Raw genomic sequence first — 41,886 nt, 5'->3', positions numbered from 1 at the left:
TTTTGCAAAAGTTTTGGGATTTTTTATATACAAATTTGCTCAAGCGAGCTTGGCAAATTTGTATATAAAAAATCCCTTGAGCAAAGCTCAAAGGATTTGTCTTGTCGGGATGACTGGATTCGAACCAGCGACCCCTAGCACCCCATGCTAGTAAGCTACCAGGCTGCTCTACATCCCGAAAAGTGTTGGCAAAAGTAAGTGTTTGAATAGTATATACCAAAAAATAATCAAAAAGAATTGTAAACTTTTTTACGGTATATTTACCCTAAAAAAATATTGTATGCGATTACTGTATCTTTCCATTTGCTTACTACTTTCTTCGGGAATTTGGTCACAATCAGATTCTATAACTACCATATATCTGATCAGACACTGCGAAAAAGAAACTTCATCTCAAGACCCTGAGCTATCAGAAAAGGGCATCGCCAGAACTCAAAAATGGGCTGATTTTTTTGAAGACCTTCCCATTGATCTTTTTTATTCAACAAATACAAAAAGAACGGCCACTACCTGTTCGATGATTGCAGATTCGCAGAAAAAAGGAATTCACTATTATAATCACAACGACTTTGCATTAAATGAACTAGTGGCATTAAATAAGGGAAAAACCATTTTGATCGTTGGACACAGTAATACTATTCCTGCACTAATCAATAGTTATTTAGGAAAAGAAATGTACCAAATGATTCCAGAAAATGAATTTGGAAGTCTATATACACTTACTGTTGCAGATGATGTGATCACTCATGATTTAAAGTTCATCAACGATTAACTTAAGATGCACGTACTACCGATCAACTTTGAAAATAGTTAGTATATTTGCCTTCCTATGCTAAAAACAATCAACATACTCAATAAAAGAGCTCGTTTTGATTATGAAATCATCGAAAAATTTGATGCAGGAATTGTATTAACAGGTACAGAAATAAAATCTATTAGATTAGGCAAAGCGTCCATTGCTGAAAGCTTTTGCGAATTTCATAACAGCGAACTTTTTGTCATCAATTCTACCATTGAAGAATATTTGTATGGCAATCACTACAACCACAAAGCTAAAAGCGAACGCAAACTTCTATTAAACAAAAAAGAACTGAAAAGTCTAGAAAAAAGTGTCCAAAACAAAGGATTGACGATTGTTCCGCTTCGATTATATACCAACGAAAAAGGACTGGCTAAACTTGAAATCGCCTTATGTAAAGGAAAGAAAAATTACGATAAACGCGAATCCATCAAGGAAAGAGATACCAAAAGGGACATCGATCGTGTTAAAAAATCATTCTGATTTTAACATTTATTTTTATAATAATAATATATTTACAACCTATTAAAATCTAAAAATATTTTTTAAGTCAACTTTATCCTCTATGAAAAAAATTATTGGAATCATAGCTTTTGCATTCTTATTAAGTTGTAGCAGCAGTAATACAACCATTGTTCAAAGCTGGAGAGATCCCGAAACTACAGTCGCAAACGAACAATTTAAAAAAGTTTTAGTTGTTGCTATTCTAAAAAATGATGTTACACGCAGAATAGTTGAAACTAAATTTCATGAATTTAATCCCGGATTCAAAACTTCCTATAATTTTTTACACCAAGGAAATAAAGATATGACTCCGGAAATGATTGGAAAGCTTTTACAACTTGAAAATTTTGAAGGAGTAGTTACGCTTCGTTTAGTTGACACCAAAACAGAGACTGATTATGTGCCGGGAATGAATACATCCTTATATTATGGAGCTTACGGATATAACAACTATTATGGTGGAATGTTTGGCGGTTGGTATGGCAATTATTCTCCCTATTTTTATGACCCTGGATACTATGTTCAAAACACCTATTATTTCATTGAAACAAATGTATTTTCATTGAAAGAAAATAAGTTAATTTGGTCAGGCACAACAAAATCATCCAATGTGGAAGGACATATCAATGAAACCGCCGGTTTTATTATTGAAGAGATTGCTGAACAAATGAGAAAAGACGGCTCTTTGCCTTCGAAACCTAAAAAATAGCAAACGCATTAAACAGTAGTAACAGTCAACAGATTAACGGTAATAATCTGTTGACTTTTTTTTTGACAGAAGTGTAATAATTCAAAAATTATGACTAAATTTGTCATGACAATTCAAAGCGATGAAAGATTTATTAAAAACTGCAAGAGAGACTAAGAATTTAAAAACTCGTGAAGTGGCTCAACTTCTTGGGATCGATCAGGCTTTGATTAGTAAATTTGAAAGTGGAACCAGAAAACCAACCAAAGAACAAATTTCTAAATTGGCAACGTTGTTAGAAATCGATTATGAAACATTGCTGATTGCTTGGCTTAAAGAGAAAATTCTCTACGAGATTGGAACGGATGAATACGCTTTAAAGGCGTTACAAGTAGCAGAAGAACAAATTAAATACACTGTCAATTTCAAACGAAGTGAACTGTCAACTTCACTGAAAACTATTTTGAACGAGATTGACGTTTTGAAGAAAATTCTCGACCAAAAAAGAGCAAATGACAGTTTTAGAATAGCACAAGCTCTTGAGTTAGAATACACTTTTGAAAGCAATCGGATTGAAGGAAACACCTTGACTTTACGAGAAACAGATTTAGTAATTAATGAGGGATTAACCGTTTCTGGCAAAAGTATGCGGGAACATTTAGAGGCAATCAATCACCAAGAAGCAATTGGTTACATCAAGCAATTGATGGAAAGAGGTTTTTCGTTTAATGAGCGAGAATTATTATCCATTCATAATTTAATTCTTCGCGGGATCATTCCGGAAGACGCCGGAAGATATCGCAGAGTGCAAGTAATGATTAAAGGAAGTAGTCACATGCCTCCACAACCCTATTTAGTCCCTAAAGAAATGGAAGACTATTTTATGTGGTATGAAAGTCAAAAAAGCAAGTTGCATCCGGTGATTTTAGCGGCAGAAATGCATGAAAGATTAGTGACCATTCATCCATTTATTGATGGTAATGGTAGAACTTCTCGCTTGGTAATGAATTTAATTTTATTACAGCATGGTTTTGTAATTGCCAATATCAAAGGTGATTATGACAATAGAATGAGCTATTATCAAGCTTTAGAAACCGCTCAAACTAAGAGTAATAAAGAAGATTTTTTACTCTTCATTGCTCAAAATGAAAAAGAAAGTTTAGAGCGTTATATTTCAATAATTGGACAATAAAAACCTGCTGCAAGGCAGGTTTTCTATTAATTTTTCAGAATCTTTTTAAATACTACTCTATCATCCACTTCAATTTTAGCGGCATACATTCCTGCCGGTAAATTTGACGTATTAATTATTTCATTTGGTCCAACTTTTTGTTTCAAAACTTGTCTGCCTTGAAAATCGAAAAGTGTTACCAAGGAATTTTGAAGTCCTCGAATAATTAAAGAATCTTTAAAAGGAACAGGAGATATTTGAACATTTTCAATTGGTAAATCATCTAATGAAAGAATACAAGTATTTGGAGTTCCTGTAGCAAAATTTACTGTTCCATTCACAACTGACCAATTTTCCCAAGAACCACCCACGCCGGTTGTCCAATCTGATAAATCTAAAAAATTGGTACCTGTCATGGTACCGGGTACTTTATACACTTTAACTGCTTGTCCGTTGTTATTCCAAGTTAACGGACTTCCGGAAATACATGTTTCAGGAACAAAAGGAGTCGCACAATTGGCTTGTAAAAAATAAGCAAATTCCTGATATTGTGGAAATGCACCATACACATACGCTTTTCCATCAGCTGCTATACAAACGGACACATATTCATTGGAAGCAATTCCAAAGCTTCTGATGTTTTCATCTTTTGCTATTCGTGCCAAAAAAGCAGTATGGCGACCTCTTCTGTCCGGATTATCATAGTGCGTATCTGTAATAACATTTTGTAAAAAAGGAATATTTAAAAAATCATTACTTCCCAAGGTAACATTTGTATTGTACGGATTACTAAGTGCCTGACTTGAAGTTACCGAACTAAACATCGCACTGTAATAATGGGATCCTAAAATAGCCATGCCTGCACTCGTGCCTCCAATAGGAGCATTTTTCACATTGACATGATAATTGAGTGCATCTTCCAACGCGTTATTTTTAAAATAATTAACATAGTTGGATTGATCTCCACCTGCAAACCAAATCAATTCGGCATTGGCAACTTTATCCATAACATAAGGATGTGTAGCACCAGCAACTGAGGTAATTACTAATGTTTCTACTGAATTCACAGTAATCCCTAATTGTGAATAAAAATAATTGTTGTAGCCGTTTCCGCCAGTACTTCTAATTACTACCACATCACCCCCATTGGCTCTTTGCAACAACCATTTCATGGCTTCGTCATTTTCGGTTGCTCCTCCCATCAAACAAACGCCAAAAGTAGGTACAGTGTTAATATTTGCGGTATTACCGGTAAAAAAACTTGTATAACCTTGGGCTTGTGCAACCAGAGGTAATAATAAAAAAATTAATTTTCTTAGCATAGCTGATTAATTTAATTCAAAAATATAAAATATTGACTAATTTTTATCCTCTAAAAGTGGTACAAATCGAAACTCGCCGAATTCTTGTTTGACAAATTTTGTTTCAGATGCTCTTACCAACAAGGTCATTACTTGATTTTTATCTCCTAACGGAATAACTAGCCTTCCTCCTATTTTCAACTGTGCCATTAATGGATTGGGTATAAATGGAGCACCAGCTGTTACAATGATGCTATCAAAAGGTGCATCTTCCGGCAAGCCTTTGTAGCCATCTCCAAAAACAAATTTTTTCGGGTTTAAGCCCAAAGTGGGTAAAAAACGAGAAGTTTTTTTAAACAGCTCCAATTGTCTTTCTACCGAAAAAACTTTCGCTCCCATTCTACATAAAACTGCTGTTTGATAGCCTGAACCCGTGCCGATTTCAAGTATTTTGTGTTCCTTTTTTACCTCTAATAATTGTGATTGAAAAGCTACTGTATAAGGTTGAGAAATGGTTTGTCCGGCTCCAATCGGAAAAGCTTTATCTTGATAGGCGTATTGTTCAAAACCAGAATCTAAAAACATATGTCTTGGAATTTTATTGATTGCTTCCAACACATTTTTATCAGTTATGCCTTTTTCTTCCAAAAGTTTGACTAACTGATTTCGGAGTCCTTGATGTTTTGATGTATCTTTCAATTTGGGAGTACAGTTTGTTTGGGTAAAAATATACCTAAAAAGATCAAATTCCAAATTCTAAAATTCCAAATTCCAAAATTGATGCAGACGAGTAAACTGTTGGGAAATATATTGGATTTTGGAATTTTAAGGATTGTAATTTCTTTTAATATTACTATTTTTGATAAAATTTACTTTTATGCTAAAAATTGGCGTTTTAGGTGCCGGACACCTTGGAAAAATACACTTACGATTATTAAATCAATCTGAAAAATATGAATTAGTTGGCTTTTATGATGAAAACGCAGAATATGCCGAAAAAATAGCCGCCGAGTTTGGTTATAAGCGTTTTGACACTATTGCCAAATTAATTCATGCTGTAGATGTCATTGACATTGTTACTCCTACCCTTTCCCATTACAAATGTGCTAAAGTATCCATCAAATCTGGCAAACATGTTTTTGTAGAAAAACCGATTGCCACAACTGTTGAGGAAGCTGAAGAAATCATTGCTTTAGCAAAAGAACATCATATTAAAGGTCAGGTAGGACATGTGGAACGATTCAATCCGGCATTTATAGCAGTGAAAAACCAAATTCACAATCCGATGTTTATAGAAACCCATCGTTTGGCGGAGTTTAATCCGAGAGGCACAGATGTTCCCGTGGTTTTAGATTTAATGATTCACGATATTGATGCTATTTTAAGTGTGGTGAAATCAAAAGTAAAGGCCGTTCACGCCAGTGGTGTTTCTGTTTTGAGTCAGTCGCCAGATATTGCCAATGCACGAATTGAATTTGAAAATGGCTGTGTTGCCAATATCACTTCGAGCCGAATTTCGATGAAAAATATGCGAAAATCTCGCTTCTTTCAAAAAGACGCTTACATCTCTGTCGATTATTTAGACAAAGTGTGTGAAGTGGTAAAAATGAAAGACGCACCGGAAGTCCCAGGTGATTTTGACATGATTTTACAAAATGCGGAAGGAATCAAAAAACAAATTTATTTTGATAATCCTGAAGTTTCTTTGAACAACGCTATTTTAGATGAATTGGAAACTTTTGCGAATGCGATTAACAATAACACAACTCCAGTTGTGACGTTGGAAGATGGAACAGAGGCGTTGCGAGTGGCATATATGATTATTGATTCTATGGGGAAATAATTTGTTTCAAGTTTCAGGTTTCAAGTTGTTGCGAAACCTGAAACTTGAAACTTGAAACAAAAACAAACTAAAAATACATAATGAAAACAATCGCAGTAATCGGAGCAGGAACCATGGGTAACGGAATTGCTCACACCTTTGCTCAAAGCGGATTTAAAGTAAAATTAATTGATAAATTTGAAAAATCGTTAGAAAAAGGTATCGCAACTATTGCTTCCAACTTGGATAGAATGGTAGCAAAAGGCACTATTTCTGAAGATGACAAACACCAAACCATTTCAAACATTATAACTTATACCGACATTAATGACGGAGTTGTAGGTTGTGATTTAGTTGTGGAAGCGGCCACTGAAAATGTAGGCTTAAAAATGACAATTTTTAAACAACTAAGTGATGTTTGTGATCACAATGTGATTTTGGCAACGAATACTTCATCCATATCCATCACACAAATTGCAGCTCAAGTGGTTCATCCGGAACGAGTAATTGGTATGCATTTTATGAACCCGGTGCCGATTATGAAATTGGTTGAAATTATTCGTGGGTATAATACTTCAGATGAAGTGACCAATATCATCATGGATTTATCAGTCAAATTAGGCAAAATACCTACAGAAGTAAACGACTATCCTGGTTTTGTGGCTAATCGAATTTTAATGCCGATGATTAATGAATCCATTGAAACATTGTATAACGGAGTTGCTGGAGTTCAAGAAATTGACACGGTGATGAAATTAGGAATGGCTCACCCAATGGGACCTTTGCAATTGGCTGATTTTATTGGCTTAGATGTTTGTCTTTCCATCTTGAATGTGATGTACGACGGTTTCAAAAATCCAAAATATGCCCCTTGTCCACTTTTAGTGAATATGGTAATGGCAGGAAAATTAGGGGTGAAATCCGGTGAAGGTTTTTACGATTATTCGGAAAGTAAAAAGTCGGAGAAAGTTTCAAAACAATTTTTAAAGTAAACATTCGCAGTTTTTAGTCGCAGATTGAAACTGCAACCTGAGACTGAGACTGCAAACTATATCATGAGCAAAATAATCCCCTTTAAAGCCGTTCGTCCCACACCGGACAAAGTCGCTTTGGTTACTTGTAGAAATTATGACGATTACAGTCAGACCGAACTGGCTTCGTGGCTGAATTTTAATCCATACTCATTTTTACATGTGATTCATCCGGCTTATGTGCATTCGCAAAAAATCACGTTGGATAAACGTTTTAAAGGTGTAGCTCATAAATACCAAGATTTTAAGGCTGACGGAATTTTTATAGAAGAAGATCAACCCGTTTTCTTTCTGTATGAAATTCAAACTAAAACCAATGTATTTACCGGAATTGTTGCGGGAACATCCATTGAAGATTACAAAAACAATGTGATTAAAAAACACGAAGATACCTTGCAATATCGGGTGGAATTATTCAAAGATTATTTGCATCAAACCGGTTTTAATACCGAACCTGTTTTGATTACCTATCCGGATAATCCATCGATTAATCAATGGATTGAAGAAAAGAAAAAAAGTCAGCCCATCTACAATTATTCCACAACCAATAAAGAAAAGCACCAGCTTTGGAAAATTGAAAGTGCCGAAGAAATTCAGTGGTTGCAAAAACAATTTGAATTGATTCCAGAATTATACATTGCCGACGGTCATCATCGTTCGGCTTCAGCTGAATTATTATATGACCAAGACAAGCATTTGGGCAACGAAAACTTGAACTATTTCATGAGTTTTTTAATTGCTGAAAGTAATGTCAAAATTTTCGAATTCAATCGAATTATTCGTGATTTAAACGGGTATGAAACAATTGATTTCTTATTGAAATTAGAAGAACATTTCATCATTAAAAACAAAGAACAAGAATTGTGGAAGCCACAAAGTAAGTTTGAATTTGGCATGTATTTAGATGGTAATTTTTACGCACTTTTTTACAAGCAAGAAACTAAAAATCCAACTATTTTAGAAAACTTAGATGCTCAAATTTTATACAACAAAGTTTTGCAACCGCTGCTTGGAATTGACGATTTGCGTAACGACGAACGTATTGAATACATTCCCGGAAAGCAATCGATTTTAACACTCAAGGAATTGATTGATGAAGGCGAATTTGAAGTCGGTTTTATGCTTTATCCTTCAGACATTTCTGAGATAAAGGCTTTGGCAGATAACAATTTGATTATGCCTCCGAAAAGTACCTATATTGAACCAAAGTTTAGAAGTGGTTTGATGGTGTATGAATTGTGAAAAGATGGAAGATGGAAGATGGAAGATGGAAGATGGAAGTTTAGAAGATAGAATTTAGAGAAAAAAAGCAAACGCATTCTTTGTCATTTCGACAAAGGAGAAATCACACAAATATTTAAAATGCCAGTAGATATCCCACCTGTGATTGATTTTATAAGTATAACTATATATGCAAATAAAAATCACAGTTTAAGTAAAGCATCATTTATATAAGTGCTTTTCTAATTTTTAAAATTTCTTAAATCTGTGTTCTAATAAAAGCAATAAAATGTCAATAGCAAATAATTTAGCAAAGATAAAATCCGCTCTTCCGCCACACGTAACTTTAGTAGCCGTTTCGAAAACCAAACCGGTTGCTGATTTGATGGAAGCCTACAACGCCGGTCAACGTATTTTTGGCGAAAACAAAATCCAAGAAATGACCGAAAAATGGCAACAAATGCCAAAAGATATTCAATGGCACATGATTGGTCATGTGCAATCGAATAAGGTGAAATATATGATTCCCTATGTGCATTTAATTCACGGTGTGGATAGTTTGAAACTGCTAGTAGAAATCAATCGATTGGCTGCAAAATGGCGTAAGAAAGTAGATTGTTTGTTGCAAATTCACATTGCCGAAGAAGAAACGAAATTTGGTTTGGATAAAAATGAATTAGAAGAGATGCTGAAACAAGTTCAGTGTGACAAAGACCAGTTTGCAAATATCAAAATTGTCGGTCTGATGGGAATGGCGACATTTACTGATGATCAAACACAAATAAAAAGAGAGTTTTTACATTTAAAAGCTATTTTTGATAAACACAGTCAAATGAAAACTGACAACTGCCATCTGACAACGTTATCCATGGGCATGAGTGGCGATTACCAACTCGCCATCGAATGTGGTAGTAACATGGTTCGGATTGGAAGTAGTATCTTTGGCAGCAGATAATTTCAATATCAAAAATCAAGTTCAATATCAAAAATCAATCAATAAATTTAAATGGAAGAAAACAATATTTTTACGGAGAAAATATTCAACTTTGAAGATCGATTTGTTCGTTTTGCTGGTGAATGTATTTTTTTACAAGAAATTTGAATAAATCATTTGAAAATGAATATTATAAAAATCAACTAATTAGATCTTCAGGAAGTTCTTCACTAAATTTTGGAGAAGCTCAGGGAACAATTAGTGATAAAGACTTCATTTTTAAGTTAACATTAGTAGTTAAAGAATTAAAAGAATCAAGAAACTCTTTAAAAATATTGAACTACATTAAAGAAGGCGATGAAATTACCCGAATTTTACTTTTAAAAGAAGTTGAAGAGTTAATTGCTATTTCATCAAAAATGATAATTAATAAAAAATAATTCAATAACAATTACAATGTCAATTTCAAAAATCAAACTCAATTGCAATTGCAATATTTATCATAAAATTCAATTTTAATTGACTTTTAATATTGTTATTGAATATAAATTTTGAAATTGATTTTTGATATTGCAATTGATTTTTGACATTGCCATTGAAAATGTACGCAATTTTAGACATAGAAACCACCGGAGGTCAATACAACGAAGAAGGAATAACCGAAATAGCCATTTATAAATTTGATGGTCATGAGGTGATTGATCAATTCATTAGTTTGGTGAATCCTGAAAAGCCCATTCAGCCTTTTGTGGTGAAATTAACGGGCATCAACAATGCCATGTTGCGGTCGGCACCTAAATTCTATGAAGTAGCTAAGCGTATTATTGAAATGACCGAAGGTTGTATTGTTGTAGCTCACAATGCTTCTTTTGATTATCGAATTTTGCAAACTGAATTTAGAAGATTGGGATTTCGATTTCATAAACAAACACTTTGCACAGTTGAATTATCAAAAAAATTATTACCCGGACATGAATCATATAGTTTAGGAAAATTGGTTCGTACACTGGGAATTCCGATGGCCGACCGACATCGAGCAAGTGGCGATGCGATGGCAACAGTGAAATTATTCAAAATGCTTTTGGCTCAAGATATTGAAAAAGAAATTGTCAAAAGCATGGTGAAAACCGAAATTAAATCGGGTATGTCACCGAAATTATTAGACATTGTTGAAAATTTGCCTTCCAAAACTGGGATTTATTACATTCATAATGAAAAAGGTAATTTAATTTACATCGGAAAAAGTAAAAACATTAAAAAGAGGGTCAATCAACATTTTACAGGTACTTCGCGTAAATGCAAAAAAATTCAATTAGAAGTTTTTGCGATAACATTTGAAGAAACCGGAAGTGAACTAATTGCTTTATTGAAAGAAAGTGAAGAAATTAAAATCAACAAACCCATTTACAATCGAGCTCAACGCAAAACCATTTTCCAGTGGGCCTTGTATGCACAAAAAGATGAAAACGGCTATTTGGCATTAAAACTTCAAAAAGCGGATGGTCGCAAAAAAGAAATTACCTCCTTTAGCTCCATTCAAGAAGGAAAAAATGCATTATTTAAGTTCACCGACCAGTTCAATCTTTGCCAAAAAATCAATGGTTTGTACGATACAAAAAATGCCTGTTTTAAATACAAAATAAAAGAATGTGACGGAGCTTGCGTAGGAGTAATTTCGCCGGAAGAATACAATGAACGAGTGCAGGAATTTATTGAAACTAACTTATTTGACAACGAAAATATGGTAATTATCGACCGCGGTAGAAGCCTCCAAGAACGTTCGGCGGTATTAATTGAAGGCGGTATTTACAAAGGTTACTGTTTTTACGATTTGAACTATCAAATTACCAATACAGATGTGCTCAACAACATTATCATTCACATGCAAAATAATCGGGATACCCGAAATATCATTCAAGCCTATTTAAGAAAACACAAAGTAATGAAAATTGTAAAATTTTAGTTTTATATTAGCACTAAAGTTGATCAAATACTCATGAATTCAGTAAAATCATCTTGGGAAATTTTCAGACAAAAAACTCATATCATCATATATGGGACAAATACTGTTGCCGGAAGATTATTCGACCTGATTTTATTGGGAATTATACTTTTGAGTGTTTTATTGGTAATGCTAGAAACCGTTGAAGGAATTGATGTGAAGTATCATGAGCAATTGGTTTTTTTGGAATGGGTCATTACTATATTTTTTACCATTGAATATATTTTAAGAATTATCACAATCAATAAACCGCTTAAATATATTTTAAGTTTTTACGGAATTATTGATTTGATTGCAACATTACCTATGTACCTTTCTTTTTTCTTTGCCGGTACAAGTATTTTTACAACAATAAGAGCTCTGCGATTACTCCGACTTTTCAAAATCCTCAATCACCCGCAATTTTCCGGACAATCGGTGCATTTAAGAGAATCGATTGTAGCCAGCAGAGGAAAAATACTTGTATTCATGTATTTCGTATTGATTAGTTGTATTGTTATTGGCTCTATTATGTATGTGGTAGAAGGCAAAGAAGCAGGATTTACTAGTATTCCCACCAGTATTTATTGGTGCATTGTTACTTTAACTACTGTGGGTTATGGTGATATTTCACCAATCACACCGCTGGGTCAATTCATTGCTTCACTAGTAATGATTATGGGTTATGGAATTATTGCAGTTCCTACAGGAATTGTAACTGCTGAATTAGCTAAAAACACAACTCCCAAAATGCCTCTGCCAAACAAATTACATTGTTTTGAATGTGGTTCGGAAACACACTTATCCGATGCAAAATATTGTCAGAACTGCGGACAGTCATTAGATGAAAACTAATTACCTGATTACAATTGTTGGTCCAACTGCCATAGGAAAAACGGCTTTGAGTATTACTTTGTCCAAACATTTTGGCTGCGACATTATTTCCTGCGACAGTAGGCAGTTTTTCAAAGAGATGAAAATTGGCACCGCTGTTCCTTCTGTGGAAGAATTGAAAGCTGCACCACATTATTTTATTCAAAACAAATCGGTTTTCGAAAACTATTCCGTAGGTGATTTTGAACGGGAAGCTCTTTTAAAATTGGACGAACTATTTCAGAAAAACAACATCCAAATCATGGTGGGCGGTTCGGGATTATATGTGGATGCCGTTTTGCGAGGTTTTGATGATTTCCCGGATATTGAACCTTCTGTCCGTTTGAAAATCAGAAACAATTATGACGAAGAAGGAATCATTTATCTGCAGAATAAACTACAAGAATTAGATCCCATTTATTACAATAAAATTAGTTCTGAGAATCCGCAGACATTACAAAATCCGCAACGTATGATGCGATTTGTAGAAGTTTGTATGGGAACCGGAAAACCCTATTCTTCTTTTTTAAATCAGAAGAAAAGTACACGAAATTTCACACCTATTATCATCGGATTGGAAGCCAATCGGGAAATAATGTACGAACGGATCAATCGAAGAGTCGACCTCATGATGCAGGACGGATTGTTGGAAGAAGTGAAAAATTTACATCCCAACAAAAATTTGAATGCCTTACAAACCGTTGGCTATCGAGAACTATTTGATTATTTGGATGGCAAAACAAACTTAGAGTTTGCCATTGAAGAAATCAAAAAAAATACACGTCGTTTTGCTAAACGGCAACTGACTTGGTTTAAGCGGACGGAATATGTGAAGTGGTTTGATTACGAATCGGATGTAGAAGAAATAATTGACTACACAATAAGGAATTTAAATAAATAAAGTTTAAGCCAATGCCAATTTCACCCCGTTTCACATCCATTTATTCCTCCAACTGGGAAATTAATTTCATTCAATGTTATCCAAACGGACAATTGAAACATACCGAATTGTGCAACATTTTGCAACTAACTGCCGGCTTTCATGCAGAAATGGGCGGTTTGAGCTTTACGGATATGCAAGTTCACAACCAAGCTTGGGTTTTGAGTAGAATGCGAGTGGAAGTAACTGAATTGCCCAAATGGCGAGACTGTGTCACAGTAAAAACTTGGATTGTGGATATGCAGGGTTCGCGTTCGGTGAGAGCTTTAGAATTGTATGTAGGAGATAAAAAAATGGTCAGCTCACTTACCTATTGGGTTGTTTTAAATACCGAATTGCGAAAACCGGAAACTTTGGCCTTGCCTTTTGAACACTTTGAAGTGTATCCTAAAAATGTCCCCACCGAAAAATCTTTTTCAAAAATCAACTTGCATGTAGCAACTACGTTTTTAAAAAACAAAGTGGTTCTATTGTCTGATTTAGACATTGTCAATCATGCCAATAATGTGAAATATTTAGAATGGTGTTTGGATTGCTTGCCACCGAAAACCATTTATAAAAATAGCATTAAAGCTTTTGACATGAACTTTTTAAAAGAGCTGCATTGGGGGGATGCTATTAAAATTCAAGCTACTTTTGAAGAAGATCCGAATCAACTTTTTGTGATTAAGAATGATGTAAAATGTTTTGCATTGGCCATCGAATATTCATAAAACAAAAAAAGTCTCATTTCTGAGACTTTTTAGTGCAGTTACGCTACTTTATTTTTGATAACCAAACGGAAACCTTCTCCGTGAATATTTAGTATTTCTACATCTTCATCCAATTTCAAATATTTACGCAATTTGGCAATATACACGTCCATACTTCTGGAAGTAAAATAATTATCGTCTCTCCAAATTTTTGTCAGAGCTAATTCACGTGGCATTAAATCATTTTCATGTAAAGCCAACATTTTCAATAATTCATTTTCTTTAGGTGATAATTTAATTGGTTCCAATTCGCCGAAAGTTAAGAATCGTAACTTCGAATTTAAATGAAATCTTCCGATTGTAAATTCAAATTTGGTGTTATCCGTTTTACTTTCAGACTGTTTGCGTTGCATGATTGCTTTGATTTTCATCAATAACACTTCCGAGTCAAAAGGTTTGTTCAAATAATCGTCGGCTCCCACTTTATAGCCTTTTAATACATCCTCCTTCATTGACTTCGCTGTTAAAAAAATCAAAGGAATCTCTTTATTTTTTTCTCTGATTTCCTTAGCAAGCGTATAACCATCTTTATAAGGCATCATGACATCTAAAATACACAAATCGAAATTGTCTTTTTTAAATTTTTCAAATCCTTCCATTCCATTTTTAGCTAATGTAACCTCAAAGTCATTTAGCATCAAGTAATCTTTTAATATTGCTCCGAAATTCGGATCATCTTCAACTAAAAGAATTTTTTTGTTTTCCATTTCCATAGGTAATTATTTTTTAGTGGTATCTATATTTATTAGTTGTAATTAATTTATAACAGGTATTTTAATAATGAAAGTGCTTCCTTTTCCTTTTTCACTTTCTACAAAAACCTGACCATTATGTTCTTCTACAATTCTTTTTACGTAGGCTAAACCTAGTCCGTGTCCTTTTACATTGTGAATATCTCCCGTGTGTTCGCGATAAAATTTTTCAAATATTCTCTTTTGAGCCACTTTACTCATTCCGGCTCCTTGATCTTTTATTTTTATAATTAATAAGTCCTTTACATTTTCAGTATACACATCGATGATCGGCTTGTTGGGTGAATACTTAATTGCATTGTCCAAAATGTTAACCAAAACATTGATAAAATGCACATCATTTACCAAAGCTGTCGTTCGAGCTGCATTGAAATGCGTGTTAATCTCCCCTTCTCTACTTTCAATAATTAGGCTTACATGCTCAATGGCATCGCCAATAATTTCATTAATATCAGCTGGTTCTTTATTAATTTCCAACTCTTTCTTTTCTAATTTGGAAATCCGCAGAACGTTTTCAACTTGGGCATGCATTCGTTTATTCTCATCGCGAATCATTTGCAAATATCGCTTGACCTTTTCAGGGTCGTCAATCACTTTCGGATTCTTAATGGCATCCAAGGCCAAATTAATGGTTGCAATGGGTGTTTTAAACTCATGCGTCATGTTATTAATGAAATCGGTTTTAATTTCAGAAATTTGACGTTGTCTAATTAATTGACCCAAAGCACTGGTATAAGCGATAATTATAATTAACGTAAAAACTAATGATAATAGTGTAATTCCTATTAAATTTGAAAATAAAAATTTCTTCTTCTCAGGAAAACTCAACATTAGCTGAAACTTGCTTGTACCTTCATTATCTGCAAAAACAGGAATACTGTAGGTGTTTTCTTTATCGAATTTGAAATGTTCTGATTTAACTTTTGTTGCTAAACCGTTGCTGTAAATTCCAAATTCAAAAGGTGTATTGACACCATATTCCGTTAATTCACGTTTCAATAACTCATTCAGCTTGGCATTCGAAATTCGATGTTCAATAGGATAGCGTTGTGCAATATCATTCACTGATATTTCATACTGCATTTTATTGAGAATTTCCATTCTGCCTGAATTTTCAATTTTTATATCAGGAACAGGTTTTCTCTGCAGACTTGCGTTATCAATTCCGTTATTATACACTTCCGTTTTTCTTTTGGAAGTAATTCCTTTTAACTTTAAACTATCTGTATTTCTATCAAAGAACGTTGAAAAATTAAAATCATCAAAAATGATATTGTTTGAATAAATAATTGTTTCGTTGGTTTGTGAATTTCTTTGAATGTAACCAAACTCCAAAAAATCAGTATCAAGTTTGTCGGAACCGGTACTGTCTTTGTATTGATTAATTCTGTCTACAAAAGTCATGATTTCTTGCTGCTTTAATTTATCTGCAACATTTCCAATGACTTGTTTCACATGAAACTTAAATTGTTCTTGATTGTTTTGAAACGAGGTATTAAACCAATATACTTGAACTAAAATAATCCCTATCAAAGAGATACTCATTAAAACAACCAATAATCTAAACAACAACTTATTCATCAATACAAATTTAACATTTTAACATTTGACATGTTGATACATTAACCAAACATTAACAAAAGGGTAATAATTTATTGAATTTTCAATAAATTAAGAATTTCGTCCACCTGTTTTTTAGCAACTTCAATTTCATCATTAACAATAACAAAATCGCTAGCTTTCATTCGCTGCTCATCACTCCATTGATTGTTCATTCGTTCCTTCACTTGCTCTTTTGTTAGGGAATCTCTTTTCACAACACGTTCAATTCTTTTCTCTACAGGAGCAACTACCGAAATTGTTTTGTAACAATCACTATTTCCGCCCGTTTCAAATAAAATAGCCGTTTCTTTCAACACATACGGACTTGCTTGATGAACGTTCAACCAATCTTTAAAATGCTCTTTTACTGCAGGATGAACAATACTATTAAGTACTGCTAATTTTTCAGGGTTATTAAAAACAATTTTAGAAAGTTTGGTTCGATTGACAGCATCATTCGACACAATATCTGTACCAAAGGCAGTTTGTAAAGCATTAAATATTTTTGGCTGTTCCATTACTTTCTTGGCTTCGATGTCTGCAATATATACGGGTATTCCCTTTGATTCGATGTAGCGAGCAATGGTTGTTTTCCCGCTACCTATTCCACCGGTTAAACCAATAATTTTAGTCATATATTACTTTTTAAAAAACAATTCAGGAAACACAACTGTTGGATCTTTTTTGAGTAACTGAATCAAAACGAACGATTTTAAGAAACCAATGCCATAGCCGTAAAACTGAATACACACAGCTACTATAGTAAGAGACGCAATTTTTAAGCTTTTGTTACTAAATAATGAAGTAAAAAATAGTACGATAAAATAGTCTAAATAGAATACGATTGGAAAATAAACGCCGAACAAAAGAGCAATAATCGCAACATCCACGCCTAAAATAAATAATGTTGGCAAAAAGAAAGTCAGCTTTGCATGTTCCGGATACCAGCTATTTAAAATCGGACGTGCTTTGCCAAATTTATTGACTTGTGTATAAAATTTTGTCCAATCGATTCTGCGTTTATGGTACACGTAAGCTTCAGGTATCAATTTTGTTTGGAAACCCAAGTTCCATAAGCGAATCGATAAGTCGGGATCTTCGCCCGGATGAATCGTTCCAAAACCATTGGATGCTTTAAACGCTTTTTTGGAAATTCCCATGTTGAAACTACGCGGTTGAAAACGGTTCAACTTTTCGGAGCCGCCTCTGATTCCTCCCGTAGTTAAAAAAGAAGTCATCGCAAAATTAATCGCTTTTTGAATGTCTGAAAAACTATCCAATGCTTGATCGGGGCCTCCAAAGCAATCAACAAACTCTTTTTCAAGTGCTTTTGAAACAGCTGTTAAATAGTTTTTTGGAATAATACAATCGGAATCAAAAATTAGAAAATAATCACCGTTGGCTTGTTTCATTCCGAAGTTACGAGAATCACCCGGACCTGAATTTGTTTTGAAAAAATAGGCAATAGTTAGTTTGTCTTTAAAAGTTTCCACTAGATGCTCACAACTTATTGTTGATCCGTCTTCCACAACAACCACTTCAAATGGCTGTCCGAAATCTTGAGCAGTCAAACTTTCCAACAATTCGTTTATTTCATCCGGACGGTTATAAACGGGAATAATCAATGAAAACAACATCGGTATCTATTTTTAACAAAGATACATTTTAAACTAAAAAAGCCACGCATTACACGTGGCTTAAAACTTAGGATTCGTTTTTGGAAATTATTGTTTATTTGTTTTTATTCTTTTCAATTGACTGTCTAACTTAATTTTAAGCAACTATTTTTCTTTTGAAACTAGACCCCTACTAGAGTTTAAATCCTATTGCGGTTTTCTTAAAAAACCAACTGCATTTATTATCTTTAGTAAATGGGTACTAAGCGAATGTCATTTGTTCGCCTCAAAACCTAAAGCATTCATTCAATCAAAGCCCTATTTACAATTCCACCTAAAGAAGCAGATTTATCTGTAAAGTGAGCCATTTAGCAAGAATAAAGATAATCTATTGTTTTTTCAATTTGACGTAGGAAAAATTTAAAGAAACTCTAAACATTTGAGATTCAACATCATTGCTACCACCAACAACTACTCCTCCATAATCACAATACAGGCCAATGAATGGCATTATTTGATAGCCAACTCCGGCTCCCATTATTATCATTTTTCTCACCGTCTGAAATCGTTTGTCCACCTTGTTTGTAGAGTGCATTTCCGAAAACCCAGAATTTTTTGGTAAAATTATGTGATAGATGTGATTCAACACTAAACAAAGCATTTTGCTCAATTTTGTCTGCATTTGTTCCAAGAGCAGGATCATTATTAGCACCAAACAATGATAATGAAGGATTAACCTCTAACCAAGTTTGCCTTTCTAAATTATCATTTAAAGGAATTGCCATAGGGAACCCAATTTGATATGTTAATCGGTTTGTTCCAAGATTGATAACCTTTTCTGGGTCATACGAGCCTGAATACCACAAACGCAAATCAGTAAATAAAGAGAATTTCATCGGTTTTTTTAAATATTCTTCAACACCAAGTGCGGGGGCACCAAATAGGCCTAGCTTAAAGCCAACAAAACCGTCTGAAAAACCGTCGGCTTTAATTCGGTTCATTGGAAGCGGAATAACCGGTGGAACATTTTTGGCAGAGCCACTAATTTCGCCGGGATTTGCCATAAATGATACTTGCGCAAATCTACCTTTTATAGAGAATGTGTGGAAAGCGGTAACTGGAAAAAGATCAATAGTAAACTTTGCTCCTGGTATCAGAATACTACCGGTACTGTTAACATTTTGCTCCAAACCCATCCATTTAACATTTAAAGAAGTAACGCCTTTAGGAATCAACAAATATGATCTTGGACCATCTGCTTGAGCCGAAGCGATATTGGTGACAGAAAAAATGGTTAGTAAAAAAATTAATTTAAAAAATTTTAGTTTCATTAGTTTCAGATTTAATTATTACTAGTTTTTACTTTTACTATTTTTTACCGCCGGTGGAGTCCAACTACCATTTAGCAATGGTTCTTTTGGCCAATAAGCTCGCATAAGCAAATTAAAATCTCCCGCAGGGGTGGGAAGCCAGTTGGATTCTTTGTCTTTACCCGGTGAATTTTTCTGAATGTAAATATCAATTGATCCATCAGCGTTTACTTTCAAATTATTTCGGTCTCCAATAGCATGTCTATTCAAAACGTTTTCTACAAAATACCCTTCATTGTTGTACATACTTAACGACCAAAATGCTTGCACCGGTGGTGTTTCATTTTTATTAAAATGCATGATATAGTTGTTTTCACCATTTAACGGATTTCCTTCACTATCTACAACACAACTGGGATATACAGCATCTTCAATCAAGTTTGCACCAAGACCTTGAAAGGCAACAATTGCTCTAAATAGATAATCTGTACCGTAATTACCCATTTTTGGATTTAAATTCATGTTCCACCCATTTATTAATTTTTTAGGTGAAAGATTCAATTGTTCCGACAATTGTTTGATTACTTCTGTAGGTATCGAACTAAGTGCCGCTTTTGTATTTTTATTATAATTATTCATATTAAAATCAGCTCCGGGACCAACACCTATCTTTACCATTTGCTTTATAAAAAGCGAATCTTGTTTTAAAGGAGGATTAGCAACCATTAACTTATTTACATAATTAAAATATTTCTCTAAATCCATTGCAGCAACAATCTCATTGGGAGAACGCTTATCAATAGACGTATCAATGATTCCTTTTGGAAGAGGATAAATGCTATAAAATTTACTTAAGGGAGTTAGTGTCACTTGTTTCTCAAGTTTCACCACTTCTTGAACATCAGAAGGACCATTTACTTGAATTCTACCTAATATCCATACTAGATTAGTGGGTGAAGGAATGTGTATCATTCCTTTAGGAACAACACCCTTCCAAAAGGGACCTGTAATAAGAAAGTCACCTTCGCTATTGCCGGTGGTTCGGCTTCCGGGTGCATTAAAAACATCTGACCACGCATTTAACATTGGCATGAGATAATAGCGTTTATTCGTTGCAGGCAAGTGTAATACCATAGGTTCGGCTGTCAATTCTAAAAAAGCAGTATTATAAAAAGTATCTGCATTAGGTCGAACAACATCTCTGAATTTTGCGTCCGGAAATTTAGTGGCTATTGTAAATTGGTTAAATGGTGCACCGTTACCCGACGCGTTGGACTCAACATTAGTTAATTTCTTTGATGTAATATCCATCAATGCTAATGGAAGTGAATAAATAAAAGCTTGCTTTGCTTGCTGTACTACTAAAGAATCAACTGATTCATTTTCTGTAGCTATTTGTGTCTTTTTTTGACAACCTATTGCTATAAACACCGTTAAAGCAAACATTATTCGTTTAACCATATTAAAATAATTAAATAACTGAAATTTTTTAACAAACAGCATAAATGTACAATATATTTTTAAATAATGACATTTATGTTATATTTAATCACTTTGCTTAGTGATGATTAGCACAAAATTTGAAATTGAATAATGGCAAAAATGTGATTCCCAATTAAGTTTTACTCTTTTCAAATGCAAGGCTGTTGCAAAAAACAAATAAATAGAATACTTCACCCGGTTTAGCCAAGAAACATCTGCTGCTATCAACTTACTTTTCGAGTTTGGAAATCTTCTAGGGTTAGAGGTGGAACCTTCGAAGGTTAATTTAACTCAATCTTTCAAATGCTTTTTTCAAAAGTAACGGCGTAGTCAACGTTGTTAAGACGCCCATAATGACTAAGATTGAAAAAACTTCGGTATTTATCAAACCATTTTTGTAGGCAATGTTGGCAATGACAAGTTCCATTATTCCTCTTGCGTTAAGTCCTACTCCAAGTGTCAAGGAAACATTTTTGGGAAGTCCGGCGAGTGTTCCACCGATAAAACCACCCGCAATTTTGGACAAATAAGAAACCGCAATTACTGCTAGTAATAAGGCTATATTGTCAATAGATAAAAAATTAAATTCTAAACCAATACCCGCAAAAAATACCGGTGCTAAAAAACCCATAGCCATATTATTGGTCGTTGTTTCTATCGCTTTTAAATTTTCCTTGCCAATTAAGGAATCACTTATAAGCATTGAAGCAAAAAATGCACCGACAATAAAATGAAGACCTAAACTTTCTGTGAACGTTGAAAACAACAAAACAAAAACAAAAAACAGAGCAAACAAGGGTTCTTTCCCTTTTAAAAAACCAACCAATTTGTCTAGCGACTGTTGAATATAATCGCCTTTTCGCAATACTTTTTTAATGAGCAAATATACAACACTTAAAAGTCCGATAAAAATGGCTAGCTTGATTAAAGAAATTGAACCTGCTTTTACCACAGAGGCTGCGGACATATCGGTATCTTTAATATTCAAGAGAACTCCCAAAATAGACAGTGCTAAAACATCATCAAAGATTGCAATGGAAATTATTTTTTGTCCAACTTCAGAATTTATTTTACCTAAATCCATCAAAATTCTGATACTTACAGGCAGTGCTGTAATTGCCACACACAAACCAATAAAAACGGTGGTCATGATGTCTTGTTCAAAAAAATAACCTACCGCAATACCACCAAATATAGGAATAAAAAAAGCCATGATTGAAATAATAATATTTCGCCCTTTTAAAGATTTGAGTATGTCGTCAATATTAATTTCAAGTCCTGCGATGATTACTAAAAGAAAAATTCCTAATTCTGAAATAACTTTTATGTCTTCTGTTCGATGAATAAGTCCCAGCAAGCTTGGTCCCAAAATAATTCCTGCAATGATTTCTCCAATCATTGACGGTTGTTTAAATCGTTCAAATACTTCGCCAAATATTTTTGCTGTTACCAATAAAATTAACAAATTGGTAAAAAATGGAAGTTCAAAATGAGGCTCTATCATCCGACTTTAAATTTTTGTTTTAGTTCTATCCATTCATTTAACGTACTGCAACTGTCGCTTATTCGCTTGCACAAATATATAGTTTTTAACACTATTAAAAAACAAATAAAGTTGCTCTATTTTTCAATAACCCTCGAATAATTTGGAACGCTTCGATGGTCAGAAGTAAAAAAAAACCGCCTGATTGCTCAAGCGGTTTCTAATTATTAAGAAGTATACAACTTAGTTTTTAACCACTTTAATAGTTTTAGATACTTCATCTGAAGTTACTTTCACCATATAAGTACCCGCGGTTAAACTTGACAAATCCACCTGCGTTTGTGTAGCATTTGGTTTAGAAGTTAACATTTGTTGACCTAATAGGTTGTAAACAACAACATCCGAAATTACATTGCTATAAGATACCGTTAAGACATCTGTTACCGGGTTAGGATAGTATTTGAAATTAGCGTTGTCAAAACCACCAACGCTCAAGGTAACATTTGCAGTTACAGCTAACGGCAAACTACAACAAATGCCTTCCGAACTTGCTGCATAATAAGTCGTTCCATCTGTAATCAATGTACCAGCAGGTAATTCATTAGCATTTGCTAAAGCATCTGCCTGAGTTGCAAACCATCTTAGAGCTGTTGCAGTAACTACTAAATCTTCAATTGTGGCTTCGGCAGCAGTAGCAGCGGTAACTGTTTGCACCGCATCACCTGTTGGAGGATCAAGAGGAACAAGGGTAACATCATAATCTTCCGTTTCACCCCAAATATAACTTGCACAGGGGTCAATTAAAGGTCCGTTTGTATTGTAAACCATACGAACACGCATTCTGTACTGTCCGGCTGGTGGATCACACATTAATGTAAATGTAAACGAGCCCGTTGTTCCGCTGATAACTGTTTCTGTTGTAGCAATTTTTTCTGAGGGTTCAAATGTTAAATCATTATCTAAATCAACCCAAACAGCGAAACCTTGATTTCCAAATCCTGTGGTTACTTGAAATGTATAGGTTGTTCCTTCCACAAACGTAGCGGTATAGTTGGGCTGACCTACAAATAATGTATAGGATGGAGCCGTAGTACTGGTTCCAGAATTATTTGACAATGTAGTTCCTGTAACCACCAAATTTGATAGGTAGTCACTTGACGAAACCCCACTTGTGTAAATAGGCGTACAAGCACAACCAGTAACTGCCGTACTAAATGATTGTTCAGCACAACCTGTTGCGTCGCCATTAGCATTGAATGGTACCACTTTGTAGTAGTAGGTAGTGTTTGCGTTTGCAACAAATGAATACGTTAAACCACCTACTACAAGGTTGTTCAACACTTCTGAACCACCCACGGTTGTGCCAATAGTTAATTTGTAACCATCTGCACCGGCAGAAGCATTCCATGAAATGTTTGTTGCTTCGTTACCACAGTTGGCGTTTGGAACAGCTGTCACGTTTGTTGAACATATTGGAGCTGTCAAAGGAATACTAAGAACTTCGAAATCATCGATGAAGAAATCATAATCCTGACCTTCAGAAACTGTACCGCTGGTTGCATAAAATGCAAACCTCACTGTATTAGAAGTAACAGTTGGTATATTAAAAGTAGCTGTAGCACCTACATGTGAAGGCGTATTAGCAGCATTATAAGTGGTTAAGTTAGTCCATGTTGTTCCACCATCGGTAGACATCAAAACATAAACAAAGTCATCCGTTCCCATAGTAGCAACCGGACCTGAAGTAATAGGACCAGTTCCATTCCACTGTGTGACTCCCACTTTATACTTCACCTGATAGCCTCCGCCAGCTAAATTGAAAACAGGAGAAACCAACCACCCTCTCACTGACGTTGTCCAAATATTAATTCTTGCTGCACCTGTACTTCCAACATTCAAATAACCATCTTGATTCCAAGAACCTGAATTAACAGCACCTGTTGGACCGGTAAGCTGATCGCCTGTTGCATAGCGTTCCCAGCAAGCAGGCGTATTCACAGGAAATGGTAGCCAGGATGTAAAAGGCTCAAGATATGCCGGAGTAAAAGTCGCACATGGTGTGGTAAACGTTACGATGGTTGTCCAAGCACTCTTATCTGAAGCAGAACAAACCGAACGGACCCAAACAAAATATTGAGTCGTTGGATTTAACGCTGTTAAAGCAGCAGTCGTAATTCCTGCACCTACTGAACCTGTAGCAACAGTTGCCGACGTTGGAGCGGTAGATGACGTAGAAACAAAGTACTCATATCCTTCAGCTGGTGCCGGTGAAGCAGCAGTCCAGTTTACAGTAGCCGATGTAGCTACAACGCTAACCATAGCAACACCCGTTGGCTCTGCACACGTTGGAATCACTTCCCAACTTACATCGTCAATACTAATACTAGACGCTCCTCCGGGGAATCCTGGATTTAAAATTGCTAAGTGTTTAACACCTGCGGGAATAGCTGTTGTTGAAGGTACATAAATAAATTGTTGGGTATTCGCTACAACATTTCCAGGAATCTGAAAATCAGTCAAAAATACGAAAGTACTCAAATTGGAAGGATCCGTCATGTAACCCAATTCTAAAAATCGATTGGGTTGTGTTGCAAAAGCTTTTAATCGAAGTCTATGCGTTCCTGCATTTAAATTAGAAACTGACGGTAATATTGCATAGGCCTGTTGCGGAGGGGTTGTTGTGCTTGATACTGTCATGATCATTCTATTGGGTGGCGACATTGGTAGAGCACTTCCCGCAACAACGTAAAAAGTAGGCGTTCCAACCTGACCTTTAGTCCAACAATCCGGCAGCGGACCGTTGAAAGCAGTTGATTGTCCTGGAGCTTCAAAGTTCTGAAAAAATGAAGTGACATCGTCACACTGTGTTTTGAATGCGAGCGGACCTATCCAGAAACTTGAGTCTGTTGGCGAACATACGGCACGTACATAATACGTATAATTGGTATTAGGGGTCAACGCCGTTAGAATGAATGGATTGGTTGGTGCAGGAACAATCGTACCAGTTCCAAGAGCAAATCCAGGAGCACCATATTGTATTTCCCAAGCTGTTGCAGTACTTGCCTCTGTCCAACCTAAAACAGCAGTTGTATTTGTTATTGCAGAAGCGGTTAAATTCGATGGCTCAATACATGTTGGAATCGCTTCCCAGCTGAAATCGTCAAAAGAAGCAGTAGTTGAGCCTAGGGGCGTTCCAAAAAATCCATTATTTCGAATAGCTAAATGTTTCACCCCTGCAGGTAATGCACCGGGAACTACAATAAACTCAAGAGCTGCTGCCGCTGTTGTACCAGGTAACGTAAGTTGTTGTAATTCAACAAAAGATGCTGTATTGCTGACATCAGTCATATACCCCACACTTACGGTTCTATTGGCAATCGTAGCAAATCCTTTAAACCGAAGTCTGTGAGTATTTGCTTGCAGATTAGACACTGGAGGCAAAATAGCATAAGCCTCTGAGGGTATAGTACCCGCAGCCGATGCGGTCATAATCAATCGGTTCGCAGGAGACATTGGAGCCACACTTCCTGTGGTCACATTTAAAGAAGGTGTTCCAACTATGCCTTTCGTCCAACAATCTGGTAGTGGGCCGTTGAAAACTGTTGACTGACCGGGGGAATCAAAGTTTTGAAAAAATGAAGTGACATCGTCACAAAGTGTTCTGAAACCTCCTACTAGAACCCAAGTTCCAATGTCTGATCCGCAAATAGAACGAACAAAAACAAAATAATTCGTGTTTTGAGTCAAACTTGTAACAGCAGCTGTATTCGTTGTATTAGCTGTTCCCGCTCCTATTGGAGTGGTAGCCGAACTTGAAACAATGTACTCATAACCATTCGCAGGAATAGAAGAAGATTCTGTCCATGTAATAGTTGCCGATGTAGTGGTAATGTTTGTAGTAGTTAAGCCTGTTGAACCCGGACAAGTAGGTGGGGACCAAGTGAATGTTAAACCAGAACTAGGTGTAATGGCAGTTGTTAATGTACAATTAGCATTATTTGTTGAACCCGCAGTTGTCGCCGACCAATTCGTGGTGGTGGTTCTGTTGGCAAAAGCAGCATTGGATGCACCTCTCAAGCCTACTTCTCTGGTTCTATTGGTTGCATTTTGAGTAAACGAGCCATAAATCATTTCAATAACGTTGGTCGTTTCATACAATTTAATTTGGAAATTATAAATATCACCTGTAGAGGCGAAATGTCTATAATCTTTCCATTGCACGGTTAACACTTGGTTGGGTGTCGCACCAGATAACTGGTAACTTAATTCACCACCTACGGTATTCCCTTGCAAATCGCCTGCAAATGCAGCAATGATGTTATTCATCGCACCAGTTGACAAAGGATTCCAACTATTAGTCATGGTACCTCCACTTAAAGATATCCAACCGTTGGATTGAATTCCAATTTGCGTGTGCGACACTCCATTGAAAACGAAACTAAAGCCAATGGGTATTGCAGGAAACGAAGTGTCGTCGTTAGTGGTCACACCTAGAACCGTTCCGCCTGTTATTGCGTTATACGTTCCTGCCGACTGGCTAAACGCATACGAACTCACTTGTGCACTTATTTGCCAACCCATTAAGAGGACAATAAGTGCTAATGTAATTTTTTTCATATCTGCATATTTTTTCTTGAAATTATATAATTTCAATAAATTATAAAATTATTTAGCAAATATTTAGCAACTGTTAACCCTCTAATGGTTTGGAACCCTTAGAGGGTTTGAAAAAAAAAAAACCGCCTGATTGCTCAGACGGTTTGTCAATTTATAAGAAGTTTAAAACTTAGTTTTTAACCACTTTAACTGTTTTGGTTACTTCATCCGAAGTTACTTTTACCATATAAGTTCCAGTGTTTAAACCTGATAAATCCACCTGCGTTTGTGTAGCATTTGGTTTGGCAATTAACACTTGTTGACCTAATAAGTTGTAAACAACAATTTCTGAAATAGCATTACTGTAAGAAACAGTTAATACATCTGTTACGGGGTTTGGATAGTAGTTGAAACTTGCGTTATCAAAACCACCTACACTCAAAGTAACATTAGCGGTAACTGCTAAAGCAGCACTGTTACACGTACCTGCTGAGCTCACTGCATAATACGTTGTTCCATCAGTAATTAATGAACCTACCGGCAATTGGTTGATATTCGCCAAAGCATCTGCTTCAGAAGCAAACCATTTGATACCCGTTCCCACAACCACTAAATCTTCAATGGTAGCATCGGCGGCTGTCGGGGCAGTGATTGCTTGAACGGCATCTCCGGTTGGAACAGCCAATTCTGCAATAGTCACATCGTAATCTTCCGCTTCTCCATAGGTGTAACTTGAACATGGATCGATAGTATTACCTGCAGTAGCAAATACGTTTCGCACTCGCATTCTGTGCAATCCTGCAGGAGCATTACACGGTATTAAGATTTGGACCGTTCCGGTTGCACTTGCAGCAATATTAGTTGCAGTAAAACCAACGCGTTCTGAAAGTTCAAATGTTAAATTATCATTTAGGTCAATCCAAATTGCTACCCCTTGTGAGCCGCCACTTCCTACAGTTATTGCAGTATTATAGGAGGTTCCTTCCACAAGTGTGGCTGTATAATTTGGCTGACCTGTGTAATAATTGAATGAAGGAGCCGTCGTGCTATTCCCTGTATTGTTTGACAAAGTAGTTCCGGTAATAACAACATTTGACATCATATCATTCGAACCGACGCCTGTGGTATACAATGGTGTGCAAACACAAGCAGTCAATGCAGTTGTAAAGGATTGCCCCACACAACCGGTTGCGTCTCCTACCAAATTAAAGGGAACAATTGTATAATAATAAGTTGTATTAGCATTTCCTGCAAACGAATACGAAGGATTAGAGCCTATGTTTACATTATTTAATACATCAGACCCACCGGCAGTAGTTCCAATAGTCATTTTGTAACCATCAGCTCCCGGAGTTACGTCCCAAGCGAATGTGGTGGCAAAATTTCCGCAGGTAGCGTCTGGAGTTGCTACAATATTTGTTGCACAAACCGGAGCACTTGACGGAACTACATTCCAAGAAACATCGTCTATATAAATAGTGGCAGAACCACCTGCTAAAGGTGCATTTCTAAAAGCTAAGTTTTTAACTCCTGCCGGTAAAGCTGCCGGAGCATAGGTAAATTCAAGAGCTGTTGTAGCCGCTGTAGCAGGCAAATCAAAACTTGTTAACACAACAAATGAAGAAGCATCTGCCGGATTTGTCAAATACCCTAATTGGATGAATCGATTGGCAGTTGAACAATATGCTTTGAATTTTAATTGATGTGTAGCAGCTCCCAAATTTGAAACCGGAGGCATTACCGCCAATACTTGTGTTGGAGGCGTTGCTGTTCCGCTGGCAAACATATATAATCTGTTGGCAGGTGACATTGGAGCTACAGAACCTGTAGTAATATATGTACTTCCTGTTCCTAAGCGAGCCCAACAATCGGGCATTGGATTGGCGGAACCTGTTGGCAATCCTTCAAAAACTTGAATGAATTCTGTTGCATCGTTACACAGTGTTTTGAATGCTACGGGTCCAGTCCAATAACTACTATCTGAAGCTGAACAAACTGCACGAACATAAAACACATAATTTGTATTAGCTGTTAAACCTGTAAGCACAAAAGGGTTTGAAGTAGTGGCAACAATCGTACCCGTACCTTGTGTAAAACCAGGTGCTCCATATTCAATTTCCCAAGCGGTTGCAGTGCCACTTTCTGTCCATGCTAATGTAGCACTTAGATTGGTAATTGCGTTAATTGCAATAGCTGTAGGTTCAATACATGTTGGTATTGCTTCCCATTTAAAATCGTCTAAGTAGGCTGTTGTTGAACTACCCGGATACCCTGGGTTTTTTAATACTAAATTGGTGGCTCCAGCAGGAAGTGCTCCCGGAATAATTGTAAATTCTATAGCAGTTGCGGCGGTAGTGCCGGGTAAAGCGACTTCCTGAATGAATTGAAAAGAAGAAACATCTGATGGATTGGTTAAATAACCCAACTCTAAAAACCGATTCGCTAAGGAAGCATACGCTTTAAATTTCAAACGGTGCGTATTGGCTTGCAAATTTGAAACCGCAGGCATAATAGCATAGGCCTCGGTTGGAGGTGTTGCTGTTCCACTGGCAAACATATACAGTCTGTTGGCAGGTGACATTGGAGCCACACTACCAGTGGTAATATACGTGTTTCCTGCTCCACCTTTGCTCCAACAATCGGGCATTGGACTGGTAGTTCCTGTTGGTAATCCTTCAAAAACTTGTGTAAACTCAGTAACCATGTTACATTGGGTTTTAAAAGCTACAGGACCTGTCCACGGGCTGCTGCTTGTTACTGAACATAAGGCACGAATATAGAATGTATAATTACTATTCGGTGTTAAGCCTGTTAGCACAAATGGATTTGTATTAGCAGCAACAATTGTTCCTGTTCCCAAAACAAAACCGGGAGCACCATATTGCACTTCCCATGCGGTAGCAGATCCGTTTTCAATCCACCCCAATTGTGCACTTACGTTGGTAACTGCAGTGGCTGTTAAACCGGATGTCTCGACACATGTAGGAATTGCTTCCCATGCAAAATCATCTAAGTAAGCAGTAGTTGAACCAGCAGGAAAACCGGGATTTTTTATTGCTAAATTCTTGATTCCTGCAGGTAAAGCACCCGGAATTAATTGAAACTCAATAGCAGTTGCTGCAGTAGTTCCCGGCAATATAATCTCCTGCAAAAACACAAAACTACCCACATTGCTTGGGTCTGTTAAATAACCTACTTCTAAAGGTCTATTAGCTATGGTTGCATATCCTTTAAACTTTAATCGATGCGTATTGGCCTGTAAATTTGAAACAGAAGGCAAAATAGCATAGGTTTCTGTTGGAGGAGTGGCAGTTCCACTGGCAAACATATACAATCTATTTGGGGCAGATCCGGGAGCTACTCCGCCGGTAGTAATATAGGTAGAAGTTGATGTTCCCCCTCTACTCCAACAATCCGGCAAAACGTTTGTACCTGTGCCATAGGAATCAAAATTTTCAGTATAAGCAGTTACATCATCACATTGTGTTTTAAATGTAAAAGGCCCTGCCCATGAACTATTGATTGGACCTGTGCAAACACCTCTTACATAAAATTGATAATTGGTATTAGGCGATAATCCGGCAAGAACATATGGATTTGCTGTTACATTTGATACTATAGTTCCTGAACCAAGTTGGAAATTTTGCAAGCCATACTGGATTTCCCAAACGGTCTCCGGACCACCATTTACCCATCCTAATTGAGCTCCTGTATTAGTGATTTGGCTAGCCGACAATTGCGATGGCTCAATACAGGAAGAATTAAATTCCCATTTCACATCGTCAACATAAACAGTTGTGGCACTTCCGGAAGGAAGTGTAAATACCAACTGACTTACTCCAGCCGGGATAGTTGTTGGTACCAATGTAAACTCTTGAGCTGTTGAAGCGGCTGTACTTGGCATTGCAAATTGCTGCAACGAAACAAAAGTTGCTACATCTGTTGGATTTGTAAAATAACCAACATTCAATGTTTTATTTGCTGCGGTGGCATATGCTTTAAATTTCAACCGATGCGTGTTTGCTTGTAAATTTGAAACCGGAGGCAAAATGGCAAATGCTGTTGTTGTCGCAGAAATATTCATGTACAAACGATTAGGAGCAGAACCGGGTGCTACTCCACCAGTAGTTGTGTACACATTTGCAGAAGTACCAGCTTTGCTCCAACAGTCCGGTAAATTACCTGTACCCGTAGGAGATGAATCAAAATTTTGAACAAAATCTGTTACGGTCTCACATAATGTTTTGAATGGTGTTGCAGCTTTCCAAATACTTTTATCGCCAGCGTCGCAAGCCGAACGAACCCATAAATAGTAGTTTGTATTTGAAGTTAATGCTGTTAAAGAAAGGGATGTCCCTGTCGCAACTACTCCGGTGGCAACAGTAGCCGGTAGCGGAGCGGTGTTTGAAGTTGACAAATAATATTCGTAACCATTAGAAGGCAGGATAGTTGGTGCAACCCACGAAACATCCGCAGAGTTTATTGTAATATTTGCTAAAGAAACAGACTGCGGTGCGTTGCAACTCACCACAAAATCAAAACCGATAAAAGGTCTTCTGAAGTCGGAAGAGGCCAAAGAGGTTGGCAAGGTACCCGTTGTATTATTGGAATACTTTGTTGTATTGGAATTACCTGTATTTACGCAAGGTGCAATATACTCATAAAACCAAGACAATGCGGATGAAGCTGTTGCATTAGTATACTCAAAGAATACGGCTAAATTTTGCGTACCTGAGTACGTGAAGTTTGTAGCCAATGGAAATAATTTCCATCCTGCATCAGAACCTACAATTGCAGCCGGGTTAGAATCATAAACCAACGTTGTACCAGTTGTAGCAGTGGCCCAATCTAACGCACCAGCACCAAAATCAACTGCGGTAGTTTCTTTGATATAAATTTTAAAATTAGGTGTACCAGCCATGCTTACACCTGTAGTTGACCGATTAAAATACATGCCATTGATTACCTGTCCGGCAATTGTTCCCAATTGACTGGAGGGATAAATAACAGCGGTTCGATTGGTGGAATTTGCTGAAGATGTACTATACATCGGTCCATATGTTGTACTTCCTAACGTACTACAACTAGGAACAGTGTACAATTGTGCATGTATTGATGAAATGGTAATCAAAAACATAGCGAGTACTAGTGTAATTTTTTTCATAATGTTTAATTTGTAAATAGTTTCTAAATATAATGTTTAAAAAAAAAAAATTAAAATCTCATGTGTTAATTAACAAAATACATTCAAACTGTTATAAAAAAAACCGCCTGAGTAGTCAGGCGGTTTCTCAATATATAAGAAGTTTAAAACTTAGTTTTTAACCACTTTCACTGTTTTTGTTACTTCATCAGAAGTTACTTTAACCATATAGGTTCCGGCAGTTAATCCTGATAAATCCACTTGCGTTTGCGTAGCATTTGGTTTAACACTTACTACTTGCTGACCTAATAGATTGTAGATAACCACATCTGAAATTGAACTGCTATAAGATACTGTTAAGATATCAGTAACAGGGTTTGGATAGTATTTGAAACTTGCATTATCAAAACCACCTACACTTAAATCTTCTTCAATTACATTTACTGTAAAATCAACAGTTACACCCCATGATCCGCTATAACATGAATCTGGTGCCGGAAGGAAATCTGCAGTTACAATCCTCATTCTGTGTGCCCCTAAAGGTGCAGTAGCAGGTATAGCTACAGATGCATTCAAAGTTGATGGATTTGGTTGTGCTGATTCACCCGTGTACAATAATTCACTTGCATCAAAAATGAAATTATCATTTAAATCAATCCATATATACGTATTATATGTAAATCCGGTCGCAAAATTAATCGTAACTGGTGAACTCACATTTCTTTGTAAACTTACAGGAGTTGCTGTATTATTAGTATACGTTATGTTTGAGTTTGTGAAATTTGTAGTTCCTACATTAATACTCGTAATTCCGGTACCGTCTAAACTAGTTGGCACTGATGGGCAATAGCATCCAGTTGCTGCAGTTGTAAAGGATTGTTCTGCACAACCTGTTGCATCACCATTAGCATTAAATGGAACAACCTTATAATAATAAGTAGTATTTAAATTACCAATATACGAATACGTTAACCCACCAACTACTAGATTATTTAAGATATTAGAACCTCCTGCTGTAGTACCTATTGTTAATTTATAACCATCTGCACCAGCAGAAGCACTCCAAGAAATAACAGTAGCTTCATTACCACAAGATGCATTTGGCACAGCTGTAACAGTTGCAGAACAAACGGGTGCAGCTAAAGGAATCGTTTGAATTTCAAAATCATCAATAAAGAAATCTATATCTTGACCCTCATTTGCAGAACCACTAGTTCCGTAGAATGCAAACTTCACAGCATTGGATGTAACCGTTGGAATATTGAATGTAGCTGTTGCCCCTAAATTTGAAGGTGTGTTAGCTGCATTATAAGTCGTTAAATTAGTCCATGTTGCTCCACCATCTGTAGACATTAAAACGTATACAAAGTCATCGGTACCAAATGTTGGTGGCGTTCCTGTGATAGGACCAGTTCCTCCAAATTGTGTTGCACCTACTTTATATTTTACTTGATAGCCGCCAGTGGTTAAATCGAACACTGGTGATACTAACCATCCAACAACACCTGTAGTCCAAATATTAATTTTAGCAGCTCCAGTAGCTCCAACATTCAAATAACCATCTTGAAACCATGAACCAGAATTAACAGCACCTGTTGGACCCGTTACTTGCGTACCTGCACCATATCTTTCCCAACAAGCAGGAGAACTTACCGGAGACGGAGCCCATGTTGTGAAAGGCTGTATATAAGCCGGTGTAAAGGATGCACAAGGTGTTGTAAATGTTACAATGGTAGTCCAAGCACTTTTATCAGATGCAGAGCATACCGATCGAACCCAAACATAATATTGTGTAGATGGCGTTAATGCTGTTAAAGCTGCAGTTGTAATACCCGCTCCCACAGATCCTGTTGGAACAGTAGTTCCGATAGGATTGGTAGATGTTGTTGCAACATAATACTCATAGCCATTAGCAGGTGCAGGCGATGCTGCAGTCCAGTTTAAAGTTGCTGTCGTAGCCAAAACACTTCCCAAAGAAACACCAGTTGGCTCCACACACGTTGGAATTGCTTCCCAAGCTACATCATCAATATAAATTGTTGAAGAGTTACCCGGAAAACCTGGGTTTTTAATAGCTAAATGTTTCACTCCGTCAGGAATAGTTGTTAGAGGCACATAGATAAATTGTTGTGTACTAGCTATTGCAGTTCCAGGAACCTGAAAATCAGTCAAGTAAACAAAAGTACTTAAATTGGAAGGATCTGTTAAATAACCCAATTCTAAAAATCGATCTACTTGTGTAGCAAAAGCCTTGAAACGTAGTCTGTGAGTTCCATCATTTAAATTGGATACAGCAGGTAAGATTGCATAAGCTTCAGAAGGAGGCGTAGTAGTACTGCTCACAAACATGTACAATCTGTTGGCAGGTGACATGGGAAGTACACTTCCGGTAGTAACATACAAACTAGGTGTTCCAATCAATCCTCTACTCCAACAATCAGGCATAGTGGTACTAAAGTTTGATACTAATGCATCAAAGTTCTCTGAATAGGATGTTAAATCATCACATTGTGTTTTGAATGCAAATGGACCCGTCCAGAAACTAGACTCGGTAACTGAACACACGGCACGCACATAATACACATAATTGGTATTAGGTGTAAGTGCAGTTAATGTAAATGGATTTGAAGGTGCGGGAACTATTGTACCTGTACCAATTGCAAACCCAGGTGCTCCATATTGTATTTCCCAAGCAGTAGCTGAGGAAGCTTCTGTCCAGCCTAACACAGCAGTTGTATTTGTAATTAAAGATGCAGTTAAACCAGAAGGTTCAATACAGGTTGGAATTGCTTCCCAACTGAAATCATCAAAATAAGCTGTTGTAGAACCTAGTGGAGTTCCAAAAAATCCATTATTTCTAATCGCTAAATGTTTTACCCCTGCAGGCAAAGCACCCGGAATCACAATAAACTCTAATGCAGTGGTTGCCGCGGTACCCGGTAATGTAATTTGCTGCAATTCTACAAACGATGCTGTATTAGAAACATCAGTCATATAACCCACACTCACCGTTCTGTTAGCAACTGTAGCGTATGCTTTAAAACGAAGTCTATGCGTATTTGCTTGTAAATTAGAAACCGGAGGTAAAATAGCATACGCCTCAGTTGGCAAAGTTCCAGCAGCTGTGGCAGTCATTACTAATCTATTGCTTGGTGACATAGGAGCAACGCTTCCTGTTGCAACATATAAAGTAGGTGCACCAACTAAACCTTTCGTCCAACAATTTGGTAGCGGACCGTTAAAAACGGTTGACTGCGTTGGAGCATCAAAATTTTCGGCAAACGTTGTTACATCATCACATTGTGTTCTAAATGAAAACGGACCTGCCCAAGAACTATTTATTGGACCTGCACATATACCTCTAACATAATACTGATAAGAAGTATTTGGTGTTAAACCTGATAATACATAAGGATTTGTTGAAACCGGAGAAACGATTGTTCCTGTCCCTAAGAAAAAATTAGGTGCACCATATTGAATTTCCCAAGTAGTAGCTGCACCGGCAACCCATGCCAATTGTGCTGAGGTATTGGTAATAAAATTAGCGATTAATTGAGAAGGCTCTACACATGGAGAATTGAATTCCCACTTCACGTCATCCACATATATTGTTGTAAACACACCTGTTGGAGTGGTGAACACCAATTGATTCACACCTGCAGGTAAAGCTGCAGGAATAAAAGTAAATTCTTGAGCAGTAGTAGCTGCTGTACTTGGCATTGCAAAAGATTGCAATTGTACAAATGTTGACAAGTCAGCAGGATTGGTAAAATAACCTACATTCAAAACTTTATCAATAGCAGTAGCATACGCTTTAAAACGCAAACGATGGGTAGCTGCTTGTAAATTTGATACCGGAGGCATTACTAAAAACACAGTAGTTGTGGTACCAACACTTATAAGCAATCGATTAGGAGCTGACATTGGAGCAACACTACTCGCAACAATATTTCCGCTAGTAGAAGTTCCTAATCTACTCCAACAATCAGGTAAAATACCTACACCCACTGTGGTGAAAGTGTCAAATGTTTGAACAAAATCAGTCACTTCATCACATAGCGTTTTAAAGGTTCCTACTAGAACCCAAGTTCCAATATCTGTTCCACAAATAGAACGAACAAAAACGAAATAAGACGTATTTTGAGTCAAACTTATAATAGCAGCTGAATTAGTAGCGGAAGCTGTTCCAGCACCTGTTGGAGTTACAGCCGAACTTGACACAATATATTCATAACCATTCGCAGGAATAGAAGTAGGCTCTGTCCATGTAATAGTTGCAGTAGTAGTTGTGATATTAGTTGTTACTAAACCTGTTGAACCCGGGCACGTTGGTGGTGTCCATGTAAAAGTTAAACCTGAGCTGGGAGTGATTGCAGTTGTAAGCGTACAATTGGCAGTATTAACTGCACCTGAAGTGGTAGCTGACCAGTTTGTTGTAGTGGTTCTATTGTTAAATGCTGTATTTGCAGCACCCCTTAAACCAACTTCTCTAGTTCTGTTGGTAGCATTTTGTGTAAATGAGCCGTACACAACATCAATTACGTTGGTTGTTTCATACAATTTAATTTGAAAATTGTACACGTCGCCGGTAGATGCAAAATGTCTGTAATCTTTCCACTGTATTGTTAATACCTGGTTAGGTGCAGTACCTGACAGCTGATGACTTAATTCACCGGCAGTATTTCCTTGCAAATCGCCTGCAAAAGCAGAAACTACATTGTTAGTTGTACCTGTAGATAACGGATTATAACTGCTTGTTAGAGTACCTCCACCAAAAGTAATCCAACCATTTGTTTGTACACCAATTTGGGTGTAACTTACACCATTGTAAACAAAAGAAAAGCCGATAGGAATGGCAGCAAAAGAGGTGTCATCATTTGTTGCAACCCCAAGCACCGTACCTCCCGTAATCGGAGTATACGTTCCCGATGTTTGACTAAATGCATACGAGCTCACCTGAGCACTTATCTGCCAACATGAAAACAAGGCAAATAAAAGTAATGTAATTTTTTTCATAAGGGTTAATTATGTGTTAATAAAAGGTAAAAATATGAATTTACATTTAAAAGTCAATTCAAAAACTAAATTTAAACTGTTAAAAAAATAAATTAACATAATTTAAATAAATTGTTAAAAAAAACCGTCTGAAAAGTCAGACGGTTTTATAAAAAATGTAATTTATGATTTTAGTTTTTAACCACTTTCACTGTTTTTGTAACTTCATCCGAAGTTACTTTTACCATATAAGTCCCAGCAGTTAAACCTGATAAATCCACTTGCGTTTGTGTTGCATTTGGTTTAGCAGTTAACATTTGTTGACCTAATAGATTGTAAACAACTACTTCCGAAATGGTGTTACTATAAGACACAGTTAACACATCCGTTACGGGATTTGGATAATAGTTGAAACTTGCGTTATCAAAACCACCTACACTTAAATCTTGTTCAATAACATTAACTGTAAAATCAACTGTTACTCCATAAGAACCACTATAGCATGCATTTGGAGAAGGAAGAAAATCTGCCGTAACAATTCTCATTCTATGTGCCCCTAAAGGTGCAGCAGCAGGTATAGCCACAGTTGCATTTAAGGTGGATGGATTCGGCTGTGCTGATACACCTGTGTATAATAATTCAGACGCATCAAAAATGAAATTATCATTTAAATCAATCCATATATACGTATTATAGGTATATCCGGTAGCAAAATTGATGGTAACTGGTGAACTCACATTTCTTTGTAAACTAACTGGCGTTGCAGTATTGTTTGTATAGGAAACAGGTGTGTTTGTAAAGTTTGTTGTACCCACTACCACACTTGTAATTCCATCATTATCAACAGAAGTTGGAACAGACGGACAGTAACAACCTGTTGCCGCAGTTGTAAATGATTGCTCTGCACATCCTGTTGCATCTCCATTAGTGTTGAATGGAACTACTCTGTAATAATAAGTTGTACTTAATGACCCAACGTACGAATACGTTAATCCGCCAATCACTTGATTGTTTAATATTTGTGAACCTCCCGGTGTTGTGCCTATTGTTAACTTATAACCATCCGCACCTGCGGCAGCATTCCATGACAAAGCAGTTGCTTCATTACCACAACTGGCATTCGGAACGGCTGTAACATTTGTCGAACAAACCGGTGCAGCTGTAGGAATGGTTTGAATTTGGAAATCATCAATAAAGAAATCAAGATCCTGGTCTTCAGATACCGATCCACTCGTTCCATAAAAAGCAAACTTCACAGCATTTGAAGTAACGGTAAGTATATTAAATGTAGCGGTAGTCCCTAAATGCGAAGGTGTATTAGCTGCATTATAGGTAGTTAAATTAGTCCAAGTTGCTCCACCGTCAATTGACATCAAAACATATACGAAATCGTCTGTTCCAAAAGTAGGCGTTGGACCCGAACTAATCGGACCTGTGCTAGCGTATTGTGTAGCACCTACTTTATACTTCACTTGGTAACCTCCTGCAGTTAAATTAAACACCGGCGACACCAACCAACCTGTACCTGTTGGAGCTGTAGAATAAATATTGATTCGAGCAGCACCTGTAAAACCATTGTTTAAATAACCATCGTTGCCCCACGGACCGGTATTTTCTGGCCCGGTAGGACCTGTGACCAAAGTTCCGGTTCCAAATCTACTCCAGCACGCAGGAGAATTTATTGGAAATGGAGCCCATGTTGCAAAATCTTGCAGATAATCGGGAGTGAAAGCTGCACAAGGTGTTGTAAAAGTAATGGCTGTTGTCCAAAAACTTTTTTCTGTTGCACTACACACCGATCGAACCCAAACAAAATATTGCGTTGTAGCTGTTAGTCCGCTTATAGCGGCTGTAGTGATACCAGCACCTACTGATCCGGATGGTGTTGTTGAACCCGTTGGTTCTGTAGACGTTGTAGAAAGATAATATTCATAACCATTTGCCGGAGCTGGAGAGGGAGCTGTCCAAGATATCGTAGCAGTTGTTGCTAAAACACCAGAGGTTGTTAAAGCTATAGGCTCTACACAGGTTGGGATGGCTTCCCAACGGACATCATCAATGTAAATTACCGTAAAGTCACCGGGAATACTGGTATTTTTAAACACTAATCGTACCGCAGTTGCAGGCAAAGCACCCGGAACAACTATAAACTGTTGTGCATTAACTGAAGAGGTAGGTAAATCAACCGATGTTATGAATTGATAAGTTGAAAAATCACTCGCATTGGTTAAATAACCGATTTCAAGAAAACGGTCAGCTCCAAAACTATTATACGCTTTAAAACGTAAACGGTGTGTTCCTGCCGCTAAATTAGATACAATTGGCATCGCTGCAATGGATTCAGTTGGCGGATTTACATCTGCATCCGCTTCCATTACTAAACTATTTGGAGCTGACATTGGTAATTGTGTAAAACCATTGATATAAACATTGGCATTACCTCCTTCATTCCAACAAGTTGGCATTGCAGCGTTAAAACCACTAGGAATCGAATCAAAGTTTTCAACGTACGAAGTTACCGGAACACATAAGGTGGTAAATGTAGCAGAACCCACCCAAATACCAAACTCTGTGGCAGAACAAGCGGAACGAATCCAGATGTAGTATTGAGTAGCTGGTGTTAATGCTGTTAAATCTAATTCAGTAATTCCAGCTGCTACCGCACCTGTTGCAGGAGTTGCTGCAGTTGGATTGGTGCTGGATGTTGATAAGTAATATTGGTATCCATTTGCAGGTGCTGTTGATGGTGCAGCCCAAGCTATAGTTGCAGAAGAGGAAGTAATTTCGGATACAAACAAAGCACTTGGTTCTAAACATGTTGGAATTGCTTCCCAAGAAACATCGTCAATGTAAGCATTAGTAGAACCATCAGTAACTCCACTGTTTTTAAAAACTAAGCGTACTGCAGTTGCAGGTATAGTTCCCGGAATAATTGTAAATTCTTGTGAGTTAGCTGTACCTGTTCCAAGCGTCACGGTAGCTATCAATTGGTAACTTGAAAAATCAGTAGCATTTGTTAAATAGCCCACTTCAATAACTCCTCCTGCAGCATTAAAACCTTCAAAGGCTCTAAATCGGAGACGATGGGTGCCTGCAGATAAATTTGACACAATTGGCATGGCAGCATAAGTAACCGTTGCTCCAAAAGCACCCGTAAAACCATACATATACAGACGGTTTGGTGCAGAAGCCGGTGCTATCGATCCACTCTCAAGATAGCAATCAGATGGACTACCACTTCTTAGCCAGCAATTTGGCAAAGCAGTATTAAAACCGGAAGGACTTGAATCAAAATTTTCCGAGAAAGCAGTAACCGTTACACAATTCGTTGCAAATGAAAAAGGAACACTCCATAAACTATCTTCAGTAGCACATTCGGAGCGAACATAAAATTGATAGGTGGTTGCAGGAGTCAAACCTACAAAATTATATGTAGTTGCGGTTAAATCAGATACTAAAGTACCTGTTCCTTGGGTAAAACCAGTTGGACCGTATTCTAAATCCCACTCTGTTCCGGGTCCTACTGCTGTCCAGTTTGCAGTTGCAGTAGTTGTAGTTAAATTAGTAATACCTAATGCTATAGGTGACGGACAATCTGCTAAAAACTGCACTGTAGTTGTATGACAACCACCGCCACCTGAACATGTAGCGTCATTTGTAACATGCAGACGCACACTTGTGGCTGTAATAGCAGTTACCACTAATGGCGAAGGACCATGAGCGATTACTGCATTTGCAGTAGTTGTAATAGTTACATATTTATCACCAGAATTTGTAGCTGTGAAAATATAATCTTCTCCAATTATTAACCCGTTAATAGTATTGTATTCAGTAACAAAAGTGCAGGTTCCAATTTGTTGTATCTGTCCGGTATTGTTGGACGTAACGGTTAAATAAGCAATGGCATTTGTGCATTGCCCATTCGATAAGTAAGGTACAAAAGCCACTAAAAAAAGCATGTACCATCTCTTCATGTTTAATAATGTAATTTTTTTCATAAAAATAGTTTGTTTAATTATGTATAAAAATATTAATTATTTCCTAATAACTGTGTTAATTTTATAACTTATCAATTCAATTTTATTTATAAGCACAAAACCGCTTGTTTTCACAAGCGGTTTTGAAAATAAAGACTTTAAAAATTATCTTTTTATAACCTTTATTACTTTAGAAGCCTCATCGGTGGAGACTTTGATTACATAAGTACCACTTGGTAACTGAGACATATCAATTTGTCCGTTAGTCGAATTTAATTTTTTCGTAACTACTTGTTGACCTACCATATTAAATACTTCAACAGTTGAAATCATATCCGAGTAACTAACATTTAGAATATCTATAACAGGATTTGGATAATAGTTGAAATTAGCCTCATCAAATACCGACGAACTTAAGTCAGGATCATAAGCCGAAACTTGGAAACCACCGGTAGTTGCTGTTGGTGCTGTTGTTGACCATTTCCAAACGGCAACATACACTGTTGCTCCGGGAGTTAATCCAGTTACATTTACTAGTGACATATTTCCTAATCCTGCATCATCATCACAACCTACTTGTGTTAAAGTACCACAAGTACCGGTGTATACAGTAACAACAGAATCAGTCATTGAACCAGTAGCTGATTGTTGTGTTTCAATGGTCAAATTACCCGAAGCCGGCACCACCACCGTGTACCAAACTTCAAAACCGGCGTTTGCTTGACAGCTTGGTAATAATGCTGCAGTTGTTGTTGCTCCAAAAATAGTTCCACTTACTGGATTAGCCGCAAAATTCACACCTACTGTTAATGGCGATGCGTTTGCACACAAATCATTTCCAGGTGCCGGAGGTGGAGTAATAGTTAAAACACCACTTAAATGTGTTGTGCCGTTCCAGAAGTTTCCATTGTTA

27 protein-coding genes and 1 tRNA gene are annotated in these 41,886 nt (G+C 36.7%); 13 read left to right on the top strand and 15 right to left on the bottom strand.

Going from position 1 to position 41,886, the window contains the following annotated elements:
- Nucleotides 1-104 precede the first annotated feature (104 nt).
- Nucleotides 105-178 (bottom strand) — tRNA-Pro (locus ACIQ2S_RS00430).
- Nucleotides 179-280: 102 nt separating this feature from the next.
- Here ACIQ2S_RS00430 and ACIQ2S_RS00425 point away from each other — a divergent pair.
- The 4 genes from ACIQ2S_RS00425 to ACIQ2S_RS00410 all read left to right on the top strand — a co-directional run bounded on the left by ACIQ2S_RS00425 (nucleotide 281) and on the right by ACIQ2S_RS00410 (nucleotide 3,183).
- Nucleotides 281-772 (top strand): phosphoglycerate mutase family protein, encoded by a 492-nt coding sequence (locus tag ACIQ2S_RS00425; protein WP_396172051.1) that lies wholly within the window; start codon nucleotides 281-283, stop codon nucleotides 770-772.
- 57 nt (nucleotides 773-829) lie between these two features.
- Nucleotides 830-1,282, top strand: a complete 453-nt coding sequence (smpB, locus tag ACIQ2S_RS00420; protein ID WP_396172049.1) for an SsrA-binding protein SmpB — start codon at nucleotides 830-832, stop codon at nucleotides 1,280-1,282.
- Nucleotides 1,283-1,364: 82 nt separating this feature from the next.
- Nucleotides 1,365-2,012 carry a hypothetical protein gene (locus ACIQ2S_RS00415; RefSeq protein WP_396172045.1) on the top strand — a complete coding sequence of 216 codons (648 nt, stop codon included), beginning with the start codon at nucleotides 1,365-1,367 and terminating at the stop codon, nucleotides 2,010-2,012.
- A gap of 121 nt (nucleotides 2,013-2,133) precedes the next feature.
- Nucleotides 2,134-3,183: a Fic family protein gene (locus ACIQ2S_RS00410; protein ID WP_396172043.1), complete on the top strand. Its 1,050-nt coding sequence runs from the start codon at nucleotides 2,134-2,136 to the stop codon at nucleotides 3,181-3,183.
- Between the two features lie 26 nt (nucleotides 3,184-3,209).
- On the opposite strand, the gene ACIQ2S_RS00405 is transcribed toward ACIQ2S_RS00410, so the two are convergent.
- Nucleotides 3,210-4,484: a T9SS type A sorting domain-containing protein gene (locus ACIQ2S_RS00405; RefSeq protein WP_396172040.1), complete on the bottom strand. Its 1,275-nt coding sequence runs from the start codon at nucleotides 4,482-4,484 to the stop codon at nucleotides 3,210-3,212.
- Between the two features lie 36 nt (nucleotides 4,485-4,520).
- A complete protein-coding gene (locus ACIQ2S_RS00400; RefSeq protein ID WP_396172037.1) occupies nucleotides 4,521-5,162 on the bottom strand; it encodes a protein-L-isoaspartate(D-aspartate) O-methyltransferase in 642 nt (213 codons plus the stop codon).
- Nucleotides 5,163-5,340: 178 nt separating this feature from the next.
- On the opposite strand from ACIQ2S_RS00400, the gene ACIQ2S_RS00395 reads away from it, so the two are divergent.
- The 9 genes from ACIQ2S_RS00395 to ACIQ2S_RS00355 all read left to right on the top strand — a co-directional run bounded on the left by ACIQ2S_RS00395 (nucleotide 5,341) and on the right by ACIQ2S_RS00355 (nucleotide 13,978).
- The gene (locus ACIQ2S_RS00395) at nucleotides 5,341-6,306 is read left to right on the top strand and encodes a Gfo/Idh/MocA family protein (protein WP_396172035.1); all 966 of its coding nucleotides are present in this window, start codon (nucleotides 5,341-5,343) and stop codon (nucleotides 6,304-6,306) included.
- Between the two features lie 80 nt (nucleotides 6,307-6,386).
- A complete protein-coding gene (locus ACIQ2S_RS00390) occupies nucleotides 6,387-7,277 on the top strand; it encodes a 3-hydroxyacyl-CoA dehydrogenase family protein (protein ID WP_396172032.1) in 891 nt (296 codons plus the stop codon).
- Nucleotides 7,278-7,340: 63 nt separating this feature from the next.
- On the top strand, nucleotides 7,341-8,558 hold the full coding sequence (locus tag ACIQ2S_RS00385) for a DUF1015 domain-containing protein (protein WP_396172029.1): 1,218 nt from the start codon (nucleotides 7,341-7,343) through the stop codon (nucleotides 8,556-8,558).
- A gap of 268 nt (nucleotides 8,559-8,826) precedes the next feature.
- Nucleotides 8,827-9,492 (top strand): YggS family pyridoxal phosphate-dependent enzyme, encoded by a 666-nt coding sequence (locus tag ACIQ2S_RS00380; protein ID WP_396172027.1) that lies wholly within the window; start codon nucleotides 8,827-8,829, stop codon nucleotides 9,490-9,492.
- A gap of 143 nt (nucleotides 9,493-9,635) precedes the next feature.
- Complete coding sequence (locus tag ACIQ2S_RS00375; protein ID WP_396172025.1) at nucleotides 9,636-9,911, top strand: four helix bundle protein; 276 nt, start codon at nucleotides 9,636-9,638, stop codon at nucleotides 9,909-9,911.
- A 161-nt stretch (nucleotides 9,912-10,072) separates the two neighbouring features.
- Nucleotides 10,073-11,434: an exonuclease domain-containing protein gene (locus ACIQ2S_RS00370; RefSeq protein WP_396172021.1), complete on the top strand. Its 1,362-nt coding sequence runs from the start codon at nucleotides 10,073-10,075 to the stop codon at nucleotides 11,432-11,434.
- Between the two features lie 33 nt (nucleotides 11,435-11,467).
- The gene (locus ACIQ2S_RS00365) at nucleotides 11,468-12,307 is read left to right on the top strand and encodes an ion transporter (RefSeq protein ID WP_396172019.1); all 840 of its coding nucleotides are present in this window, start codon (nucleotides 11,468-11,470) and stop codon (nucleotides 12,305-12,307) included.
- Nucleotides 12,297-13,226: a tRNA (adenosine(37)-N6)-dimethylallyltransferase MiaA gene (miaA, locus tag ACIQ2S_RS00360; RefSeq protein WP_396172016.1), complete on the top strand. Its 930-nt coding sequence runs from the start codon at nucleotides 12,297-12,299 to the stop codon at nucleotides 13,224-13,226. The genes ACIQ2S_RS00365 and miaA overlap by 11 nt, the downstream gene beginning before the upstream one ends.
- Before the next feature lie 11 nt (nucleotides 13,227-13,237).
- Nucleotides 13,238-13,978 (top strand): acyl-[acyl-carrier-protein] thioesterase, encoded by a 741-nt coding sequence (locus tag ACIQ2S_RS00355; RefSeq protein WP_396172014.1) that lies wholly within the window; start codon nucleotides 13,238-13,240, stop codon nucleotides 13,976-13,978.
- 38 nt (nucleotides 13,979-14,016) lie between these two features.
- Here ACIQ2S_RS00355 and ACIQ2S_RS00350 read toward each other — a convergent pair whose 3' ends face one another.
- From ACIQ2S_RS00350 to ACIQ2S_RS00295, 12 genes are all read right to left on the bottom strand, one after another.
- The gene (locus ACIQ2S_RS00350; protein ID WP_396172011.1) at nucleotides 14,017-14,730 is read right to left on the bottom strand and encodes a response regulator transcription factor; all 714 of its coding nucleotides are present in this window, start codon (nucleotides 14,728-14,730) and stop codon (nucleotides 14,017-14,019) included.
- Nucleotides 14,731-14,772: 42 nt separating this feature from the next.
- Nucleotides 14,773-16,350, bottom strand: coding sequence for a sensor histidine kinase (locus tag ACIQ2S_RS00345; protein WP_396172008.1), 1,578 nt, complete (start codon nucleotides 16,348-16,350; stop codon nucleotides 14,773-14,775).
- A gap of 71 nt (nucleotides 16,351-16,421) precedes the next feature.
- A complete protein-coding gene (coaE, locus tag ACIQ2S_RS00340; protein ID WP_396172006.1) occupies nucleotides 16,422-17,006 on the bottom strand; it encodes a dephospho-CoA kinase in 585 nt (194 codons plus the stop codon).
- A 3-nt stretch (nucleotides 17,007-17,009) separates the two neighbouring features.
- A complete protein-coding gene (locus ACIQ2S_RS00335) occupies nucleotides 17,010-18,008 on the bottom strand; it encodes a glycosyltransferase (RefSeq protein ID WP_396172004.1) in 999 nt (332 codons plus the stop codon).
- Between the two features lie 464 nt (nucleotides 18,009-18,472).
- Entirely contained in the window at nucleotides 18,473-19,318 is an 846-nt protein-coding gene (locus tag ACIQ2S_RS00330; RefSeq protein WP_396172002.1) for a transporter, read from the bottom strand.
- 21 nt (nucleotides 19,319-19,339) lie between these two features.
- Nucleotides 19,340-20,758, bottom strand: coding sequence for a DUF1254 domain-containing protein (locus ACIQ2S_RS00325; RefSeq protein ID WP_396172000.1), 1,419 nt, complete (start codon nucleotides 20,756-20,758; stop codon nucleotides 19,340-19,342).
- 307 nt (nucleotides 20,759-21,065) lie between these two features.
- Nucleotides 21,066-22,283, bottom strand: a complete 1,218-nt coding sequence (locus tag ACIQ2S_RS00320; RefSeq protein ID WP_396171998.1) for a cation:proton antiporter — start codon at nucleotides 22,281-22,283, stop codon at nucleotides 21,066-21,068.
- A 222-nt stretch (nucleotides 22,284-22,505) separates the two neighbouring features.
- Nucleotides 22,506-26,879, bottom strand: coding sequence for a fibronectin type III domain-containing protein (locus ACIQ2S_RS00315; protein WP_396171996.1), 4,374 nt, complete (start codon nucleotides 26,877-26,879; stop codon nucleotides 22,506-22,508).
- Between the two features lie 169 nt (nucleotides 26,880-27,048).
- A complete protein-coding gene (locus ACIQ2S_RS00310; RefSeq protein WP_396171994.1) occupies nucleotides 27,049-32,022 on the bottom strand; it encodes a fibronectin type III domain-containing protein in 4,974 nt (1,657 codons plus the stop codon).
- Between the two features lie 150 nt (nucleotides 32,023-32,172).
- Nucleotides 32,173-37,017 (bottom strand): fibronectin type III domain-containing protein, encoded by a 4,845-nt coding sequence (locus ACIQ2S_RS00305; protein WP_396171992.1) that lies wholly within the window; start codon nucleotides 37,015-37,017, stop codon nucleotides 32,173-32,175.
- Between the two features lie 170 nt (nucleotides 37,018-37,187).
- Entirely contained in the window at nucleotides 37,188-40,994 is a 3,807-nt protein-coding gene (locus tag ACIQ2S_RS00300; protein WP_396171990.1) for a fibronectin type III domain-containing protein, read from the bottom strand.
- Between the two features lie 144 nt (nucleotides 40,995-41,138).
- The coding region (locus tag ACIQ2S_RS00295) for a T9SS type A sorting domain-containing protein (protein WP_396171987.1) at nucleotides 41,139-41,886 on the bottom strand (748 nt) is incomplete at its 5' end.

It is taken from the genome of Flavobacterium sp. (genome assembly GCF_044371705.1).
In the GTDB taxonomy this organism is placed as follows: domain Bacteria; phylum Bacteroidota; class Bacteroidia; order Flavobacteriales; family Flavobacteriaceae; genus Flavobacterium.
This window is presented reverse-complemented; position numbering and strand designations above follow the sequence as displayed.

Bases quoted from the DNA above. Each gene is read 5' to 3' on its own strand.
- ACIQ2S_RS00425 (WP_396172051.1), top strand. From the start codon at position 281: ATGCGATTACTGTATCTTTCCATTTGCTTACTACTTTCTTCGGGAATT.
- smpB (WP_396172049.1), top strand. From the start codon at position 830: ATGCTAAAAACAATCAACATACTCAATAAAAGAGCTCGTTTTGATTAT.
- ACIQ2S_RS00415 (WP_396172045.1), top strand. From the start codon at position 1,365: ATGAAAAAAATTATTGGAATCATAGCTTTTGCATTCTTATTAAGTTGT.
- ACIQ2S_RS00410 (WP_396172043.1), top strand. From the start codon at position 2,134: ATGAAAGATTTATTAAAAACTGCAAGAGAGACTAAGAATTTAAAAACT.
- ACIQ2S_RS00405 (WP_396172040.1), bottom strand. From the start codon at position 4,484: ATGCTAAGAAAATTAATTTTTTTATTATTACCTCTGGTTGCACAAGCC.
- ACIQ2S_RS00395 (WP_396172035.1), top strand. From the start codon at position 5,341: ATGCTAAAAATTGGCGTTTTAGGTGCCGGACACCTTGGAAAAATACAC.
- ACIQ2S_RS00390 (WP_396172032.1), top strand. From the start codon at position 6,387: ATGAAAACAATCGCAGTAATCGGAGCAGGAACCATGGGTAACGGAATT.
- ACIQ2S_RS00385 (WP_396172029.1), top strand. From the start codon at position 7,341: ATGAGCAAAATAATCCCCTTTAAAGCCGTTCGTCCCACACCGGACAAA.
- ACIQ2S_RS00380 (WP_396172027.1), top strand. From the start codon at position 8,827: ATGTCAATAGCAAATAATTTAGCAAAGATAAAATCCGCTCTTCCGCCA.
- ACIQ2S_RS00370 (WP_396172021.1), top strand. From the start codon at position 10,073: ATGTACGCAATTTTAGACATAGAAACCACCGGAGGTCAATACAACGAA.
- ACIQ2S_RS00365 (WP_396172019.1), top strand. From the start codon at position 11,468: ATGAATTCAGTAAAATCATCTTGGGAAATTTTCAGACAAAAAACTCAT.
- miaA (WP_396172016.1), top strand. From the start codon at position 12,297: ATGAAAACTAATTACCTGATTACAATTGTTGGTCCAACTGCCATAGGA.
- ACIQ2S_RS00355 (WP_396172014.1), top strand. From the start codon at position 13,238: ATGCCAATTTCACCCCGTTTCACATCCATTTATTCCTCCAACTGGGAA.
- ACIQ2S_RS00350 (WP_396172011.1), bottom strand. From the start codon at position 14,730: ATGGAAATGGAAAACAAAAAAATTCTTTTAGTTGAAGATGATCCGAAT.
- ACIQ2S_RS00345 (WP_396172008.1), bottom strand. From the start codon at position 16,350: ATGAATAAGTTGTTGTTTAGATTATTGGTTGTTTTAATGAGTATCTCT.
- coaE (WP_396172006.1), bottom strand. From the start codon at position 17,006: ATGACTAAAATTATTGGTTTAACCGGTGGAATAGGTAGCGGGAAAACA.
- ACIQ2S_RS00335 (WP_396172004.1), bottom strand. From the start codon at position 18,008: ATGTTGTTTTCATTGATTATTCCCGTTTATAACCGTCCGGATGAAATA.
- ACIQ2S_RS00330 (WP_396172002.1), bottom strand. From the start codon at position 19,318: ATGAAACTAAAATTTTTTAAATTAATTTTTTTACTAACCATTTTTTCT.
- ACIQ2S_RS00325 (WP_396172000.1), bottom strand. From the start codon at position 20,758: ATGGTTAAACGAATAATGTTTGCTTTAACGGTGTTTATAGCAATAGGT.
- ACIQ2S_RS00320 (WP_396171998.1), bottom strand. From the start codon at position 22,283: ATGATAGAGCCTCATTTTGAACTTCCATTTTTTACCAATTTGTTAATT.
- ACIQ2S_RS00315 (WP_396171996.1), bottom strand. From the start codon at position 26,879: ATGAAAAAAATTACATTAGCACTTATTGTCCTCTTAATGGGTTGGCAA.
- ACIQ2S_RS00310 (WP_396171994.1), bottom strand. From the start codon at position 32,022: ATGAAAAAAATTACACTAGTACTCGCTATGTTTTTGATTACCATTTCA.
- ACIQ2S_RS00305 (WP_396171992.1), bottom strand. From the start codon at position 37,017: ATGAAAAAAATTACATTACTTTTATTTGCCTTGTTTTCATGTTGGCAG.
- ACIQ2S_RS00300 (WP_396171990.1), bottom strand. From the start codon at position 40,994: ATGAAAAAAATTACATTATTAAACATGAAGAGATGGTACATGCTTTTT.